The 57671-nt window shown below is 72.5% G+C and carries 52 protein-coding genes and 1 pseudogene (1 of these 53 running past the window's edge); 32 read left to right on the top strand and 21 right to left on the bottom strand.

Annotation, left to right across the window (positions count from 1 at the left end; all coding sequences use genetic code 11):
- The 6 genes from gyrA to dnaA all read right to left on the bottom strand — a co-directional run.
- On the bottom strand, window positions 1-1795 hold the 5' portion of the coding sequence (gene gyrA / locus VNL12_RS10915) for a DNA gyrase subunit A (RefSeq protein ID WP_325594434.1). 710 nt of this gene lie to the left of the window's left edge; the window shows 1795 of its 2505 coding nt (coding positions 1-1795); the start codon lies at window positions 1793-1795; the stop codon falls past the left edge of the window.
- Between the two features lie 43 nt (window positions 1796-1838).
- Entirely contained in the window at window positions 1839-3764 is a 1926-nt protein-coding gene (locus VNL12_RS10910; protein WP_325594432.1) for a DNA gyrase subunit B, read from the bottom strand.
- Between the two features lie 229 nt (window positions 3765-3993).
- Window positions 3994-4326 (bottom strand): DUF721 domain-containing protein, encoded by a 333-nt coding sequence (locus tag VNL12_RS10905; protein WP_325594430.1) that lies wholly within the window; start codon window positions 4324-4326, stop codon window positions 3994-3996.
- Between the two features lie 65 nt (window positions 4327-4391).
- On the bottom strand, window positions 4392-5471 hold the full coding sequence (gene recF / locus VNL12_RS10900; RefSeq protein ID WP_325594428.1) for a DNA replication/repair protein RecF: 1080 nt from the start codon (window positions 5469-5471) through the stop codon (window positions 4392-4394).
- A gap of 40 nt (window positions 5472-5511) precedes the next feature.
- Entirely contained in the window at window positions 5512-6600 is a 1089-nt protein-coding gene (dnaN, locus tag VNL12_RS10895; protein ID WP_325594426.1) for a DNA polymerase III subunit beta, read from the bottom strand.
- A 362-nt stretch (window positions 6601-6962) separates the two neighbouring features.
- The gene (gene dnaA / locus VNL12_RS10890) at window positions 6963-8420 is read right to left on the bottom strand and encodes a chromosomal replication initiator protein DnaA (protein ID WP_325594424.1); all 1458 of its coding nucleotides are present in this window, start codon (window positions 8418-8420) and stop codon (window positions 6963-6965) included.
- Between the two features lie 412 nt (window positions 8421-8832).
- On the opposite strand from dnaA, the gene rpmH reads away from it, so the two are divergent.
- From rpmH to VNL12_RS10850, 8 genes are all read left to right on the top strand, one after another.
- Window positions 8833-8967: a 50S ribosomal protein L34 gene (gene rpmH, locus VNL12_RS10885; RefSeq protein ID WP_325594422.1), complete on the top strand. Its 135-nt coding sequence runs from the start codon at window positions 8833-8835 to the stop codon at window positions 8965-8967.
- Window positions 8964-9311 (top strand): ribonuclease P protein component, encoded by a 348-nt coding sequence (locus VNL12_RS10880; protein WP_325594420.1) that lies wholly within the window; start codon window positions 8964-8966, stop codon window positions 9309-9311. Before rpmH ends, VNL12_RS10880 begins: the two co-directional genes overlap by 4 nt.
- A 5-nt stretch (window positions 9312-9316) precedes the next feature.
- Complete coding sequence (gene yidD, locus VNL12_RS10875) at window positions 9317-9580, top strand: membrane protein insertion efficiency factor YidD (RefSeq protein WP_325594418.1); 264 nt, start codon at window positions 9317-9319, stop codon at window positions 9578-9580.
- On the top strand, window positions 9580-10746 hold the full coding sequence (locus tag VNL12_RS10870; protein ID WP_325594416.1) for a YidC/Oxa1 family membrane protein insertase: 1167 nt from the start codon (window positions 9580-9582) through the stop codon (window positions 10744-10746). The genes yidD and VNL12_RS10870 overlap by 1 nt, the downstream gene beginning before the upstream one ends.
- A 5-nt stretch (window positions 10747-10751) precedes the next feature.
- Window positions 10752-11705 (top strand): RNA-binding cell elongation regulator Jag/EloR, encoded by a 954-nt coding sequence (gene jag, locus VNL12_RS10865; RefSeq protein ID WP_325594414.1) that lies wholly within the window; start codon window positions 10752-10754, stop codon window positions 11703-11705.
- 141 nt (window positions 11706-11846) lie between these two features.
- The gene (locus VNL12_RS10860) at window positions 11847-12440 is read left to right on the top strand and encodes a 16S rRNA (guanine(527)-N(7))-methyltransferase RsmG (RefSeq protein WP_325594412.1); all 594 of its coding nucleotides are present in this window, start codon (window positions 11847-11849) and stop codon (window positions 12438-12440) included.
- A gap of 4203 nt (window positions 12441-16643) precedes the next feature.
- Window positions 16644-17408: a ParA family protein gene (locus VNL12_RS10855; RefSeq protein ID WP_414654875.1), complete on the top strand. Its 765-nt coding sequence runs from the start codon at window positions 16644-16646 to the stop codon at window positions 17406-17408.
- Between the two features lie 25 nt (window positions 17409-17433).
- Window positions 17434-18291, top strand: coding sequence for a ParB/RepB/Spo0J family partition protein (locus tag VNL12_RS10850; RefSeq protein WP_325594408.1), 858 nt, complete (start codon window positions 17434-17436; stop codon window positions 18289-18291).
- A 457-nt stretch (window positions 18292-18748) separates the two neighbouring features.
- Here VNL12_RS10850 and VNL12_RS10845 read toward each other — a convergent pair whose 3' ends face one another.
- From VNL12_RS10845 to VNL12_RS10800, 10 genes are all read right to left on the bottom strand, one after another.
- Window positions 18749-19768 (bottom strand): peptidoglycan-binding protein, encoded by a 1020-nt coding sequence (locus VNL12_RS10845; RefSeq protein WP_325594406.1) that lies wholly within the window; start codon window positions 19766-19768, stop codon window positions 18749-18751.
- A gap of 83 nt (window positions 19769-19851) precedes the next feature.
- Window positions 19852-20178: a thioredoxin gene (gene trxA / locus VNL12_RS10840; protein WP_325594404.1), complete on the bottom strand. Its 327-nt coding sequence runs from the start codon at window positions 20176-20178 to the stop codon at window positions 19852-19854.
- A 101-nt stretch (window positions 20179-20279) separates the two neighbouring features.
- Window positions 20280-21239, bottom strand: a complete 960-nt coding sequence (gene trxB / locus VNL12_RS10835; RefSeq protein WP_325594403.1) for a thioredoxin-disulfide reductase — start codon at window positions 21237-21239, stop codon at window positions 20280-20282.
- Between the two features lie 99 nt (window positions 21240-21338).
- Window positions 21339-21701 (bottom strand): hypothetical protein, encoded by a 363-nt coding sequence (locus VNL12_RS10830; RefSeq protein ID WP_325594402.1) that lies wholly within the window; start codon window positions 21699-21701, stop codon window positions 21339-21341.
- Between the two features lie 91 nt (window positions 21702-21792).
- Entirely contained in the window at window positions 21793-22830 is a 1038-nt protein-coding gene (locus tag VNL12_RS10825; RefSeq protein ID WP_325594400.1) for a hypothetical protein, read from the bottom strand.
- The gene (locus VNL12_RS10820; RefSeq protein WP_325594398.1) at window positions 22827-23477 is read right to left on the bottom strand and encodes a sigma-70 family RNA polymerase sigma factor; all 651 of its coding nucleotides are present in this window, start codon (window positions 23475-23477) and stop codon (window positions 22827-22829) included. Before VNL12_RS10820 ends, VNL12_RS10825 begins: the two co-directional genes overlap by 4 nt.
- Window positions 23474-25087 carry a protein kinase domain-containing protein gene (locus VNL12_RS10815; RefSeq protein WP_325594396.1) on the bottom strand — a complete coding sequence of 538 codons (1614 nt, stop codon included), beginning with the start codon at window positions 25085-25087 and terminating at the stop codon, window positions 23474-23476. Before VNL12_RS10815 ends, VNL12_RS10820 begins: the two co-directional genes overlap by 4 nt.
- Window positions 25088-25168: 81 nt before the next feature.
- Window positions 25169-26005: a DegV family protein gene (locus VNL12_RS10810; RefSeq protein ID WP_325594394.1), complete on the bottom strand. Its 837-nt coding sequence runs from the start codon at window positions 26003-26005 to the stop codon at window positions 25169-25171.
- A 72-nt stretch (window positions 26006-26077) separates the two neighbouring features.
- Entirely contained in the window at window positions 26078-28135 is a 2058-nt protein-coding gene (locus tag VNL12_RS10805; RefSeq protein WP_325594392.1) for a DUF6049 family protein, read from the bottom strand.
- 127 nt (window positions 28136-28262) lie between these two features.
- Entirely contained in the window at window positions 28263-29024 is a 762-nt protein-coding gene (locus tag VNL12_RS10800; protein WP_325594390.1) for a GNAT family N-acetyltransferase, read from the bottom strand.
- 239 nt (window positions 29025-29263) lie between these two features.
- On the opposite strand from VNL12_RS10800, the gene VNL12_RS10795 reads away from it, so the two are divergent.
- The 10 genes from VNL12_RS10795 to VNL12_RS10750 all read left to right on the top strand — a co-directional run bounded on the left by VNL12_RS10795 (window position 29264) and on the right by VNL12_RS10750 (window position 41386).
- Window positions 29264-30274, top strand: coding sequence for a histone deacetylase (locus VNL12_RS10795; RefSeq protein WP_325594388.1), 1011 nt, complete (start codon window positions 29264-29266; stop codon window positions 30272-30274).
- A 252-nt stretch (window positions 30275-30526) separates the two neighbouring features.
- Window positions 30527-31039 carry an ATPase, T2SS/T4P/T4SS family gene (locus VNL12_RS10790; RefSeq protein WP_325594386.1) on the top strand — a complete coding sequence of 171 codons (513 nt, stop codon included), beginning with the start codon at window positions 30527-30529 and terminating at the stop codon, window positions 31037-31039.
- Between the two features lie 7 nt (window positions 31040-31046).
- Window positions 31047-31484, top strand: a complete 438-nt coding sequence (locus tag VNL12_RS10785) for a hypothetical protein (protein WP_325594385.1) — start codon at window positions 31047-31049, stop codon at window positions 31482-31484.
- 114 nt (window positions 31485-31598) lie between these two features.
- Entirely contained in the window at window positions 31599-33005 is a 1407-nt protein-coding gene (locus VNL12_RS10780) for a CCA tRNA nucleotidyltransferase (RefSeq protein ID WP_325594383.1), read from the top strand.
- Between the two features lie 171 nt (window positions 33006-33176).
- Window positions 33177-34568 (top strand): FAD-binding oxidoreductase, encoded by a 1392-nt coding sequence (locus VNL12_RS10775; protein WP_325594381.1) that lies wholly within the window; start codon window positions 33177-33179, stop codon window positions 34566-34568.
- Between the two features lie 170 nt (window positions 34569-34738).
- On the top strand, window positions 34739-36304 hold the full coding sequence (locus tag VNL12_RS10770; RefSeq protein ID WP_349257837.1) for an acetolactate synthase large subunit: 1566 nt from the start codon (window positions 34739-34741) through the stop codon (window positions 36302-36304).
- A gap of 57 nt (window positions 36305-36361) precedes the next feature.
- Window positions 36362-36556 (top strand): type II toxin-antitoxin system death-on-curing family toxin, encoded by a 195-nt coding sequence (locus VNL12_RS10765; RefSeq protein WP_349257836.1) that lies wholly within the window; start codon window positions 36362-36364, stop codon window positions 36554-36556.
- Window positions 36557-36678: 122 nt separating this feature from the next.
- Window positions 36679-37518 (top strand): hypothetical protein, encoded by an 840-nt coding sequence (locus tag VNL12_RS10760; protein ID WP_325594378.1) that lies wholly within the window; start codon window positions 36679-36681, stop codon window positions 37516-37518.
- Entirely contained in the window at window positions 37515-38906 is a 1392-nt protein-coding gene (locus tag VNL12_RS10755) for a serine/threonine-protein kinase (RefSeq protein ID WP_325594376.1), read from the top strand. Before VNL12_RS10760 ends, VNL12_RS10755 begins: the two co-directional genes overlap by 4 nt.
- Window positions 38907-39055: 149 nt before the next feature.
- Window positions 39056-41386 (top strand): OmpA family protein, encoded by a 2331-nt coding sequence (locus tag VNL12_RS10750; RefSeq protein ID WP_325594374.1) that lies wholly within the window; start codon window positions 39056-39058, stop codon window positions 41384-41386.
- 88 nt (window positions 41387-41474) lie between these two features.
- Here VNL12_RS10750 and VNL12_RS10745 read toward each other — a convergent pair whose 3' ends face one another.
- The gene (locus tag VNL12_RS10745; protein WP_325594372.1) at window positions 41475-42245 is read right to left on the bottom strand and encodes a class I SAM-dependent methyltransferase; all 771 of its coding nucleotides are present in this window, start codon (window positions 42243-42245) and stop codon (window positions 41475-41477) included.
- Between the two features lie 158 nt (window positions 42246-42403).
- Here VNL12_RS10745 and VNL12_RS10740 point away from each other — a divergent pair, with 158 nt between their 5' ends.
- The 3 genes from VNL12_RS10740 (at window position 42404) to VNL12_RS10730 (ending at window position 45402) form a co-directional block, all read left to right on the top strand.
- Window positions 42404-42829 (top strand): DUF5318 family protein, encoded by a 426-nt coding sequence (locus VNL12_RS10740; RefSeq protein WP_325594370.1) that lies wholly within the window; start codon window positions 42404-42406, stop codon window positions 42827-42829.
- A gap of 186 nt (window positions 42830-43015) precedes the next feature.
- Entirely contained in the window at window positions 43016-45013 is a 1998-nt protein-coding gene (locus VNL12_RS10735; RefSeq protein ID WP_325594368.1) for a transglycosylase domain-containing protein, read from the top strand.
- Between the two features lie 113 nt (window positions 45014-45126).
- Window positions 45127-45402: a hypothetical protein gene (locus VNL12_RS10730; protein WP_325594366.1), complete on the top strand. Its 276-nt coding sequence runs from the start codon at window positions 45127-45129 to the stop codon at window positions 45400-45402.
- Window positions 45403-45473: 71 nt separating this feature from the next.
- On the opposite strand, the gene VNL12_RS10725 is transcribed toward VNL12_RS10730, so the two are convergent.
- A complete protein-coding gene (locus VNL12_RS10725) occupies window positions 45474-45680 on the bottom strand; it encodes a hypothetical protein (protein ID WP_325594364.1) in 207 nt (68 codons plus the stop codon).
- 137 nt (window positions 45681-45817) lie between these two features.
- On the opposite strand from VNL12_RS10725, the gene panB reads away from it, so the two are divergent.
- From panB to VNL12_RS10680, 9 genes and pseudogenes are all read left to right on the top strand, one after another.
- On the top strand, window positions 45818-46711 hold the full coding sequence (gene panB, locus VNL12_RS10720; protein ID WP_325594363.1) for a 3-methyl-2-oxobutanoate hydroxymethyltransferase: 894 nt from the start codon (window positions 45818-45820) through the stop codon (window positions 46709-46711).
- A 43-nt stretch (window positions 46712-46754) separates the two neighbouring features.
- Window positions 46755-47519, top strand: coding sequence for a DUF192 domain-containing protein (locus VNL12_RS10715; RefSeq protein WP_325594362.1), 765 nt, complete (start codon window positions 46755-46757; stop codon window positions 47517-47519).
- A 204-nt stretch (window positions 47520-47723) separates the two neighbouring features.
- Window positions 47724-48068 carry a 30S ribosomal protein S6 gene (gene rpsF, locus VNL12_RS10710; RefSeq protein ID WP_325594360.1) on the top strand — a complete coding sequence of 115 codons (345 nt, stop codon included), beginning with the start codon at window positions 47724-47726 and terminating at the stop codon, window positions 48066-48068.
- Window positions 48069-48085: 17 nt separating this feature from the next.
- Window positions 48086-48604 carry a single-stranded DNA-binding protein gene (gene ssb, locus VNL12_RS10705; protein ID WP_325594358.1) on the top strand — a complete coding sequence of 173 codons (519 nt, stop codon included), beginning with the start codon at window positions 48086-48088 and terminating at the stop codon, window positions 48602-48604.
- Window positions 48604-48855 (top strand): annotated as a pseudogene (gene rpsR, locus VNL12_RS10700) (30S ribosomal protein S18); the annotation flags it as partial. The gene ssb and the pseudogene rpsR, both read left to right, overlap by 1 nt.
- A 179-nt stretch (window positions 48856-49034) precedes the next feature.
- Window positions 49035-49484, top strand: coding sequence for a 50S ribosomal protein L9 (gene rplI, locus VNL12_RS10695; RefSeq protein WP_325594356.1), 450 nt, complete (start codon window positions 49035-49037; stop codon window positions 49482-49484).
- A 373-nt stretch (window positions 49485-49857) separates the two neighbouring features.
- Window positions 49858-51258, top strand: a complete 1401-nt coding sequence (gene dnaB / locus VNL12_RS10690; RefSeq protein WP_325594354.1) for a replicative DNA helicase — start codon at window positions 49858-49860, stop codon at window positions 51256-51258.
- A 176-nt stretch (window positions 51259-51434) separates the two neighbouring features.
- Window positions 51435-52331: a tRNA glutamyl-Q(34) synthetase GluQRS gene (gene gluQRS / locus VNL12_RS10685; protein ID WP_325594352.1), complete on the top strand. Its 897-nt coding sequence runs from the start codon at window positions 51435-51437 to the stop codon at window positions 52329-52331.
- A 48-nt stretch (window positions 52332-52379) separates the two neighbouring features.
- A complete protein-coding gene (locus tag VNL12_RS10680; protein ID WP_325594350.1) occupies window positions 52380-53483 on the top strand; it encodes a L,D-transpeptidase in 1104 nt (367 codons plus the stop codon).
- A 14-nt stretch (window positions 53484-53497) separates the two neighbouring features.
- Here VNL12_RS10680 and VNL12_RS10675 read toward each other — a convergent pair whose 3' ends face one another.
- On the bottom strand, window positions 53498-53752 hold the full coding sequence (locus VNL12_RS10675) for an antitoxin (protein WP_325594348.1): 255 nt from the start codon (window positions 53750-53752) through the stop codon (window positions 53498-53500).
- A 172-nt stretch (window positions 53753-53924) separates the two neighbouring features.
- Between VNL12_RS10675 and VNL12_RS10670 the strand changes: the two genes are divergently transcribed.
- Window positions 53925-54275, top strand: coding sequence for an OB-fold nucleic acid binding domain-containing protein (locus VNL12_RS10670; RefSeq protein ID WP_325594346.1), 351 nt, complete (start codon window positions 53925-53927; stop codon window positions 54273-54275).
- A gap of 26 nt (window positions 54276-54301) precedes the next feature.
- Here VNL12_RS10670 and VNL12_RS10665 read toward each other — a convergent pair whose 3' ends face one another.
- Together VNL12_RS10665 and VNL12_RS10660 are read right to left on the bottom strand one after the other, a co-directional pair.
- Complete coding sequence (locus tag VNL12_RS10665; RefSeq protein WP_325594344.1) at window positions 54302-55021, bottom strand: TrkA family potassium uptake protein; 720 nt, start codon at window positions 55019-55021, stop codon at window positions 54302-54304.
- Between the two features lie 70 nt (window positions 55022-55091).
- Window positions 55092-55763: a TrkA family potassium uptake protein gene (locus VNL12_RS10660; RefSeq protein ID WP_325594342.1), complete on the bottom strand. Its 672-nt coding sequence runs from the start codon at window positions 55761-55763 to the stop codon at window positions 55092-55094.
- A 187-nt stretch (window positions 55764-55950) separates the two neighbouring features.
- Between VNL12_RS10660 and VNL12_RS10655 the strand changes: the two genes are divergently transcribed.
- Window positions 55951-57671 (top strand): APC family permease (locus VNL12_RS10655; protein WP_325594340.1); only part of this gene is annotated, 1721 nt, incomplete at its 3' end.

Raw genomic sequence — 57671 nt, 5'->3', positions numbered from 1 at the left:
GCTCCTTCATCGGGATCTCGTGGGCCTTCAAGCGGTACACGCGCCCGAGGTTCGAGAAGAAGAGCAGGTAGGCGTGGGCGGTGGTGCTCACGATGTGGGCGATGTAGTCCTCGTCGCGGAGGTTCGCCCCCGACACGCCGCGCCCGCCGCGACCCTGGCTCCGGAAGGCATCGAACGACACCGTCTTCACGTAGCCCTTGGCCGACATCGTGACGATGAGGTCCTCGTCGTCGATGAGGTCCTCGAGGTTCATCTCGCCCGGGTCGAAGGTGACCTTCGATCGGCGCGGGTTGACGTGCTTGGCGCGGATCTCGGCCAGCTCGGACTTGATGACGTCGAAGAGCACCCGTTCGTCGCCGAGGATCGCCTCCAGCTCGGCGATGCGGCGCTGGAGCTCCTCCATCTCGGCCTCCAGCTCAGCCCGGCCCAGGCGGGTCAGGCGGTGGAGCTGCATGGTGAGGATGTACTCGGCCTGCACCTCGCTGAAGGAGAACGGCTCGGCCTGGAGGGCCACGTTGGCGGCGGCCTTGTCGTCCGACGCTCGGATGGTGGCGATGATCTCGTCGATGAGGGCGAGGGCGCGCAGCAGGCCTTCGACGATGTGGGCGCGGTCGCGCGCCTTGCGGAGCCGGTACTCCGAACGCCGGGTGATGACATCGACCTGGTGGCGGACGTAGTGGTGCAGCGCGTCGCGGAGGCTGAGGGTGCGGGGCACGCCGTCGACGAGGGCCACGGTGTTGACGCCGAACGAGGTCTGCAGAGGTGTGCGCTTGTAGAGGTTGTTGAGCACGATGAGCGCCGGCGCGTCACGCTTGAGGGTGACCACGATGCGGGTCTCGCCGCCCGAGGACTCGTCGTTGGCGTCGGAGATGCCCTCGATCTCCCTCAACGCCACCAGCTCGCTGATCTTGGCCAGCACGTTGCGGGGGCCGACCTGGTACGGCAGCTCGGTGATGACGATCTTGTCGCCGCCGCGCGCCGACTCCTCGATCTCGGCCACCGCCCGCATGCGGATGGAGCCGCGGCCGGTGAGCTGGGCTTCGATGATGCCCGAGCGCCCCAGGATGAGGGCGCCGGTCGGGAAGTCGGGGCCCTTGACGATCTGGGTGTTGACCAGGTCCTCGGCGGTGGCGTCGGGGTTGTCGATCAGGTAGGTCGTGGCGTCGATGATCTCGCCCAGGTTGTGGGGCGGGATGTTGGTGGCCATGCCCACCGCGATGCCCTGGTTGCCGTTCACCAGCAGGTTGGGGAAGCGGCTGGGCAGCACCGTCGGCTCGCTGAACTCACCGGAGTAGTTGTCGGCGAAGTCGACGGTGTCCTCGTCGATGTCGGCCAGCATGGCCAGGGCCAGGGGGGCAAGGCGGCACTCGGTGTAGCGCGCCGCCGCCGGGCCGTCATCGGGTGAGCCGAAGTTGCCGTGGCCGGCCACGAGCGGGTGACGCAACGAGTGCGGCTGGGCCATGCGGACCAGGGCGTCGTAGATCGAGCCGTCGCCGTGGGGGTGGTACTTGCCCATCACCTCGCCGGTGACGCGGGCGCACTTCATGAAGGGCCGGTCGGGGCGGGCCCCGACGTCGTACATCCCCCAGAGGATCCGCCGGTGCACCGGTTTGAGCCCATCGCGGACATCGGGCAGGGCCCGCGAGACGATGACCGACATGGAGTAGTCGAGGAACGACCGCTCCATCTCCTCCTCGATCTCGATGGGCTCGATCAGGCCGTGGGCGGTGCGGGTGCCGTCGGTGGGCAGGCCGGGGAGGCCGCCGTCGTCGGGGGGGAGCTCGTCGTCAGCCATGGTGAGGTCGCCTCGTCAGGTCGGGGTCAGGGTGCGCGGCTCCTCAGATGTCGAGGAAGCGCACGTCCTTGGCGTTGGTCTGGATGAAGGTCTTGCGAGCGTCGACGTCGTCGCCCATGAGGGTGGACACCACCGCATCGGCGTTGGCCGCCTGCTCGACGGTGACCTGCAGGAGGGTGCGCGAGGCGGAGTCCATGGTGGTGGCCTTGAGCTCCTGCCAGTCCATCTCGCCCAGGCCCTTCAGCCGGGCGAACTCCTTCTTGTGCCCAGGGTTGGCGGCAACGAAGGCGTCCTTGGCCGCCTCGTCCTTCAGGTACGCCTTCTCCTTGCCCACGACCGTCGAGTACAGCGGGGGCTGGGCGATGTAGACGTGGTTCTGCTCGACCAGGTCCTTCATGTGGCGGAAGAAGAAGGTGAGCAGCAGGGTGCGGATGTGGCTGCCGTCGACATCGGCGTCGCACAGCAGGATGACCCGGTCGTAGCGGGACCTGGTGACGTCGAACTCCTCGGCGAAGCCGGCGCCGATGGCGGCGATGAGGGCCTGGATCTCGTTGTTCTTGAGCATCTTGTCGAGGCGGGCCCGCTCGACGTTGAGGATCTTGCCGCGGATCGGGAGGATGGCCTGGACCCGCGGGTCGCGGGCACTGGTGGCCGAGCCGCCGGCGGAGTCACCCTCGACGATGAACAGCTCGCACTCGTCGCGGTTGCGGCTCGAGCAGTCACGGAGCTTGTCGGGCATGCCGGCGCCGTCGAGGGCCGACTTGCGGCGGGTGGCGTCGCGGGCCTGGCGCGCCGCGGCGCGGGCCCGCTGGGCGTTGACGGCCTTCTTGACGATCTTGTTGGCCTCGGTCGGGTGCTCCTCGAACCAATCGGCCATCTTCTCGTTGGTGGCCCGCTGCACCAGCGTCTTGATCTCGGGGTTGCCCAGCTTGGCCTTGGTCTGACCTTCGAACTGCGGGTCGCGGAGGCGCACCGAGATGATGCCGGTGAGACCCTCGCGGACGTCCTCGCCGCCCAGGTTCAGGTCCTTCTCCTTGAGGTGGCCCTTGGCCCGGGCGTACTTGTTCAGCACCGTGGTGAGGGCAGCCCGGAAGCCCTCCTCGTGGGTACCGCCCTCGATGGTGGCGATGCCGTTGGCGAAGCTGTGCAGTCCGTCGGTCTGGTAACCCTCGTTCCACTGGAACGCCAGCTCGACCTCGTGGGTGTCCTCGTTCTGCTCGAAGTAGCCGACCCGTGTGAAGAGCGGGGTCTTGGTGGCGTTGACGTGCTTGACGAAGTCGATGATGCCGCCGGCGTACTGGTAGATGACCGGCTCCGGGTCGTGGCCCTCGCGGTGATCGGTGAAGCGGATCTCGAGCGCCTTGTTGAGGAAGGCCATCATCTGGAAGCGCTCGAGCATCGTGCGGGCCACGAACTCGGTGGCCTCGAAGACGCCTTCGTCGGGCCAGAACGTGACGGTGGTGCCGGTGCGGCCCCGAGGGGCGTGACCGACGACGGTGAGCTTGGTCTTCTTGGCCCCACCGTCGGCGAACTCGATCTCATGGCGCTGGCCGCTGCGGTCGACCTGCACGATCACCCGACTGGAGAGGGCGTTGACGACCGACACGCCCACCCCGTGGAGGCCGCCGGACACCTTGTAGCCATCGCCACCGAACTTTCCGCCGCCCCCGAGCTTGGTCAGGGCGATCTCGACGCCGGTCAGCTTGAACTCCGGGTGCACGTCGGTGGGGATGCCGCGCCCGTTGTCGACCACGCGACACCCGCCGTCAGCCAGGAGCGTGACGTCGATCAGGTCGCAGTGGCCGGCCATGGCCTCGTCGACGGAGTTGTCGACGACCTCCCACACCAGGTGGTGCAGACCGGAGATGCCGGTGCCCCCGATGTACATCCCGGGCCGCTTGCGGACGTGCGCGAGGCCCTCGAGGATCGTCATGGAGCTGGCGGAGTAAGCAGCGGTGGTCTGCGACACGGGCGCGACCTCTCAGTGAGGGGTGGAGAGCGGGGTGCTCACGAGGGGGGAAGAGAGCCCGGAGGGCCTGTCGGTGGTCCGCTCCGCCCGGGCCCGCGTGGTGGCGGAACCCTTGCGGAAACAGGCGATCACGATGGTGGAGAGCCTACCAGGAGGGTGCGACGCCGAGGTGCATCTGAGCTCCCCGGCGCCGGTCGGCGAGGGGCCGCTCGCACTGCTGTGGCGAGGCTCAAGGCGCCGCGTGGCGGGCCACGAGCGAGGTCACGACCCCGGCCCCGAGCAACGGGATCAGGCCCTCGACCACCGTTGCTTCGAGCCAGCGGGCCTGGCCGGTCCACACCGGGTCGACCGCGCTGACGACGAGGGTGCCGTCCCGTATGGCGACCGGGCGCAGGGCCTCCGCCGCGACCGGCCCCACCAGGTCGGGCCAGGCCCGGTCGACGACCTCCATCGTCGATGCCGGCGGGGAGCCCAGCCCGGCCAGCACCCGGTCGAGGGTCTCACCCAGGCGGCTGGGACGTGGCGCGCGACCGTCCCCGGTCGTCAGCGGCTCATACGGCACAGAGCCAGTCTCGCGGATCGCCGTTCGGGTCATCGGCCCCGACCGGCGCCCTCGGCGTTCGCGGATCATGTCACCGGCCCGATCTCGCCGGCGGCGACGCGCAGGAGCACCTCGGGCGCGGTTCCGGGAGGCAGGCCCGTCGCCGTCGTGATGACCGTCTGACCCGGTGGGAGATGGGTCAGGAGGGCCGCCGAGCGTCCGGGGTCGAGCTCGGAGAAGACGTCATCGAGCAGCAGCAGCGGCGGGGTGTCGAGCACCGAGGCGAGGAGCCGGGCGGCGGCGAGCCGGAGGGCCAGGGCGATGCTGCGCTGCTCGCCCTGGGAGGCGTGGGTGCGGGCCGGCAGGCCGGCGAGGGCGAGGGACAGCTCGTCGCGGTGGGGGCCCACGAGGCTGACACCCCGACGCAGCTCGTCGTCCCGGGCCTCGTGCAGCGCAGCCAGCAAGCCCCCGTCGCGCCACGGCGGGGCGTAGGTGAGCGCGACCTCGCCGCCACCGGCCAGGTCCGCGTACGCGGTGGTCACCACCGGGCCCAGGTCGTGCACCGCCGCGGCGCGCGCGTCGGCGAGGGCCTCCCCCGTGCTCGCCAGGCGGGCGTCCCAGACGTCGAGGGTCGCCTCGACCTCGGGCGTCAGCCGCCCCCTCGCCTGCTTGAGCAGGGCCGAGCGTTGGCGGAGGATCCGCTCGAGGTCCGAGCGCACCGCGTCGAGGCGGGGATCGAGGGCCACCAGAAGATCGTCGAGGAAGCGCCGCCGCTCCGCCGGTGCCCCCTTCACCAGCTCCAGGTCGTCAGGGGCGAACACGACGGCTCGGAGCGAGTCGAGCCCGTCGCGCGCCCGTCGTACCGGCTGACGGTTGAGCAACGTGCGGCTGCGGCCCCCCGGCGTAATCTCACACTCGATCAGCAGCGAGCGCTCCGCTCGGCGTCCCTCGCCCCGCACCACCGCCCGCTCGGCCCCGACCCTGACGAGGGCTTCGGTGGGTGCGGCGCGAAACGACCGCAGCCCTCCCAGCCAGCCGATGGCCTCGAGCAGGTTGCTCTTGCCCTGCCCGTTGGCGCCGATGACGGCGGTGAGCCCTGGTGCGAGCGCCACCTCGGCCGTCACGTAGCTGCGGAAGTCCGTGAGCCAGACGCGGTCCAGCTGCATCAGGGCCGCTGCCCCTGGTCGGGGGCGAGGAGCGCCGGCCTCAGATCCGCACCGGCATCAACAGGTACAGGAAGTCGCCGCGGTCGACCGAGCGCAGGACGGCCGGCTTGTTGGCGTCGGTGGTCTCGAGGGTGATCTCCTCGCCTGGGGCGACCTCGATCCCGTCGAGCAGGTAGTCGGGGTTGAAGCCCACCGTGAGCTCGGTGCCGTCGAAGGTCGCGTCGACGGACTCGCGGGCCTGGCCGATGTCCTGGGTGACAGCGTCGAGCTCGAGGCCCTCCGCGCTCATGGTGAGCCGGACGGGCGTGGCCTCGCGAGCCATCAGGCGCACGCGGCGCACAGCGTCGCCCAGCGCCTCGCGCGACACGACCATGCGGTTCGGGTAGGTCGACGGGATGAGACCCCGGTAGTTCGGGAACTCGCCCTCGATCAAGCGGGTGGTCACCCGGGTCGAGCCGACCTCGAAGGTGGCCTCGCGCTCACCGAGGCGCAGGGTGACCTCGCCGTCACCCAGGGCGCGGACCAGCTCACGGAGCGCCCGGGACGGCACCAGGACGGTCTGGCCCTCATCGAGCACGGCACTGCCCTCGAGGTCGCGGACCGCCAGGCGGTAGGAGTCGGTGGCCACCAGGCGCAGGCCGTTGCCCTCGGCGGCCATGAGCACACCGGTGAGGATCGGGCGGGCGTCGTCGGAGCTCGCCGCCGGGACCACCTGCGACAGGGCAGAGGAGAGGTCACCGGCGTCGAGGGTGACGGCGTTCTCGGCCGGGCTGGCCAGGCGGGGGAACTCATCGGCGGGCAGGAGGCGGATCGACGAGGCGAAGCGCCCGGAGGTGATCTGGGCCTCGTCGTCCTCGACGACGATCTCCACGCGGCCAGAGTCGAGGGACCGCACCACGTCCGAGGCGATCTTGGCCGGCACCACCGCGACACCGTTCGACTCGCCGGCGACCGTGGTGGTGACCGAGATGGTCAGGTCGAGGTCGCTGCCGGTGAGCCGGAGGGTGTCGCCCTCGAGCTCGAGGCGGACACCCGAGAGGACGGGCAGCGCCCCACCCCGGTTGGCCACGGCGCGACCCGCGGTGCCCAGGGCCTCGACCAGGTCGTCACGTTCGCAACGGAACTTCACCGTCGTGGCTCCCTTTCTTTGAGGAGTGTGCAGTCACTGCGGAGAGCAGTCGTTGTGGGGGCCGGGGGCCCCATGGGGCAAGGTGCACTCTCCCACAACACAGCTGTCGCTCAGGTCGTCGTCGTAGGGGTGCCTGTGGATCGTGGACAACCTGGCGATCCCGCTGGTCAGAGTGGGTTCGGGTCGTCCACAGCCGTCCCCAGCGTTCCACAGGGGGGCGGGCATCAGCGCGGATGGCCCCGACCGCGTCCACCGGGCGGCCACCTTCTCCACGGCGGTGTCCACCATCGATCGGCGCCCGGCCCCCACCGTCTTCCACTGCTGTTCCACAGAACGAGCGCGCGGGCGTCCGCGGCCCGAGGTCACGAGGCGCCCTTCTTCAGCTCCTGGACGATGGCTTGCACCTGGTGGAAGATCGCCTTGCGCTCGCCCATGAGGGCCTCGATCTTGCTCACCGCGTGCATCACCGTGGTGTGGTCGCGCCCGCCGAAGTCACGGGCGATGGCCGGGTAGCTCAGGTCGGTGAGCTCGCGGATCACGTACATGGCCACCTGGCGGGCGATCACCAGCGGCCGGCGCCGGCTCTTGCCGGTGATCTCCTCGACGCTGAACCCGTAGCGCTGGGAGACCTTCTCGAGGATCATCGCCGGACTGACCGAGCGGCTCTGGCTGTCGCCGAGGATGTCGGAGAGGATCTGCTCGGCCAGGCTCACCCCCAGCTCGCGCTGGTACAGAGAGGCGTAGGCCGACACCCGGGTCAGCGCGCCCTCGAGCTCGCGAATGTTGTCGGTGATGTTGGTGGCGATGAAGTCGAGGACGTCGTCAGGCACCGGGATCGGGGTCCGCTCGGCCTTCTTGCGCAGGATGGCGAGGCGGGTCTCGATGTCCGGCGGTTGGATGTCGGTGATCAGTCCCATCTTGAACCGGCTCCGCAGGCGGTGCTCCAGGGTCGCGATGGAGTCGGGCGAACGATCCGAGGTGAGCACGATCTGGCTGCGGCGCGCGTGCAGCTCGTTGAAGGTGTGGAAGAACTCCTCCTGGAACCGCTCAGCGCCCTCGATGAACTGGATGTCGTCGACCAGCAGCACGTCGAGCTCGCGGTAGCGGCGCTTGAAGTCGGTCATCGTCTTGAGGCGGATGCACTCGATGAAGTCGTTCAGGAAGCTCTCGGTCGAGACGTACCGGACCACCTTCCCCGGGTAGTTCTCTGCCATGTAGGTGCGCATGGACTGCAGGAGGTGGGTCTTGCCCAACCCGGCGTCGCCGTAGATGAACAGGGGGTTGTAGGCCCGCCCCGGGGTCTCGGCCACGGCCATCGACGCCGCGAAGGCGAAGCGGTTGGACTGGCCGATCACGAAGTCGTCGAAGGTGTAGAGGGCGTCGACCGATCCCGCCGCCGGGGGGCGCAGGGAATCGAAGCTGTCGTGACGGGGTGGCGCCGGGGCCCCAGGGTCACTCCCGCCGTCGAACGCTACCTCGCTGGTCCGGACCGGTGGAGCGGCGTCGATGGCTGCGCCCGGCGCGACGCCATCCGCGCTCCGCGGGAGATCAGAGCCCGGACGGGTCTCCGGCGCGGCGTGCACCTCCACGACGAGCTCGAGGGCCTCGCCCTGGACGGCCTCGATGGCTTCGTCGACCAGGGAGCGGTACCGGCCGTGGATCCGGTCGGCCACGACGCCGCTCGGGACCGCGACGACCAGGCGCCGGTCGTCGATCGACACGGCCCGGATGCCCTGGAACGTGGACTTCCAGACCCCGTCGGTCACCTGCTCGCGCAGGAGGTCGCAGCACGTGCCCCAGAGCAGGTCGGCGTCACCCACGGCTCGGGTGTCTCACTTTCTCCTCGTCCACACAGGGATCCACATCTGTGGACAACGACGGAGGAGACCACCAGAGGCGGTGGGTCGTCGTCTCCCGAACCGGGGCTGACAAGGGAGGCCCAGGTTGCGAGTTGAGGACCGTACCACCGAGGTCCGAGGAGGGCGCAAGGGCCACGCGAGTGGGATCCCCGCCCGGCCTGGACCGCCCTCTCCCGCAACCCCGTGTTGCCCATGGGAGGAGGCGGCACCTACCGTGGCGACCTGGTCCCGGTCTCACGGGGCTCCCGCGCCTGCCCCCTGTCTGGTCGGCGCCGAGGCCCCGGCTTCGGTGGCTTGGAGATCGGTACGGGATCCCCCGCCTCCGGCGGTGGGGTCCGGGGCGAGGAGGCCGCGGTGTCCGAGGAGGAGAGCAGTGAAGCGCACCTACCAGCCCAACGTCCGTCGTCGCTCCAAGCGCCACGGGTTCCGGAAGCGGATGTCGACCAAGGCCGGGCGCGCCGTGCTGCGCAACCGCCGCCACAAGGGCCGCGCTCGCCTGTCAGCTTGATCGCGCCACTTCGTGATCGCCGCACCCTGTCCACCGTCCGCGAGCAGGGACGACGGGGCCGGTCCGGTCCCGTGACCGTTCGCCACGTCGGATCTGGCGAGGGAGATCGTTGCGTCGTCGCGTTCGCGATCGGGCGCCGCACCGGCACCGCCGTGGTGCGCAACCGCATCCGCCGCCGGCTCCGGGCCGCTCTCGGCGAGCTCCTCGCGGCGGGTGCCGTGCCCGCCGGGGCCATGGTGATCAGCGCCGGGGCCCCCGTCGCCCGGGCGCCGTTCCCGGCGGTGCGTCGCGACCTCGAGCGGGCGCTCGTGCGGGCCTCGACCCCTCGCCCGGCAGGAGCCTGAGACCCATGAACGCCTCGTCCACCCCCGGGGTCGGCGCCCGCCTCCTGGGCGGCGGCCTGCGCTCCTACCAAGGTCTTCGCGCCGGGCGTCCCTCGCCGTGCCGGTTTGAGCCCTCCTGCAGCAGCTACGCCATCGAGGCCGTTGCGACCCACGGCGCGGGTCGCGGTGCCTGGCTTGCAGTCCGGCGGCTGTGCCGCTGCCACCCCTTCGGAGGGCACGGGTGGGACCCTGTCCCCGATGTCTCTCGTCCTGCTGATCGGATCGCCTGATGGACTTCCTCTTCGACGCCATCGCCACCGTCCTGGCGTACCTCTATGACCTGACCTCGTCCTTCGGCGGGGCCATCATGCTCCTCACCCTCGCGGTGATGGTCGTGGTCACGCCGCTGACGCTCAAGAGCACCCGCTCGATGATCGCCATGCAGCAGCTGCAGCCCGAGCTGCGCAAGCTGCAAGCGAAGCACAAAGACGACCGCCAGAAGCTCAACGAAGAGATGATGGCGTTCTACAAGGAGCACAACATCAACCCGCTCGGTGGCTGCCTGCCGCTCGTGGTGCAGATGCCGGTGTTCATCGTGCTCTACCGCGTGTTGATCGGCTTGGTGAAGCTCCCGGGCTACGGCAGCGACATGGGCCGCGCTGCGGGCCTCTTCGCCCGCAACCCCGACGGTGGCGGCACCTACAGCGGCTTCGGCACCTTCGACCCCGGCTACCTCGACCACGAGACAGGCCTCTACCAGGCGCTCGACGATGTCCGCGAGATGCAGTCCTTCGGGCTCGACCTGGCCGACACCTTCACCAACAAGTTCTCCGAGGGCCTCGTCGACGCCCTCCCCTACCTGGTCCTCGTGTTGCTCATCGGGATCACGGCCTGGTACCAGCAGCGTCAGATCCAGGCCCGCAACGCCGGCAACCAGCCCCAGATCAACTCGCAGCAGCAGATGCTGATGAAGGTTATGCCCTTCTTCCTGCCGATCTTCTCCCTCACCCTGCCCGCCGGCATCGTGTTGTACTTCCTGGTCTCGAACCTCTACCGCATCGGCCAACAGGCGTTCATCACCCACACCATGTACAGCGAGAAGGCCCAGGCCGATCGCGAGGCGAAGGTCGGTGCCAAGGGACGCGACGGTGCCATCGACACCACCGCTGACAAAGTGTCAAGGAAGGACACGGTGCCGACCGGCAGCCGGAGCCTCCTCGGTGGCCTCATCCAGCTGCCGTCGAAGGCCGGGACCGAGACCCCGAGGAGCAACGGCGCTGCGAAGGGCTCGGCCCCTGCGACATCGGGATCGAAGCCCTCATCCAAACCGAGCTCGCCCTCGCGGTCGGGCTCCACGACCAAGACGGGGACCAAGGCCCCTGCCCGCAAGGCGCCGGCCCGACCGGCCGCGCCTGCGAACCAGAACCGCTCCAAGAAGAAGAAGAAGAGGACGTGAACACGGTGGAATGGGTTGAAACCGCAGCCAGCACGGTCGAGGAGGCCAAGGACAAGGTCCTTGAGAACCTCGGCATCGACGAGGCCGACGCCGAGATCGAGGTGCTCGAAGCGCCCCGACCTGGTCTGTTCGGTCGGACCAAGGGCAAGGCCCGCGTCCGGGCCCGGGTGAAGCCCCGTCCGCACCCACCCAAGCAGGAGCGACGTGACCGCAAGCGCTCCTCGGGCAAGGGTCGCAGCGACCGACCTACGACCGACAAGGCCCCGACGGGTGGTCGTTCGGACGCCCCGACTGCCGCGAGCGGCGACGATGCACCCATGGCAGCCGGGGGCGGGACCGATCCTGGGAACGAGGCGCCGCCGCGCCGCTCCCGCCGCAGCAACCAGTCCGCCGAGCCGGCCGCCCTCGGCTCCGCGCCGCGGTACGAAGCTCGTGACAAGGGGTCGTCCCGGCCCCACCAAGGAGACAGCGTGGACACCGACACCGATACCCTCACCCTCGACGAGCACGTCGCCTGCGTGGAGAGCTTCCTCAGCGGGCTGGTCGATGCCTTCGGCGCCGAGGCCACCATCGAGGTGGCCGAGATCGACGACGAGACGCGCGAGGTGCGAGTGATCGGCGACGACCTCGGGCTGCTGATCGGGCCCCGCGGCCTGACGTTGCAGGCGGTCCACGAGCTGGCCCGCACCGTGGTGTTCCGGCTGGCTCCCGAGGGCCAAGAGGGCAGGGTCCGCATCGACATCGGCGGGTACCGGGAGCGTCGACGCGAGGCCCTGGGTAGCTTCGCCACCAAGATCGCCGAGGACGTGCGCAGCTCGGAGACGGCCAAGGCCCTCGAGCCGATGTCGCCTCCCGATCGCAAGGTCGTGCACGACACGATCAACGGCATCGATGGTGTGCGAACGACCTCGGAGGGTGAGGAGCCTCGTCGTCACGTCGTCGTTCTGCCCGACTCCTGATCGTCCCGCGTGTCCCGGGACCCTCAAGGCTCGATCTTTCCTCCGGATGTCGGGCCTCGGGGGATCGTCGCTCGGCGATGATGGCGCCATGGTCGCCGGACGCGAGCCGTGACTGCCCCGGACCGTGAGACCCTCACGACGGTGTTGGACCGTCAGCGGGGGCGTGGCGTGTTGGGCCCGGACTCCGCAGAGGTCCTGTGCGCCCACAGTCTGGCCTTCGCGCCCGCAGCGGGCATCCCGCCCGATCGAGCGGTCGACCTGGGCAGCGGGGGCGGCGTCCCGGGGCTGGTGCTCGCGGCCGGATCCTGGCCTGACGCTGAGGTGGTGCTCCTCGATAGCAGTCAGAGGCGTTGCACCTTCCTGGAGCTGTGCGTGGCCGACCTCGGACTGGCCCCCCGCGTGCGGGTCCACTGGGCGCGGGCGGAGGAGGCGGGACGGGCCGAGGGGCTCCGTGGGTCTGTCCCGGTGGTGACCGCCCGCAGCTTCGGCCCCCCGGCAGTGACGGCGGAGTGCGCGGCGCCGCTGCTGCAGGTGGGCGGCGTGCTGGTGGTCAGCGACCCCCCTGGCGGCGCCGGTGGACGGTGGGATGTTCCCGGTCTGAACCTCCTCGGTCTGGAGCTCGACGGGCACCACCTCATCGATGGCTTCGCCTTCAGTCGCTTGCGGCAGGTCAGGTCATGTCCCGATCAATATCCCCGCCGCCCAGGACGCCCCGCTCGGCGACCACTCTTCTGAGGCCTGCATCGAAGGGCAGCGCCGGTGTTCCACGTGGAACACTTCAGGCGCACCGCAATCGGGCGGCGGGAACTCCGCGTCGAGCCGCGAAGCCACAGGCGAATGTCGCAAAACGTCGCCATGGTGACCGAGAAGGTGACCCCTAGCGGGGCGCCGCGGGTGCGCCGGGTCTTCGACACCGTTCGGACGGCCTAGGTGCTGGTGCCAAAGCGGGCGGCGCGAACGACACCAATATCGGCCTCCCGACAGGATCGCCGGAGAAGCGATGTCCACAGGGCGACGGGAAGAACGTGGCCAGCGTTTTGCAGGCTCGCCCAGCGGGACTCGGCACGAAAGCCACCAGCCACCTTGGGCGCCATGGGTCTGCTGCTGCTCATGGGCGCGTGCCGGGGCCGGGGGACGGTTTCATGGTGCCGATCTCTCAGGACACGGCCGAACCGTGACGAGCGGCCGATCGGTGCCGCGACGAGGCGATCGCCTGTGGCGAGTGGACGGGTCCATCGAGCAAGCGCCGCACGACTGAGCTCTGCGACGAGGATGGGCGTCCGAGGGAGCGTGGTGGGGGCCGGTGCCGGCCCCGCCCCCCGAGGACCGCCCTGTGCGCCGATGTCGGGAACGGTCGCCGGGAACGGTCGGTGGGAAGCGAGATCGCCACCAGGGATCGGCGGCCCGCACCCGGGGCCGGTCGCCTCGTCGGTGTCGGGCACCTTCCGGCCGACGGTGGCGCGGTCGAGTCGAGGGCCACCACGGGGTAGTCGCCTGCGCTGGGCAACCCGAGCTCGTCGTCGCCGCTGCCTGCGGCGTGATGCACCGGCGCGCGCTCGGCGCAGAGGCGAGGGCGCCCCTCGCCTGACTCCGACCGGTGCTCGGTGGCGCCGCACTCATGGTCACCCCTCGTGATCGTCGGTCGCCTTCCCCTCCGGGAAGGAGTGTGCGACGCGAGGGGGAACGGTACCTCAAGGCCGCGGCTCGGGTGCGTCAGCGCGTTCCGCGAAGGCGTGCCTACGTTCGCGTTGCCGAGGACCGCGTGCCGCCGGCACATCTCCTCGCCGAGCGGCTGGGGGTCCGGTGCCGGGGGACCGGCTCGCCGGCCGGGTTCTGCGTCTCGTCGACGAGGGGGCGGGGGTGCATGGCGGCGCGACGCGACGTGAGCTGAGGCGACGCCCCTCGCGCTGTTTCAGGGCCGATGCGGTGGAGCCGCCTCTCCTTCGCCGCCACCGGCTGCAGCGCCACCCGAGCCTCCGCACCGATCGACCATCTCCGGGTGCGCATAGCTCGGCCAGACCGGACGGTTGCTGAAGACGCTGACGACCGCCTCGACGGCACCGTCGGGGAGGTCGTCGTCGCTGCCGACGCCCGCGACAGGTCGAGCGCCGGGCGGTCGCTGAGATCGTGTTGGACCTCGGCCGAGCGGGCGGCGGCGGCAGGGGTTCGTGGCCCCGCATCGGTCGAAGGGGCGTCCCGGCGGTCGTCCGTCGTGTGCCGATACCGACGGCTAGTTCGCGGCCGCGCATCGGTCGAAGGGGCGCCCCCGGGCCCGGGCGGCATGGGGCCCTCCCGCTCGGCTGGACGCCGTGAGTGATCCCCCGGGCGCCCCGGTCGGCTGAGGCCGCGGCGATCTCTCCGCGCTCGACTCCGGCTGCGTCGGCACCGGGATCACCCGGGGTCCTCCCATCGGAGAGAGACCGGGGCGGCGGGATCCGCCCCGAGGGTACGACCAGGTCGATCCCCGATCTGCTCGAGGTAGCCGTGCAAGGCGACCGGCCCTGCAGAGATGCAAGGCGCTCCTTTGCATGGCCCTCCCGTGGCGGCGCAACATGGTTCCGTCCCACCACGGTCGACGGGCTGATCGCGGCGTCCGGCGCGCCGGGGAGAGCCAGCCCCTCGTCGTCCTCCTCGGGCCCGGACCCGGTCGCCTCGTCCATGGCGAACTGCGTGCCTGATGTGCGGCTGCCGGCTGTCGGGCCCTGGGTGGGTTCCGACCCAGGACCCGCTCCGGCTCGCCTCGCCGCGGTCGGCCGGTGAGGTCGGGGCGGGCCCGGAGAGCACGCCGGGGTGATCGCCGCCGGGCTGCACGGCATCGACCCGCTACATCGCGTACGACAGCCGCCTCGGCGGCCGCTTCGGCTACCTGCGCGATGGACCCGGCCCGGTCGGTCCGTCATGGTGGACGACGCACCTTGGCCCTCTGGCGGGGAGGTGGCGACGTTCCCGCTGAGGCCGCGATGTCGTCCCCGCTGGTCATGGTCATCCGGGCCGCGGCGCCATCTTCGCCGAAGCGATGCGACGGTCCGTCCGCCTCGATGGGTGCCGTCGGAGACCGGTGCGGCGAGCGCTCGATCGAAGGTCCCCCTGCGAAGGCTTCGCCTGCCTTCCGTCGTTCGCCCGCGGGGTTGAGGGGGAGGTGGGACTGCAACGAGGACACCGACTTGATCCCCCAGCACCCTCGTGGTGGGGACAGCGGAAGTCGCTCTCGCCAGCCCGAGCGAGCCGGGCACCATGCCCGGCTCCCCGGCGGTGGGGACCGGCTCGAGCGGTCGGTCGCATCTGCGGTCTTTGTCCTTCGGGCCCCGGCGGCGGCCCGGCCCCGTGCCCTTGACCGCCGGTGCGTCTCGCGACGGGTGGCGACTCGGCGCACCCTGAACCAGAGACGGGGCAGTGCAACCGGTGGACCGGTTCCGGCTCCGTGCCGGCGCAGGCCGAACCGCTCGTCCGCCCGCAAACCTCGCGCTCAGGCGCATGGGGACCTCGATCCGCTTGGGCTCGCGGTTGGGATGCAGCAGCTCGACGTTGCCCGTCACGCTCGGGGGATCGCGGCCTACGGGCCATTCCTCCGCCTGCAACCTGACCAGAAAGTCTGCGGTCCCGGCACAGACGCCCGGCGGATCGCGGTCCGAGCTGTCCCCCTGCCGACGATGCGCCCTCCCGAACGCATGTCACGCCCGCTCCCGGCAAGGCTCCAGGTCACGCCATCGTGCGCGTCCCGACCGCCTGCAGGGTCCGACAGTTCGATGACGCCGCTCCGTCGGTAGGCCACGCAAGCGCCAGGTATCCGGCGGAGGCTTGGGACCTTGGAACTGAGGCAGGCCGTGGTCGGGGCCACGACGCACCGCGGAACGGCAGGTGAGGCCGAGGCGCGCCGCCGTCCCGTGCGTCGCAGCCTGCTGCATGTTCCACGTGGAACACGACCGTCTGGGTTCGCCGCGCTGCACAACATGGAGGGCCGTTCGTCGGATCGGCCGCCGCGGGCCGATGAGCCACTTGGGCGTGGAGTCGGCGTTCGTGCCCGGCCGCAAGCAAAGGCTCGCCATTCGGTCGGAGCCCGCACCGTCGTCCCGCTTCGGGCGCCCGCCCTGGCCGACGGGGCCGGGGGCGTCCCCGGCGAGCGGTCCGGTGCCGATGGGTCGGACCTTGGCCCATCACCCATCGGTGACCTGTCTTCTCAGCGCCGATGTCCCAGGGCGCTGCTCCTGCATCCTCGGGCGTGGTCGTCGTGGCTCAGGGCCCTACCGATCGCGGTCGGGACATCTCGGCGGCGATCCGCGCCGGACAGACAGGGCCGCCACCGGTCCCGGTCAGAGGCGGCTCGCAACCTCTGCGAGGTGTCACCCTCCCGGGCGCTCCCTCCGGCCCGGCCGGTCCGACGGCTCCACCGCCACCGGGGCGGCCGCCGGCAACCGCAGCCGGTGCGCGCCGACCGCTTCGGAACGCGGCGTACCGGCGGAGCGGAGACACCCCGCACCGGCTGGTCCGCGAGTCGGTCATCGAGCCGAGCGGCACCGTCGGGCGTGTGCTGGGATCGCAGACGCCGGCCCGGCCCGCCTCGTGCGCGTGGCGCCGGCTCTCGAGGTCCGGGTCGACCACTGCACCGACCGATCACCGAGACGGGCCGTTGGGGGAGGCCGTCGGCGGCGTAGAACCTGCTGTCGGCGCCGGTCGGGTCGCCTCCCGTACCGATGCGCCGTGGACCACGGTTCCTCAGGGCGGGTCCTTGCAACGCGAGGTCGAGGCCGCGAGGATACGCCGGTGCCGACCACCTCCCCGAAGGCTGGTATCGACGAAGAGCGCGGTCGAGCCATCTTCGATCAGCTCCGCGCCGCCGAGATCTCCGACGCCACGCAGGTCCTGACGACCGAACCCGTCCCGGTTGCGGAGGCGGCGGAGGAGCCGACCGACGCGGCCGACGAGCTGCCTCGTGACGGCTTGCCGAGGGTCCTGGCCGTTGCCAACCAGAAGGGCGGGGTGGGCAAGACCACCACGGCGGTGAACCTGGGTGCGTGCCTGGCTGACCTCGGCTACCGCGTGCTGGTCATCGACCTGGATCCGCAGGGCAACGCCAGCACCGGCCTCGGGATCAACGTGCGCGAGCTCGAGACCTCCATGTACGACGTGGTCCTGCACGATGCCCCCCTGGAGGACTGCATCGAGGGGACGGCCATCCGGAACCTGCTGGTGGCTCCTTCGGCCCTCGACCTGGCCGGAGCGGAGATCGAGCTGGTGCCGGCGTTCAGTCGGGAGATGCGGCTACGCAACGCCATCGAGCAGGTGCGCGACGACTTCGACTACGTCCTCATCGACTGCCCTCCCTCCCTGGGTCTGCTCACGGTGAACGCCATGGCCGCGGCCGAGGAGGTGCTGGTGCCGATCCAGTGCGAGTACTACGCCCTCGAGGGCCTCGGGCAGCTGATCCGGAACGTCTCGCTGGTGCAGAAGAACCTCAATCGCAACCTGCGGGTCTCGACCATCGTGCTGGTGATGTACGACGCACGGACCAAGCTGAGTGATCAGGTGGCGCGCGAGGTCCGCGAGCACTTCGGAGAGAAGGTGTGCCGACAGATGATCCCCCGGACCGTGCGCTTGTCGGAGGCCCCCTCGTTCGGGCAGCCGATCATCGCCTTCGACCCGTCCTCCCGGGGAGCCATTGCCTACCGGGAGCTGGCCAAGGAGGTCAGCCGTGGCCCGGCGTAGCGGACTTGGTCGAGGTCTCGATGCCTTGATCCCCGGGTCTCAGGGCGCGGAGGACAGCGCTCCTCCGCCCGTCGGGCCCGGTCTGGCCGAGGTGGCCGTGGGCGACATCGACCCCAACCCGCACCAGCCTCGCAGCCAGTTCGACGAGGAGAACATGGCGTCGCTGGCGGGTTCCATCCGCGAGCTCGGCGTGTTGCAGCCGGTGCTCGTCCGTCCGGTGGGCGAGCGCTTCGAGCTCATCGCCGGTGAGCGCCGGTGGCGAGCGGCGCGCCGGGCCGGGCTCGACCGCATTCCCGCAGTCGTACGCACCGTCGACGACAGCGCGTCGCTCGAGCAGGCGGTGGTCGAGAACCTCCATCGCCAAGACCTCAACCCGCTCGAGGAGGCCGGCGCCTACCAGCAGCTGATCGAGGACTTCGGCCTGACGCAGGATGACATCGCGCGACGGGTCGGACGGTCACGTTCCGCAGTGGCCAACATCCTGCGTCTCTTCCAGCTGCCGCCGTCGGTGCAGCGCATGGTGCGCGACGGGCAGCTGTCGGCCGGTCACGCACGAGCGTTGCTGGGCAGCCCGGATCGCGCCTTCCAAGAGTCCGTCGCCCGGCGGAGCCTGGAGAAGGGCCTCACCGTGCGCGAGGTCGAGGAGCTGGTGAGGGCCCGCCAAGCCGGTACGACCAAGTCCGCCGCGGCCAAGCCGGCCGAGCCCGGCCGGGTGCGTCCGCCCGGGTTGCTGGAGCTCGAGGGCCTGCTCTCGGACCGCCTGGACACCCGGGTCGCGGTCTCGATGGGAGCCAAGCGGGGCAAGGTTGTCATCGACTTCGCCACCGTCGAAGACCTCGAGCGGATCTACCGGCTGCTCACCGATCCCTCGAGCATCGACTGAGGCTGCTCCGCTCGAAGCTGCCCTCGCGGTGACCAGCGGCACATCTCTCTGGGCCTGAACCGCGGGTTTCGCGTTTGTCACAGGCTGTGGATAAATCGGTGGATAACGCTGACTCTCAACGACGGCCTGACCCCAGATGTCGCCCTGGAGCCCTCGGCACGGGCCGGAGCTCTGGCCGGCCGTCCACCGTCGAGCAGCGCGTCGGTCCTCGTTGACAATATGTCAAGGGCCTTTCACCATCGCGCCGCCCGGGCCCCGGGCTGAACCGCCCGGCAACGCGCAACGACCGGACCCGTCTTTGCCTGCTCTGAGCCTGTGTGTCGGCCCCGGCCGACTCTGGGCCCCCTCACCCCATCTTTCGATGGTCGAGGGCCTCAGATCGCCCCACAACCGACGCGCAATCGCGGAAGGGACCTGACATCCACGCCGCTCGGGCGCCGTCGCGGGTGGGCGGACCTCAGTGCGGTGCGGGAAGCGGGTCGGTGACCCACGTGCCGAGCGTGGCCCGCACCCGCTCAGCGAGCTCCGCGCTCCGCTCGACCACGACCCGTGGCGGGGCGAGCTCGCAGACGACGGCGGTCATCCGGGTCTCGCGCAGCACCGGGAGGCGCATGCCCATGACCGACACCGGCCGGTCGAGCGCCGAGCTCTGCTCGAGCCCGTCGGCGAGGAGCATGGCCAAGCGCTGCCCACCGGCCGAGGCGAAGGCGGCGGTCGCGTAGTAGGCGCAGCGGGGGACCTCTGCGATGACGAGCCCGAGGTACAGGTCGGCGTCGAGGGCGTTGGCCTCCTGGGCCTGAGCCGAGCCATCGGGGTGACTGGCCACGACGGTGGCCGCCCCCACGGCGTGGAGCGCTCTTTCGACCGCCGCCGCCAGGGCGCCGACGCCCCCCAGGTCGCCGATGACGACCCGGCGGCCGGCGAGCTGGCGCGGGGTGGCCCGCAGGCGGGCCCGCTCGACGACCCCGGCCTTCACCGTGGTGGGCGTGTGGGCCCCGAGGCGGGTCAGCTCGGAGATGGTCTCGGGCCCGCAGATGCCGTCGACGGTCAGGCCACAGTTGCGTTGGAAGTCCTCCAGCGCCCGTCGGCTGATGGGCCCGAGGATGCCGTCGATGCGATCGTCGAGGAACCCGAGACCGCCCAGGCGAACCTGGAGGTCGACGACATCGTCGCCTCGCAGCATGGGGGCACGTTCATAGAGGAGGCGGTCACCGAGGCGCCACCCCGCCTCGACCAGGGCGCTCCACGTCTGACGGCCGCAGACCCCGTCGATGCGGATGCCTCGCTCCTCTTGGAAGCGACGCACCGTCTCCTGGGTGCCGGGGCCGTAGCGGCCGTCGTCGTCGGGAGTGTGGCCGATGCGGCGGAGCCGGTGGTGCAGGTCCTCGACCGAGGGTCCCGCCGCGCCGGTTCGCAACGGGAGCCCGCTCGGACTCGAGGGGTCCGGTGGGGTGGTGGTGGCGGGGCCGGCGGGCACCGTCGCAGGCTAGGGCCTGCCCGCCGAAGCCGTCCCCACAGCGCCGGGGACGCTCGGGCGCAAGATCCGGCGGGCCGGTCGCCTTACAGGTGGGGGCTGATCTCCTCGACCATCTGGTTCTTGCCCTTGGCTCCGACGAGGCGGGCTTCGGGGCTGCCCGCCTTGAAGAGGATGAGCGTGGGGATGCTCATCACGTCGAAGCGGCGTGCGATGTCGGGGTTGTCGTCGACGTTGAGCTTGGCGATCCGTACGCGGTCACCGTGCTCGGCGGCGATCTCCTCGAGGATCGGGGCAATGGTCTTGCACGGCCCGCACCACTCGGCCCAGAAGTCGACGAGGACGGGGATCTCCGACGAGGCGAGCGCCTCGTCGAAGCTGGTGGTGCTGAGGGTCTCGACACCGTTGGCCATGGTTGCGCTCCTTGGTTGCTGGATCGTGAGGATCAGGATCCCGGCGGGAGGTGCAACCCCGCGAGGGCCGGGACCCTTCCGCGAGACCTGGCGGGCGCCACCTAGTGCTGGGCCTCGAGCCACCGCTCGGCATCGATGGCGGCCATGCAGCCCGATCCAGCGGCGGTGATGGCCTGGCGGTAGATGGTGTCCTGCACGTCGCCGCAGGCGAACACCCCCTCGACGTCGGTGCGGGAGCCGGCGTCGGTGACGATGTAGCCGCCGTCGTCCATCGCCAGCTGTCCCTTGAAGATGTCGGTGTTCGGACGGTGACCGATGGCGACGAAGAGGCCGGTGACCGGCAGGTCACGGGGGGCGTCGGTGGTGACGTCGCGGAGGCGGATGCTCTTGAGCGTGCCGTCGCCCTCGATGCCGTCGACGACGCTGTTCCACGCGAAGTGGACCTTGTCGTGGCCGAGGGCCCGCTCCTGCATGATCTTCGAGGCCCGGAGCTCATCGCGGCGGTGCACGACGGTGACGGATCGGGCGAACTTGGTGAGGAAGAGGGCTTCCTCGAGCGCGGAGTCGCCGCCGCCGACCACGGCGATGTCGTGGTCACGGAAGAAGAAGCCGTCGCAGGTGGCGCAGGTCGACACCCCGTGGCCGACGAGCTCCTGCTCACCGGGCAGGCCCAGCATCACGGGCCGGGCGCCGGTGGAGATGATGACGGCGTCGGCCTCGTAGGTGGGCTGGCTCGCGTCGGGGTCGCCGACCCACATGCGAAAGGGGCGGGCCGAGAGATCGACCTTGCTCACCTTCTCCATCTTCAGCTCGGTGCCGAAGCGGGCAGCCTGCTCCTTGAACCGCAGCATGAGGTCGGGGCCCATGATCCCGTCGGGGAAGCCGGGGAAGTTCTCGACCTCGGTGGTGGTCATCAGGGCACCACCGGGCTGGTCGGTCGTCGAGGACGGCTCGCCTTCGAGCAGGATGGGGTCGAGGCTGGCTCGCGCTGCGTAGATGGCGGCGGTGAGGCCGGCGGGGCCCGATCCGATGATGATCAGCTTTTGGACCTGGTTGCTCACGCGGACTCCAGTGGGACGAGTGGCCCTTCCGTGCCGACCCGTCCGGCGGGCGGGCGGGCCCAGTTGAGGGAACCGGGAAACGCCCGGGGGTGTTCCGAGTCAGTCGGCGACGGGTCGGGCACCCCGACGCCAGGCCAGGAGGCCCGGCCCGAGGAACAAGAGGCCGGTGATCAGGTGAGCGATCCAGACGGAGCGACCGGCCTTCTCGATGCCGATGGCGTCGAGCACGACCTGGGCGAGGATGTCGAAGCCCCGCACCAACACGACCAGGAACAGCACCAGCGCCGCGGTGGCGACGATGGCCGCGAGGGTGCCGTAGACGACGGCCCGGGCGATCGTCGTGGCCGGCCCGGTGGTCTTGTCCTTGACGGAGTCGACCAGCCCGACGATGGTCTCGGTGGCCTGCGCCGGCCAGTCGGATCCGCCGGGGGTCGGGGTCGACGGTTCGGTGGGCACGGGCACGAGAGGGGAGCCTAGCGGCGTGACCTGGTCTCCCGCCCGGGCCCGGGTGAGACGGGCGCGCCGGGCGCCGGCCGGGCGGCGGCCAGGTGGCTCAGGGGTCGCGTCGCACGGCGAAGAGCGGGACGCAGCTCTCGGAATCGAACACCGTGATCTGGGTCGCGGCCGGGCTGCCCTCGCGGGCCGAAACGGGGTTGGTGAGGACCAGTCGCTGCTGGCCGTCGACGGTGACGAGGGCGGCGGCCACCGCGGGGGCGATGGTGGGTTCCGATGCCTCGAGGGCGGCGCTGCAGCGTGCCGCCTCCGGCCCTGCGGCGAGGGCTCGACCCTCGTCTGACGGGCGGGCGGAGTCCTCGGAGGCTCCTCGATCGTCGGGCTCGGTGGCCGCAGACTCGGGCCCGGCGGCTTCACCGCTGACGTCGGGCGATGCAAGGTCGAGCGTGGCCGGGTCGGTCTGCTCGAGAGCCATCCGCAGCGTGGCGTCGTCGGGGAAGGTGGCCGAGACCTCGCCCGGGGCGCTCAAGGCGCCGGACCCCGGGGCGTCCTCGGCTCCCGACTCCGATCCGGACCCGCCGGAGTCGGCATCGCCTCTCGTCCCATCGTCGGCCGCATCGTCCCGGGAGGCCGCCGTGGTCTGCTCGGCGCGATCGCCCTGCCCGCTGACGATGAGCCCGACACCGACGGCGAGGAGCAGCACCACGACCGCCGCCACCGCGGGGAGCGGCGGGAGCGAGCGCCTCTTCCGGCGCGGTGCGAGGGCCACGACCCCCTCACGACCGTCTCCTCCGCCCCGGGAAGTCGCGTCGTCGTCGATCGGAGGGGGCCCCGCCTCGGGGGGAGCGGCCTCGTCGAGGAGGGGACCGCCGTCGCGTCCCGTGCGGGCGGGGGCGTCGAGGGCGGCGGTGCGGATGCGGTCGAAGGTGGCCGCAGGGGGGGCGGGCGGGACGGTGGCCACGGCGTCGGCGACCGCCCGCAGCTCGGCCAGGAGGGCGACGAGGTGGGGGTCACGGGCAACCCGGCGGCGCTGCTCGGCGGTGGCCTCGCCGTCGAGCACGGCGTGGACGGCCACCTCGCCGCCGGCCAGCTCGCGGTCGCCGTCGAAGGGGTTCTCGGGATCGGTTGGTGGGGTCATGGCAGCACGGTCGGACGTTCGGCGGCGGGGGTCTGGTTCCCGGCGAGCTGGCGGGCCAGCGCCGCGCGTCCCCGGGCGATGCGCGAGCGCACCGTGCCCGGGGGGATGGCGAGGATCAAGGCGATCTCGGCGTAGTCGTGCCCCAGCAGGTCGCGGAGCACCACCGGGCCCCGGAGCTTCGGGGGCAGCGACGCCATGGCTCGGTCGATGTCGGTGCGGTCCGACACGCCCTCGTCGTGGCCGGGCGTCCCGCCGATCTCGGGTTGCTCGTGCTCGGGGAGGGGAGCGGTCGGCCGCCGGCGCTGACGACGCAGCTCGTCGAGGCAGGCGTTGGTGGTCACGCGATACATCCAGGTCGAGACGCGTGAGTGGCCGTCGAAGCGGGGCAGGCCTCGAACGATGGCGATCATGGACTCCTGGAGGGCGTCGAGGGCATCGGTCGGGTCTCCGGTGATGCGTCGGCACACGGCGTGGAGCTGCTGCTCGTGGCGGCGCAGGAGGGCGTCGATGGCGTCGCGGTCGCCGGATCGGGCCGCGGGCAGGAGGTCGGCGTCGGGGTCAGCGGCGGTTCGCTCGCCACGCTCACGGTCCGCGGCAGCTCGCTCGTGCCGTCGGGTTCGCTCGCGGCGCTCGCTGATGGGTCTCACTGGACCTCCACCGAGACCTCGTTCACGGCGACGGTGCCCTCGTCGGTGGTCCGGGTGATCCACAGGATCACGGTGCGGCCCTCCGCCCCCGCGAGGTCGAAGCGGACATCGCCCTCGATGGCGGCGGCTCCGGCTGCGGGTTCCCCCCACGACTCGATCGGCCCGTCGGGCTGATCGTCGAGCACGTACACCTCGGCTGTCCACCTGGTGCTGGGCGAGCGCACGTCGAGGGTCCGGGCGGTGCGCGACTCGCCCAGGTCGAGGGCCAGGCCGACGCCTCCCTTGAACGCGCCGATGTCGGGGTCGTCGTAGCGCTCGGTCTCCCATGCGGTCTCGGCGTCGCCGTCGATCGCTCGGGGCACGAGCTCGGGGTTCTCGCCCGGCTCGCCGCGGCCGAAGGGATCGAAGTCGGCGGCGGCCGGCGTGATGGTCTCGGTGCCCTCCGGGCCCAGGACCCGCCAGCCGAGCGCACCGATCACGAGCGCCGAGAGGCCGACCACCGTGACGATGAGAAGGGTCGGGGTCAGGCGGCGAGAACGCGTCGGGGCCGGTGGGCTCTCGGCCGGGAGCGGATCGGTCCCACCCGAGGGCGAGGGTGCGGACCGAGGCGCCGGCAAGGCCCCCGGGGCGCGGCCGGCAGCGGTCGGTTCGGCGACGCGGGCAGCCGGGGACGGTGAGGCCGGGCGGAACTGCGGGCGCGCCGGGGGGTTGGCGGCGGGGCGAGCTCCGGGAGGCTCCGGGGGCAGGGCGCGACCGGCGGCGAGCGCGGCGAGGGTGCGGGCCAGGCTGGGGGCGTCGGGCCAGCGATCGGCGGGGTTGCGGGCGAGCATCCGCAGCACGATCCTCTCGACGGGCTGGGGCAGGTCGGGGCGGACCCGGCGGGGCGACGGCGGGTCCTGGTGCAGCCGGGCGAGGGCGGTGCCGGCCTCGGTGTCGGCTTTGAACGGAACCTGCCCGCAGACCATCTCGTAGAACACGACCCCGAGGGCGTAGATGTCGGAGCGGCCGTCCACGGGCTTGCTCTCGACCTGCTCGGGGGCGAGGTACTTGGCCGTGCCCAACATCTGGCTGTCGGTGGTGAGGTCCGCGCCCTCCGATGCCTTGGCGATGCCGAAGTCGGTCACCACCACCCGGCCGGTGGTCGAGAGCAGGACGTTGGCGGGCTTGATGTCGCGGTGCACGATGCCGGCGCGGTGCGCAACGGTCAGGGCGTCGGCGATGCGGGCGCCGATGCGGGCGGCCTCGGACACCTCCATCCGGCCGTCCCGGTCCATGAGGTGGCGCAGGGTCGTGCCGTCGACGAGCTCCATGACGATGGCCTCGACGCCGTCGGCCGAGAGGGTGTCGTAGACCGAGACGACGGTCGGATGGGCCAGCCGGGCCGCGGCGAGGGCCTCGGCGCGGAACCGTCGCACGAAGGAGTCGTCCTCCCTCAGGTGCTCGAGCAGGAGCTTGACCGCCACAGGGCGGTCGAGCGCCTCGTCGCGGGCGGTCCAGACGCGAGCCATGCCCCCGGTGGCGAGGGGGTCCTCGAGGCGGTACCGGCCGGCGAGCAGGGAACCGCGTCGCAGGGGTCCGGGCGCGCCGGGGTCAAGAGGCGGGGGGCCCACGACGGTGACGTTAGGGGGCGACGAGGGAACGACGTGGGTCGCCGCCGGGGGACGGGTCCCCGGGACGCATCCTGTGTCCGGCTACGCCGGGTCGAGCCAGGCCAAGCCGATTATGCGCGGTCCGCCGTGGGCGCCGATGACCGGTCCGATGGTGGCGCGGGTGAAGCTGTTGCGCGGCACGACCTCGGCGATGACGTCGGCGAACTCCTCGGCGTCGGGGGCGCCGCCGTCGCACACCACCAGGCGCTCGATGGCACCGGACTCGGTCAGACGGTCACGCAGGAAGAGCATCTGCTTCTTCCGGGTGCGGACCTTGCCTGCCTCCTCGACCACCCCGGTGCTGATGTCGATCACCGGCTTGACGGACAGGAGGGTGCCGAGCATGGCCTGAGCGCCGCCGATGCGGCCGCCCTTGCGGAGGTTCTCGAGCGTGTCGAGGCCTCCGTAGATGCGACTGCGGGTGCGGTTCTGCTCGACGACGGCGACGACCTCGTCTGCGGTCGCACCGGCGGCGGCGGCCTCGGCGGCCAGGATGACGAGGGTGCCGAGACCGGCGGTGATCGACTTGGAGTCCACGATCCGCACGTCGAGGTCGCCCCCGACGGCGCGGGCCGCGTTCTGGGCCGAGGCCATGGTGGCCGAGAGGGCCGACGACAGGTTCACGCACACCACCGAAGCGACATCCGCGCCGGCCCGGAACGCGGCCTCGAAGGCGCCCGGGGCGGGAGCGGCGGTCTCCGGCAGGCCTTCGAAGACGTCCATGCGGGCGTAGAACTCGGCGGCGGACAGCTCCTCGCCGTCGGTGAGCTCGTCGTCGCCGAAGCGGATGCTGAGGGGCACCACCGTGATGCCGTGGGCGTCGACGAGCTCCGGGGGCAGGTCACACGAGCTGTCGGTGACGATGCTGACGCCAGCCATGGGTCTCCTCGGGGTCGGGGGTGCGGCACCGGGGCGCCGATCCGGCATCCGACCTCGGGTCGCGCCGGCAGGTTACGTGGGCGGCGCGGTCGCGTTGGCCGTCGCCGCCGGGCGACGGGCCCGACGGGCTCGGGTCCAGTGCCGGGCCCACCAGAGCAACAAGAACCCGGCGGCGCCCACCGAGAGGAAGATGCCGATCCCCGAGACCGCGGTCGAGCGCACCGTGTACTCGACCTCGTCGAGCAACACGGTCCCGTCGGGCGTGCGGACCGTGATGTCGATGGGTGACTCGCCGGGCACGCGGGTGTGGACCGGTATCTGGATCTCCTCGTCGCCGGGCTGGAGGACCTCGACCATCCGAGCCCCGTCGCGGAACTCGACCCGGGTGTCGGAGTCGAGCTCGATGAGCACGGTGACGGGCACGTCGAGCTGGTTGCGGAGGGTCAGGGGGATGTCGGCGTCGTTGGCGGTGAGGGTGATGGTCTGTCGGGTGGGGGCCTCGATGCGGGCCAGGCGGCGGTCGACCGTCGTCAGCACCGACTCGACGTACTCCTTGCGCTCGTCGCCGCTCAGCGAGGTGGCGCCCGAGAGGAGGAGACGCTGGTCGAGCGCCGCCACCTCGGCAGCATCGGGCCCCACCAGGCTCAGGAAGGAGCCGAGGCGGGACCGGGCGAGGGCCAGGCGTTGAGGGTGGTCGCCCAGATCGATCGTCGTCGGCGTCCGCAGTAGGCGGGGGCCCCTGTCGGCGACGCCGTCGAGCAGCCCGGAGACCGACACCGGACGCACGGGCGCCAACGGGTGCGACAGCACCGCCTCCAGGCGCGCCACGTCGGCGGCGGCCTCGGGCCACCCCTCGGGACCGAGGAGCACGACCCCGGCGGGTGCGTCGCTCAGCTCGGCGACGAGCGCCAGCTCGGCCGCCAGACCGCCGTCGTCGAGCACGGGGTCGGGGGCCTGGCCCCGTGCGCTGCTGCGGTCGAGGGCCAAGGAGAGCCCGCCGTCGGCCTGGACGGCCTGGATCGTGCGGGTCGGGCCGGCGGCGATGGTGAAGGGACCGTCGGTCGGCCCCTCGCCCGGCTCGCTGGCCCCCGGGGGCAGGATCGCGGTGCGAACCCCGACGCGCCACAGCTCCTCGGCCGCCGCGGTCGTGAGGCCCTCCTCCGCCAGCCAGGTGCTGCTGTCGATGCGGCCCAGGTTCCGGGTGAGGACGCTGTTGCCCCGCTCCCGTTGGCGCTCGAGCTCGTTGGTCATCCCCCGGTCGACCCACGCGGAGAGGGGCACATCGACGTACGGACCGTCGACGACCTGTCGGCTGCGGGCGGCCGCACCCAGGGCGTCGCGGGCGTCGGTGCCCCGGTCGTCGCGGTCGAGGGCCTCGATCGTCTCGGGGCGGGGGACCAGCGTCGCGGGCATCTCGCCGGTGGGGCCGAGGCCGGTCGCGGTGGCGAGCACACCCTCGATGACCTCGTCGGTGAGCTGAGTACCGCCGCCGGCGTCGACCGAAGGCGGCCCCCCGACGGGGAAGACGGGGGCGACGAGCAACGGCGGTCGGTCGGCCCCCTCCTCGGAGCCCGAGGGGACGCGGGCGAGGAACACGACGGTGCGGGCGAGGGGCGCACCTTCGGCATCGAGGGTCTCGACCTCGATGGGGTACACGCCGGGAAGCAGACCTCGCTCGAGGAAGGCCCACCCGGGCCGGGTGTCCTCCTCGGAGCGGAGGGTCACGGCCAGGTTGACCAGGGCGCCGCCCCCCGGCGCGACGGAGGTGGGCTCGAGGTCGATGGCGGGGATCGTCGCCCGTTGATCACCCTCGACGACGCCGAAGAGGGCCCGCTTGAAGCCGTCCCGGTCCTCGAAGCGATCGTAGATGGCACCGCGGACCGAGGCCCCGGCGGGCGCACCTTCGATCGCCAGCTCGAGGCGCCAGGTGCCGTCGATCGCGACGAAGGGCTCCTGGTCTATGCCGCGGAAGGTGACGGCGGGCTCGTCGGGGAGCTGAGCTGCGACCCCCGCTGAGGCGTCGGGTCCGGGCGTCGCGACCGTCGAGAGGGCGAGGGCCACGAGCACCGCCAGGGCCCGGAGCGCAACGTGTGATCGGCGCCGGGCGCGGCTCGGCGTTCGCTCGCTCACTGGTGCGCCTCGGGTGCTGGTGGCATCCGAACCCGGGTCGGCGGTGGGGGGCACCGGTGAGCGCTGGCGGCTCCGCAGGCTCCGCCGTCAGAGAGCCCGTGTTGTCGGGTTCGCTCGCGGCGCTCGCTCACTGGCCGTCGCCGACGACGAGGGTGAGCACCGTGAGCCCGGTGGGCTGCGGGACGAAGCCGAGCCGCCGGTAGAGGGCGAGGGCGCCGATGTTGGCGACCTGGGTGTTGACCACGGCGGTGGCGACGTGGCGGCGACGCAGCCACCGCAAGCCGTCGAGCACGAGGGCGGCACCGAGGCCCTGACCTCGGTGCTCGGGCTCGACGGCGAGACGCTGCAGGTAGCCACGGTCGCCGGCGCGGCCGGTGACGGCGTAGCCCACCACCCGGGCGAGGTCCGCCACCCGGAAGCGCGCCGCGGACGTGGCCCCGATGGCGTCGTCGAGCCCAGCGCGGTCCAAGCGCCAGAAGGGATCGAACGCTCGAGCGTCGACGACGAGGGCGGCGTCGTGATCCGCACGTCGAGCCCGGCGGAGGCGAGCGGTCACCGGTCGGGCGGCGGGGAGGTCGACCAGGTCGTGGCGGAGCAGGTGCAGGCGGTCGTGGACCTCGAACCCGACCGCCAGGAAGGGGCCCTGCTCGATGGGAGCCAGGGCGCCGGTGACGAGGCGCCGCACCCCCGAGCGGGCCACGGTGTCGATCACCGCCTCGACCTCGGAAGGGGTCGGGGCCGCGACGCCCGGACGGGGGACGATGAGTGCGACGTCGTCGTGGCCTCGCCATGCGGAGGTGCGCAGGGCGCGGGAGCCGACCGGTGGGCGATGGGCACCGGTACCGTCGGCGGGGAGCCGGGGTGGGGGAGGTACGTCGGCGTAGTCCACGTCGCCGGTGAGCCTACGGTCGCGCACCCTTCCGGGCGGGGCCACCCGTCCACGGCGTCGCACCGGTCGATCCGCCGACACCCGGACGGGCAAGGGTGCCGATGGCGGTGGATGGAGCCGTCGCCTCGGCAACCTCGGGCCGCCGGGTAGCGGTGGGCGGGAGCCGGTCCTAGCGTTCACCCCGTGAGCACCCGTGGACACCAGACGTCGCCCCGCTCGCATGCCTCCGAGCGGCGCTGATGAGGTTGCTCGTCGCGTCGGACCCGCGGTTCCTCGATCACGACACCGGCGTCGGTCACCCTGAGCGCCCGGCCCGCCTGGGCGCGGTCGAGCGGGGCCTGGCGGCGGCCGGTCTCACCGAGGCCATCACCCTCGTGACCCCTCGCCTGGCCACCGACGACGACCTGGCCCGCGTGCACGACCGTGGCCTGGTCGAGGCGCTCGACCGCTTCGGTGCCGCCGGAGGGGGCCACCTCGACGCTGACACCACCGTCGGCCCCCACTCGATGGAGGCCGCCCGGCTCGCCGCGGGGGCCGGCCTCGAGCTGGTCGACCGCCTGCGGGCGGGCGAGGGTGACGCCGGCTTCTGTGCGGTGCGCCCGCCCGGGCACCACGCCACCCCCGCCCGGCCGATGGGCTTCTGCCTCTTCAACAACATAGCGGTGGTGGCCGCCGCCCTGGCTGATGCGGGGGAGAAGGTCGTGATCGTCGACTACGACGCCCACCACGGCAACGGCACCGAGCAGGTCTTCTACCGCGACCCGCGCGTGCTGTTCTGCTCGCTCCACGAGTGGCCGCTGTACCCCGGGACCGGCGCCCTGGGCGATGTCGGCGCCGGCGACGGTGTGGGCACGACGATCAACGTGCCGCTGCCGGCGGGCGCCACCGGTGACGTGTACCGGCGGGCGGTGGCCGAGCTCATCGCCCCCGCGGCAGAGGCTCACGCTGCCACCTGGCTGCTGGTGTCGGCCGGCTTCGACGCCCACCGCGCCGATCCGTTGGCGGGGATGGGCCTCACCGCCGGGGACTTCGCCGACATCACCGGCGACCTGCTCGCCCTCGCCCCGGCCGGGCGCCGGTTGCTCTTCCTCGAGGGGGGCTACGACCTCGACGGGTTGGCCCACTCGGTCGGGGCCGCCCTCGGCCGGTTGGTCGACGTCGATCACCGGCCCGAGGCCGCCACCGGCGGGGGCCCCGGTTCCGACGCCGTGGCCGCGGCTCTGCTGCGCCACCGTCAGGCCACGTCGTGACGCGAGGCGACGTCGGTCCGCAGGCCACGTCCGGCGCATCGCTCAAGTCGCGAGGCTGACGGCCGACGCAGGGAAGGCCCGTGCGGTGCCCGCCGGCGGGCACCGCATCCCCTCGACGGAGACGACAGTGCCCGATCTGGCCCAGCTCCTGCACCACCTGCTGACCGCCGGGGTTCTGACCTGATCGTGAAGGTCGGGTCACCGCCGCACCTGCGCGTCGACGGTCACCTGCAGCCGACGACCCTCGATCCCATGGGTCCGATCGAGATCGAGGCCATGCTCGCCGAGCTGCTGCCCGTGCAGAAGGCCGAGGAGCTCCTGGAGCGGGGCGAGGTCGACGTGGCCCACGGGGTCGCAGGGGTGGGCCGGTTCCGCATCAACGTGTTCCGCCAGCGGGGGTCGCTCAGCCTGGCGGTGCGGCGCGTCGTGCCCGGGGCTCCGGCCATTGCGGACCTGAACCTCCCGGCGATCGTCGAGAAGTTGGCGATGGAGGACTCCGGGCTCATCGTCATCGCCGGCCCGGCCGCATCGGGCAAGACCACGACCGTCGCCGCCCTGCTCGACCGCGTGAACGCCACCCGGGCCCGCCACATCGTCACCCTCGAGGACCCGATCGAGGTCCTCCTCTCGGACAAGCAGTCGCTGGTGAGCCAGCGCGAGATCGGCAGCGACGCCAAGTCGGTGGCCGACGCCCTGCGACGCGTCGGTCGCCAGAACGCGGACGTCATCTTCGTCAGCGACATCTCGGACCCGAGCCACGGCTGAGGGCGTGGTGTCCGAGGCCCTCTTCGGGCGCCTGGTCATCGTGTCGATGCCGGCCCTCTCGGCGGCCGAGACCGCGACCCGGCTGGTGGACTTCTACCCGCCGCACCTCCAGCGCCAGGCCCGCTACTCGATCGCCCAGGTGCTCCGCGGGGTGGTCGCCCAACGACTGCTCGACCGGGTCGACGGCCGGGGGCGGGTGCCCGCCGTCGAGGTGCTCACCGGCACCCAGAAGATGAGCGAGGCCATCGCCGCCGGCGCTGATGAGACCACCATCGAGGAACTCATGCGCGAAGGCGAGTACCACGGCATGCAGACCTTCGACCAGGCGCTGCTCGGGCTCTACCAGGACATGGTCATCAGCGTCCGCGACGCGGTGGCCGCCGCGGCGCGACCCGAGGACCTGCGCATCGCCATGCAGCACGCCGGGATGGCCGCCGCCTACTGACCCTCGGCCCGGCCGGGGAATCGTGGGGTGCGACAGACCGGGAACGTCGCGCGCCGCGCCTGTCCGGAGTGAACGGGCGAGAGCCGCACGACGAGCCCCCACTACCGTGAGCGGGTGACCCCGGACCGCTTTCAGGCGACCCTCGACGAGGTGCGTCCCCTCGCCGATGCGTTCGTGGCGGCCGGACACCGCATCTACCTCGTCGGCGGCATCGTGCGCGACCACTTCGTGGGCAAGGAGCTGGGGCAGGAGGGCGACATCGACCTCACCACCGACGCCCGGCCCGAGGAGATCCTCCGCCTCGTGCGACCACTGTCGGACGCGGTGTGGGAGCAGGGGGCCCGCTTCGGCACCATCGGCTGCCGGATCGCCGGGCGCGAGTACGAGATCACCACGCATCGCGCCGAGGCCTACGCCCCCGACAGCCGCAAGCCCGAGGTGTCCTTCGCCGATGCCATCGAGGCCGACCTGGCCCGCCGCGACTTCACCGTCAACGCCATGGCCCTCGAGGTGCCCATGCCTCGGCTGGTCGACCCCCACGGGGGCGCCGCGGACCTGGCGGCGGGCCGGCTGCGGACCCCGCTGGCGCCCGAGGAGTCCTTCACCGACGACCCGTTGCGCATGATGCGCGCCGCCCGCTTCATCGCCGGGTACGACTTGACGCCCGACGACGACCTCCTGGAAGCGGTCCGGTCCATGGCCGGCCGCCTCGAGATCGTCTCGGCCGAGCGCATCCGGGACGAGCTCGACAAGCTCATCGTGGTCGACGACCCCGCGCCGGGGCTGTGGTTCCTGAACGACACCGGCCTGGCCGAGCAGTTCCTCCCCGAGCTGCCCCGGATGCGCCTCGAGCAGGACCCGATCCACCGCCACAAGGACGTGCTGTCCCACTCGATCGCGGTGGTCGCCAACGTGCGGGCCCGCACCGACGACGGTCGCCCCAACCGCATCACCCGCCTCGCGGCCCTCTTCCACGACGTGGGCAAGCCCAAGACCCGCTCCTTCGCCAAGGGCAAGGGCGTCACGTTCCACCACCACGAGGTGGTCGGGGCCCGGATGACCCGCGAGCGGATGGCCGCCCTGCGCTACTCCAAGGACGACACCGAAGCGGTGACCGCGCTGGTCGAGCTGCACCTGCGGTTCCACACCTACCGGCTGGGCTGGACCGACGCCGCCGTGCGTCGCTTCGTCCGTGACGCGGGCCCGTTGCGGGGCGAGCTCATCGAGCTCACCCGCTGCGACTGCACCACCCGCAACGCCCGCAAGGCCCAGGTCCTCAGCCGCCGCATGGACGAGCTCGAGGAGCGCATCACCGAGCTGGAGGCCGCCGAGGAGCTCAAGGCGATCCGCCCTGACCTCGACGGCCAGGCCGTGATGGACCGTCTGGGAGTGCCGCCGGGCCCGGTCGTGGGCCGGGCCCTCGCCTTCCTCCTCGAGCTGCGCCTGGAGGAAGGGCCGTTGGACGAGCAGACGGCCGGGGCACGCCTCGATGCCTGGTGGGCCGCGCAGCAGGCGGACTGACCCCTCTCGCCCGTGCTCGCTGGCACCGGTTCGGGCGGTGGAGAGTCGCGCCGGGGGCGACACCCCGACGCATCGTCCGACGACCCCGGCTTGGCCTCCGGACCGGGCACCGAACGAGCGTGCCATGATCGGGTCCCGCCGCCACCACGCCGAGTCCAGGGGGACTGCGCCATGGCCGATACCACCGTCCGCCCCGACCTGATCGACGCGCTGGTCGCGGCGGTGGGTGACGCCCACGTCACCACCGGCGCGGGGATCGCCGCCGACGACACCCACGACGAGGCCCTCACCGCCACGTCCGTCACGCCCCTCGCCGTGGTCCGCCCCGCGACCACGGCCGAGGTCGCGGCGGTGCTGCGGGCCGCCGATGAGGCCCGGGTGCCGGTCACGGCGCGGGGCTCGGGCACCGGGCTCTCGGGCGCCGCGGTGCCCATCGAGGGCGGCATCGTCGTGGCCTTCGACCGCATGGCGGCCATCGTCGAGATCGACACCGAGAACCACATGGCGGTCGTGCAGCCCGGCGTGACGCTGGCCCAGCTCGACGAGGCGGTCGCCGCCCACGGCCTCGTCTACCCGGTGTTCCCCGGTGAGCTCAGCGCCAGCGTGGGCGGGAACGTGGCGACCAACGCCGGCGGCATGCGGGCGGTGAGGTACGGCGTCACCCGCCACCACGTGCTCGGCCTCGAGGCGGTGCTGCCGTCGGGTGAGGTCATGCGCACCGGGGGCAAGGTCGTGAAGGCCACCTCGGGCTACGACCTCACCCAGCTGCTGATCGGATCCGAGGGCACCCTCGCCCTGGTGACCGAGGCGACCCTGAAGCTCCACCCCCGTCTGGCCCACTCGGCCACGGTGCTGGCCCCGTTCGCGACCCTCGACCAGGTCACCACGGTCGTGCCCGCGGTCGTCCGCAGCGGCGTCGGCCCCATGATCCTCGAGTACATCGACCTCATCACCATGGCGGCCGCCACCGCGTACGTCGGGCTCGACCTCGGCATCCCCCAGCAGATCAAGGACAGCGCGCTGGCGTACCTCGTGGTCGTGGTCGAGGGCCGCACCGCCGAGCGGGTCGAGGAGGACACCGCCCTCGTCGCCGAGATGATGGGCGCGGCGGGGGCCCTCGACGTCTACGTGCTGCCACCGGCGGCGGGGGCCGGGCTGATCGACGCCCGGGAGAAGGCGTTCTGGGTGGCCAAGGCCAACGGCGCGGACGACATCGTCGACGTCGTGGTCCCCCGGGCCTCCATCCCTGAGTACCTGGCCCGGGTGAGCGAGATCGCCGGCGCCAGCGGTTCGTGGATCGCCGGTTGCGGCCACGCCGGTGACGGCAACGTGCACCTCTCGGTGTTCCAGGCCGACGCCAACCTCCGGCGGGGCGTGCTGCGCGACGTCGTCGCAGCCGGTCTCGCCCTCGGCGGTGCCATCTCGGGCGAGCACGGCATCGGCACCGAGAAGCAGCACCTGTTCCTCGAGCTCACCGACCCCGTCAACGTCGCGGTCATGCGCCGCATCAAGGCCGCGTTCGACCCCCACGGGATCCTCAACCCCGGCACCCTGCTCGACTGACCCTCGCGCTCCCCTTCCCTCGGAGACACCCATGAACGGCACATCCGCCGACCCCACCCGCCACCCTGGGGGCATCGGCCCCGCCGACCCGCTTCGGTGTGCGCCGTGAACGGCACGTCCACCGACCCCACCCGCCACCCTGGGGGCATCGGCTCCGCCGATCTGCTCCCCTGTGCGCCGTGAACGGCGCACAGGCGCTCATCCGCACGCTCGTCGCCGGTGGCGTCGATGTGTGCTTCACCAACCCTGGCACCTCGGAGATGCACTTCGTCGCCGCCCTCGACGACGTGCCCGAGATGCGCGGCGTGCTCGGGCTGTTCGAGGGGGTCGTGACCGGGGCAGCCGACGGCTACGCCCGGATCGCCGGCAAGCCGGCGGCCACCTTGTTGCACCTCGGGCCGGGCCTGGCCAACGGGTGGGCGAACCTCCACAACGCCCGCCGGGCCCACACGCCGGTGCTCAACGTCGTCGGCGACCACGCACTGCCCCACAAGCGGCTCGATGCCCCCCTCGAGAGCGACATCGAGGCTGTCGCCGGCGCAGTGTCGGGGTGGGTGCGCACGTCGGGCTCGAGCGATGACCTGGCCCAGGACGCGGCCGAGGCGGTGCGCGCCGCGGTGGGCCCGCCCGGGCAGATCGCGACGCTGATCCTCCCCGCGGACGTGTCGTGGTCCGAGGCGCGAGGCCCCGCCGAGCTTCCCGCGGCCCCGGCCGCCGCCGCCCCCGACGGCGACCGCGTGGCCGCCGCCGTCGCGGCCCTCCGCAGTGGTGAGCCGGCCCTGGTATTCGTGGGCGGACGGGTCGTCGCCGGCGAGGCCGGTCTGGTCGCCGCGGCACGGGTCGCCGAGGCCAGTGGCGCCAAGCTGCTGTGCGAGACGTTCCCCTCCCGCCTGCAGCGCGGTGCGGGGGTGCCCCCGGTCGAACGCCTGGCGTACCTGGCCGAGTTCGCCGAGATGCAGCTCGCCGGGCTCCGGCACATCGTCCTGGTCGACGCCAAGGAACCAGTGTCGTTCTTCGCGTACCCCGGGAAGGCCAGCGAGCTGGTGCCTGAGGGGTGCGAGGTGCACGTGCTCGCCGAAGGCGCCGTCGACCCCGTGGCCGCCCTCGAGGCCATGGCCGCCGAGCTGGGTGCACCGACGGAGGTCACCCGGGCGCCGGGGCCGCGCCCCGACGCCCCCACCGGCGCCCTGAACGCCCAGACCATGGCCGAGGCCCTCGGCCACCTGCTGCCCGAGGGGGCCGTCGTCGCCGATGAGGGCAACACCGCCGGACTGTTCGTGGCCGGCGCCACCGCCGGCTGCCCGGCCCACGACTGGCTGACCCTCACCGGCGGCGCCATCGGCCTGGGCATGCCGCTGGCCACCGGTGCCGCCGTCGCCGCACCCGGCCGCAAGGTGGTCAACCTCGAGGCCGACGGCTCGGCGATGTACACGATCCAGGCCCTGTGGACCCAGGCCCGCGAGGGCCTCGACGTCACGACCATCATCTTGAACAACCAGTCCTACGCCATCCTCAACCTGGAGCTCGCCCGCGTCGGGGCCACCGACCCTGGCCCCGCGGCGCTGTCGATGCTCGACCTCTCGAACCCCACCATGGACTTCTGCGCCCTGGCCCAGGGGATGGGCGTCCCCGCCGAACGAGCCACCGACGCCGAGGGCTTCGCCGCCGCGCTGGCCCGGGCCCTCGCCGTCCCCGGTCCCGCCCTCGTCGAGGCCATGTTGCCCCCGACCCTGTAGCCCGGGGCCCGACGGGACCTTCAGGCATCGGTCAACGGCTGCGACGCGTACCCGACGATCCACGAGAAGGCGGCCGCCCTCCTGCACTCGCTGGTGCAGAACCACGCCCTGGTCGACGGGAACAAGCGGCTCGGACTGGCGTGCGTGGCTGTCTTCTCCGCGGTCAACGGGTACCGGCTGGAGGCGACCAACGACGCGGCATGCGAGCTCGTCATGAGCATCGCGGATGGCAGCGACGCGACGTGGCGGTGATCGCGCCGGAGCTGGCGAGGGTTGTCAGCCCCGCCCGGGTCGGCGAGGGCGGTGGCCGGGGGCGGGTGGCGCCCCGGTAGCGTTGGCACCACGTGCCGACCCCGGCGGGCACCAGGGCGACGATGACCGACGCGATCACCACCATCCACCACCACGGCGCGGACGAGGTCCGCCTCCGGCCCGGCGAGCGCCTGACCTTCGGGCGCGCCGGTGCGGCCGACGGCGCGGACGAGGCGGCCGACGGCGCGGACGAGGCGGCCGGAGAGGGCGGGGCCGCTCACATCGGGCTGTCGGACAGCCCCCGCCTGCACGCTGTGGCGGGGGCGGTGGAAGCCACCGAGGACGGCTGGCTGCTGGTGAACCTGGGGCGCTGGCTGCACGTGCGCCTGGCCCGCACCGACGGGCCCGACCGCACCGACATCGCCCCCGGTCGCCGGCTGCGGGTGCCGTGGCCCCAGGTGCGGGTGGAGGTCGCCACCGGCACCGAGGTCGTGGGCTTCACCGTGGCCTGTCCCGCCCTCGCCCACGACGCCAGGGCGGCGGCACCGCCGGTGGCCGGCGACACCGTCGGCGGCCTCGGGCTCGATCGTGCCGCCGGGTACTTCCGGGCCCTGGTGGCCCTGTGCGAGCCGCGCCTGCGCGACCCGTCGTCGGTCGAGGTGGCCACCGTCGCCCAGGTCGCCCGCGCCCTCAGCCGACTGCCCGACGAACCCGACCGCGTGTCGATCAAGGCCGTCGAGCGCCGCCTCGCCCACGTCCGCAGCCGGGTCGCCATCGGCGGTGACAACCCCGACGGCGTCTCGGCCGCGGGGCTCGAGGTCCGCGACGCGTCGCGGCGCCTGGTCGACCTGGCCCTGCGCACCGGCACCGTGACCGTCGCCGACCTGACCCTCCTCGACCCGACGGCCGCCGGATCGGGCCCCTCGGTCGACGATGCCGGCGCCGGGGTGGTGAACCCGTGACCGAGCTCCCACCGGGCGCCAGCCCGGTCGACCGTCTCGGCCCCGGGGCCCGGGTGCGCGAGTGGAAGGTCACGCGCTTCATCGCGCGGGGCGCGTTCGGCCAGGTGTTCGAGGCCACTCGCGATTCGTGGCGGAATGACGAGCCGCCGTGCGCGCTCAAGGTGTTCGACCCGATCCTCTCCTCGGCGGCGCGCAGCGCCCTGGTCACTGAGTTCGGCCTCCTCCGCGGGGTCCGCCACCCCCACCTGATCGCCGGGGAGGACGCCTTCGACATCGACGACGGACCTCTCGCCGGCTGCGTCGTGTTCGTGCTCGAACGGGCCGACACCGACCTCGGCTCGGAGGTCGCCCAGCGGGGCCCGCTGCCGGCCGGAGAGGTCGCCGCCATCGGATCCCAGCTGGCCCTGGGCCTGGCCGCCCTGCACGACGGGGGCCACCTCCACGGCGACGTGAAGCCGGAGAACGCCCTGCGCGCGGAGGAGGTCTGGAAGCTGGGCGACTTCGGGGTCAGCGCCACCCTCCAAGGGTCCTACGCCCGGCCCATGGGGGCGACCCTCGACTACCGACCGCCGGAGGTCGCGTCGCCGTCGGCCGAGGGTCGCGTTCACCGCTCGGCCGACATCTGGGCCCTCGGCACCACCCTGTGGGTCGTCGCCAGCGGCCAGCACCCCTTCGTGGGCGACGATGCGGCGGTGCGCCACGCGGCGGTGCTCCGCGACGACCGGCGCCCGGCACCGGCGCTGAACCGGGCTCTCGCCGACCTCATCGATCGACGCTGCCTGAGCCCGGACCCCCACATCCGCGCCAGCGCCGCCGAGCTCGCCGCCGAGCTGCGGACCCTCGCCGAGGTGGCAGGAGCGACGATGCCGGTGGCATCACCCTCGACCATCGCGCCGTCGCCAACCGCAGTGTCGGTCAGCAACGCGCCGACGGCCGTCGACGCGCCGACGGTCCCGGCCGCCGCCGTCGTCGGTCCGACGGTCCCCGCTTCGCCGCCGCCCGGACGGATCGCGCCCTCCTCGTTCGCCCCCGCCGAGGGCGTCGGGTTCGCTGCTGAGAGTCGCCCGGTGCCGGACCCTGCGCCTCACGGCGTCGCACCCCGGGCGCCGATGGCGCGCCGGGTGCTGCTGGTGGCGCTGTTGGTCGGCGGCGCCGTGGGCGGACTTCTCGCCGAGGTGGCATCGCTGGTCGCCGCCGCGGCCCCCGGCGGGCTCGGAGCCCGGCGGGCCGCCTACGCGGTGCTCACCGTCGTCCTCCTCGTCGTGGTGGGCGCGGCGGCGCGCCCACGCGCCGAGGCGCGCGTCGGGCGCTCCGCAGTGCTCGCCGCCCTCGTGGGCGCCATCATCATCGTCGCCGTGGTCACCGTCGTGCTGTTCGGGGTCGCGTGAGCGAGCAAAGACTCGAAACCGCCACCCTCGTGCGCTCGTCAGCCCGATCAAGGCGGCCAGAACGTGGAGGCCCTCGTGCGGTGGAGAGGATGGGCGTGGGGGTCGCCCCCCATGGCGGGGCGGCCGGCCGACATGGTCCTCTGAAGCCCATGGACACCTACCTCATCCCCACCCCTCGCCGTGCGCCGCGCCGCCGCCGGGGCGCCCTGGCCGTTCTCGTGGCCGCCGCCGTCGTCGGCTCCGGGTGCACCGGCGCCCTGAGCAGCTCCGATGGGGGTGGCACTCCCACGACCGCGCCGGCCGAGCGACTCGACGCCTGGCCCGACTCGCCGGCGGCGGTGACGACCACCTCGCCGGCGAACCCGGACGTCGAGATCGGCGTCCGGCCGCTCGTCCGCGAGCCCGACGGCACGACCACCCTGCTGATCGACGTGATCAACGAGGGCAGCCGGTCCGTCAGCACCAGCGCTCTCTTCGGTACCGACCGCCTGGCCGACGCCGACCTGCTCACCGACTCCGGGGTGCGGCACCAGCCGGTGTGCGCGTCGGGCGGTGGGTGCTTGGCGTCGGGTGACCGGACGATCGAGCCCGGCGCCACCGCCACCCTGCACGCCACGTTCGCCTCGGTCGCGGCCGAGACGGAGGAGGCCCGCGTGGCTCTGCCGCGGTGGCGGCCCGCCGACGGCGTGCCGGTCGAGACCGTCGCCGGGTTCGCGACCGCACCGTCGGTCACCACCGCGGTCGAGGAGGACCCGGACCACGAGGTGGTCGTCGGGGGCGCCTGGCGCACGCCCGAGGGCATCCTCGTGCGCATCGATGACGTGAACGGCACCGGGGACGAGCTGTCCACCAGCCAGCTGGTCGACCTCGACGGGGTGACCATCGTCGACCCCGCCACCCTGCGGTCCGGCGCCACCCGTCGAGCCGAGGGCGACCCGGTGCGCGAGCCCGCACCGGAGGACCCCGTGGCCGCCGGGGAGAGCGCGCGCCGCCACGTGCTGGTGGCCGACCTGGCCGACCGACCCTCCCGCATCCTGGTCACCATCCCGGGCACCCGCCGCACCCTCCCGGTGGAGGTCCGCACCGGCGCCGTCCCTGAGGCCGACCTCCCGACCGACGGCCTCGACGACCCGAGCACGGTCGCGCTCGACGGCGCCCGGCGCACCGAGCGTGACCCGGCCGTGGCCCTCGGTGAGCCCGATGACGTGGCGACCGATGAGACCGGTCCCATGATCGAGCTCCCCGACGCCCGCCCGCCGCTCACCTCCGAGGCCCAGCCGGCGTGGTCGTTCGCCCCTCGCGCCGTGGTGCGCATCAGCGACGAGCGCTCGGTGCTCTACACCGACCTGTCCAACCAGGGCGGCGACGGCACCTGGCCCTCGGGCCCGGGCTACGACCTCGACGAGGTCGCCCTGATCGACCCCGCCCGCGAGCAGCGCCTGGGCGTGCTGCTGGGCGCCGGGAACGACACCCTGGGCTCGTCGAGCTCGTCGTCGGTGCAGGACGGCCAGTCGCGCACGGTCCACGTGGCCTTCCCGCCGGTGGCCGAGGGATCGACCTCGGTCACCGTCGACATCCCCGGCTTCGGCCGCGCTGACGATGTGCCAGTGATCGAGGGCCCCGAGGTCGCACCGCAAGACGCGGCGGTGGCGGCCTCGATGCCCGATGACTCCGACGGTCGGCTGCGCGTCGACGTGCTCGACGTGGGCCGCCTGCCCGGTGACGCCGGCACGCTCGTCCGGCTCCGGCGGGTCAACGACACCGCCCCCGACGCCTACGAACCGCCCACCGACATCTGCGACGTGAGCCTGTCGGACCCCGACTCCGACCGGCGCTTCGAGCCCCTCAGCCCCTGCGTCTCGACCGAGTGGACGCGGTCGCTCGGCACCGGCGAGGGCCTCGTCTACGAGCTGCGGTTCCCGACCCTGCCCGATGACGTGGAGCAGGTCACCGCCGATCTCGAAGGATGGTTCGGCAGCGGCCCGGTGCGGGTGACCGACGACGCCGAGCCCTGGTACCTGGACCTCCCCCGTGCCGCCGACGCCCCCGAGGGCGACACGCTGGTCGGTTCGGTCGGCGTGGCCGACGACCTGCAGACCGAGGTCCGCTCCGGCGACGAGGTCGACCTGAGCCTCGACACCGACGTGCTCTTCGCCTTCGGGTCCGCCGAGCTGACGCCTGAGGCCACCACCCGCCTGCGCCAAGTGGCCGAGCGCCTCGCCGGTGAGGTGAGCGGCACGATCGAGGTGGTCGGCCACACCGACAGCGTGGGCGACGACGCCGCCAACCAGACGCTGTCGGAGCAGCGGGCCCGCGCCGTGGCCGACGTGCTTGCCGCGATCCTCGGCTCGGCGGTCGAGCTCGACGCCCTGGGCCGGGGCGAGTCCGAGCCGGTGGCCGACAACGAGGTCGACGGCCGCGCCAACCCCGACGGGCAGGCGCGGAACCGGCGGGTCACCGTGACCTACGCGGCCGGCTGACCCGCTCCGGCGGGCGACGCACGGATCCGGTCCCGGTCCCTTCGGGGGACCGGGACCGGTCGCGTCGCCGCATCGTGACCATGCTTGGTCAGACGCCCTGCTTGCGAGCCCGGAGCACGAGGGTGGGCGGCACCCACGCCATGGGCTCGACCCACGCCCCGTCGGCGACGAGGTCCTGGCGGGCCGCAGGTTCGAGCAGCTGGTCGACGCGGAAGTTCGTCCGGGTGAGCGACGTGAAGAGCATTCCGGTGGTGCGGGGTACGTCGGTGACGCGGTCGCCGCCCCGGTCGACGACGTAGGGCGTCGTGTCGTGGTAGGTGCGGCGGAGCACCGGCGGCGAGTCGGCCGGGGCGGCGAGCCCCTGCGCTCCGGCGACGAACATGGTGAAGACCGGGTGGGGCAGGGAGAACACGAGCGGCGCCTCCTGCTTGAGCACCCGGTGGACCTGGCGGAAGACCCGGTCGAGATCGGGAACCTCGGCCAAGGCGTACGCCGAGTAGGCGACGTCGATCCCATCGGCGCGGACGAAGGCCAGCTCGGCCGGGCTGGCGTGCTGCAGCTCGACCTTCACCCCTGCTTCCTCCGCGGCGTGGCGCGCCACCTCGAGCTGCTCGGCCGACGGGTCGACGGCGATCACCTTGGCGCCGGCCCGGGCGAAGGCGACCGCGGCGTGGCCGGCCCCGCAGCCCAGGTCGAGCACCCGCTTGCCCTCCAGCGGGCCGAGGAGGCGCAGCTCGACCTCGGTCGGGATGCCGGGACCGTAGGTGGCCACGTCGGTGGGACGATCCCGCCCGTCGGGGGCGGCGGCGGTGTACCGGGACCAGGGTGAAGCGGGTGCTCCGGTGGAGGCGTCGGACATGAGGGGAGTCTCGCGATGCACGGGACCGCCGCCGCGGATGGCGGTCGGCGTCGTTGACCGGGGCGGGGGGATCGACCTCGACGCGACCCTCGCGGCGGGCGGCGACGCGGGCCGGGCGTGCGACGCGACCGCAGGGACCCACCGCTAACCTCAGGGCCGTGCCCTTCCGCCCCGATGAGATGCAGGGTGCCCGACCGGGTGGTGAGATCGACTACCGCTTGGCCCGGCGCCACCTGATCGCGGAGCACAAGCGCGGTCGCCTGGCGCGAGGCGAGGTGTGCGACGCGCACCCGGAGCTCATCCGGGCGGCCCGCGAGGTCGGCGATGTCACCGGCACCGACTGCCCCATCTGCGAAGAGCACAAGCTCGTGCTGGTGAGCTACGTCTTCGGCCCCCGGCTCCCCGCCTTCGGCCGGTGCATCACCAAGAGGTCCGAGCTGCAGGCCTTCAACCGTCGGGCCGGCACCTACACCTGCTACGTGGTGGAGGTGTGCCCCGACTGCGGGTGGAACCACCTGGCCCGCACCTGGGTCCTCGGTCGGGGTGACGCCGTCAGCAAGCGGGCCGCGCCCTCGGCCCGGTGACCAGCAGCAGCGGCTGACAGCTGTCGGCGGCGGTCCCCGCGGTCGGCGCGCCGGTCCCGCAGTCGGTGGCCCGGTCTGCAGCCGACGGTGACCGGACCGACGGCCTCCGGTACGCTCGTCGCTCGTACCGGTCATCTGATCGGTGCCGTCCGGTGACCGGCTCCGCCCGCCCACCACCTCTCCACCATGCGCCACCGCCCGATCCCGGCCCACAACCTGAAGACGACGCGCTCGGGCGCGATGAAGCGCCGCAACATCTTCTGGCGCTGGCGGCGGCTCTTCTACCTCGTGACGCTCGTGATGGTCACCGGGGTGGCCGGGGTCGGCTTCGTCGTGGCCGAGATCGAGCTCCCCATCGCGCCCGAGCCCGAGGACCAGACCACCTTCGTCTGCACCGCTGAGGTCGCACCCGGCCAGTGCAACGAGGACACCGCCGCCGCGTCGCTCCACGGCGAGGAGGACCGCGTCAACGTCGACCTCGACGAGATCCCCGACGTGGCCGTCAACGCCGTGATCGCTGCGGAGGACCGGGACTTCTTCGACCACGGGGGGGTCGATCCCGTCGGCATCACCCGGGCCGCCCTCTCCGACATACGGGGGGGCTCGGCCTCGCGCCAGGGCGGCTCCACCATCACCCAGCAGTACGTCAAGAACGTGTACCTCACGAGCGACCGCACCCTCACGCGCAAGATCCGCGAAGCGGTGTTGGCCATCAAGCTCGAGCAGGAGATCTCCAAGGAGCAGATCCTCGAGAACTACCTGAACACCATCTACTTCGGTCGGGGCTCCTACGGCATCGGCGCCGCCAGCCGGGCCTACTTCTCCAAGGACGTGAGCGAGCTCAGCCTGCCCGAGGCGGCCCTGCTCGCCGGGCTGATCCGCTCCCCGCAGCGGGCCGAGCCCGACCGGTACCCCGAGGAGGCGCGCCGCCGCCGGCGCACGGTGCTCGCCGGCATGCTCGAGGAGGAGATGATCACCGAGGCCGAGCGCGACCGCGCCGACGAGTGGCCCTTCGACACCTACCACGATCTCGCCCGCTGGTCGCCGGGCAACGGCGTCGAGGTGAAGCCCGACGTCGCCCTGTTCGGGGGGGAGTTCTTCGTCGAGCAGGTGCGCAAGCAGCTCACGGACCGCTACGGCAACGACGCGGTGTTCGGGGGTGGGCTGCGGATCTACACGACGCTCGACCGCGGCCTGCAGGAACATGCCTACCGGGCCGTGACCGAGACCCTGGACCAGCCCGGCGACCCCGCCGGCTCGCTCGTCGCCATCGACGACAACGGCCAGGTCCGGGCCATGATGGGCGGCCGTGACTACGGCGAGGACCCGCTCAACCTGGCGGTGGGCACGGCCGGAGGCGGCGGCGGCCGCCAGCCCGGGTCGACGTTCAAGGCCTTCGCCCTGGCCGAGGCGGTCAAGCAGGGCTACTCCATCGAGTCGCAGGTCGACACGCCCTCGGCCGAGACCTTCCCCGACGCCGACGCGGGGGAGGACTGGGAGGTGCGCGGCGGCTGCTGCGGGGGCAGGGCGACCCTCGTCGAGGCCACGGCCCGGTCGTCCAACACCGCCTACGCCCAGCTGATGATCGACCTCGGCCCGGAGCGGGTGGGGCAGATGGCCGCGGACCTCGGCGTGTCGGCCGACCTGGGCGAGGAGATCTATCCCTCTGCGGTGCTCGGCACCGCCAGCGTGTCGGTCATGGACATGGCGGCCGCCTACTCGACCTTCGCCAACCGGGGCACCCAGATCGAGCCGCGCGTCATCACGCGGGTCGAGCGGGCCGACGGCACGCTGGTCGAGGAGTTCACCGCCACGCGCACCACCGTGTTGAGCGTCGACCAGGCGTCGCGGGTCACCTACTCCCTGGAACAGGTCATCGACCACGGAACCGGTGAGGCGGCCGACATCGGCCGCCCGGCGGCGGGCAAGACCGGCACCACCCAGGAGAACCGCGATGCCTGGTTCGTCGGCTACACCCCGACCCTCACCGCCTCGGTGTGGATGGGCTACGTCGACAACCGTGAGATGGCCGACGTCAGGGGGGGTCTGGTCCAGGGCGGCTCCCTGCCCGCCGACATCTGGCGCACGTTCATGGACAGGGCCCTCGAGGACGCCGAACCGGTCGACTTCATGGAGCCGGCCGATCTGGACGCCGGGCGCGAGCTCGACCCCGGGTCCGGGTGACAGCCTCGTTCCCGCTCCGCTCGGGGGGCCGTGGATCGGTTTGGCCTCCCCGCCCGTCGGAGAGTGCCGGGACCGCAAGACCGATGCCACCCGCACCCAGGAGGAGCCATCTCATGCCGAGACTGAAGCAGCCCATCACCGATGACAGCATCAAGGTCCGCCAGCTCACCCACTACCAGTTCAGCTGGATCGCCCCTGACGAACCGGGGAGCGACGGGGCCTACACCCTCCAGCTCGTCCTCGACGAGGGCGCCTGGGAGGAGGTCCTCACCCTGAGCGGCGAAGACGCCGACAACCTCCAGGACCTCCTCGTGACCCAAGACGTCATCCACTACGACGTCGAGCGCCGCGTCCTCATGTTCGGCACCACGAAGGTCGGCGGGCCATAGGGCCGTCGAAGCCGCTCGCCCGCCCACCGACGTGGCCGGGCTCGGGCCAGCGTCGACGTGCCGTCGGAGCCTCAGGGCCGGGCGGCGGGGCCGTCGCCCCCGGAGACGAGCTGATGGGGGTAGTGGGCGGTGCACGCCGCGCACCAGCGTTCGATGTCGTCGACCCGGATGACCGTCGGCTCCCGGTCCCACGACTCGGGGGTGACGTACAGGCGTTGGACGGTGAAAAGGTCGTCGCACCCCACCGTGCCGCAGCTCTCGCAGGTGCCGTTCTCCACCGCGGTGAGGCTACGAGGCCGGGGACGGCACCGGTGGGAACCCCGTGCCCCGGTTGACGGGGCGCCGGGAGCGACCGGTACGCTACAGGCACCGCTGGCAGCCACCATGGCGCTGGACGGAACCAGGAGGAAGCCCCATGGGCTCGACCGGTGCCGACGCTTGCCGTCGTCCGCTGACCGCCCCCGTCATCCGCGACCGGAAGGTCGCGAACGGCGCCGACAGGCTCGTCATGGTCACCGCGTACGACGCCCCCGGGTCCCGCGCCGCGGATGCCGCCGGGGTCGACATGATCCTGGTCGGCGACTCCCTCGCCATGGTGGTGCTCGGCTACGACGACACCCTCCAGGTGACCGTCGCCGACATGGCTCACCACACCGCAGCGGTCGCCCGGGCTCGGCCCTCCGCCCTCGTCGTCGGTGACCTGCCCTGGATGAGCTACCACGTCGACCGGGCCGAGACGGTTCGCAACGCCGCCGCCCTGGTGCGCGCCGGGGCGGGAGCGGTGAAGCTCGAGGGCGGGCGCAAGCGCCTGGCGATGGTCGAGGCCATCGTCGACGCCGAGATCCCGGTGATGGGCCACATCGGCCTCACCCCGCAGTCGGTCCGGTCCCTCGGCGGGTTCAAGGTGCAGGGCCGCACCAGCGAGGGCGCGGTGCAGCTGGTCTCCGCGGCCAAGGCCCTGGCCCACGCCGGCGCCTTCGCCATCGTGCTCGAGGCGATCCCCGACGAGGTGGCCCGGATGGTCACCGACGCGGTCGACGTTCCCACCATCGGCATCGGGGCCGGCCCCCACTGCGACGGCCAGGTGCTGGTGTACCACGACGTGCTCGGCATCGAGGAGCGCATCCGCCCCAAGTTCTCCCGGCGCTATGCCGAGCAGGGCGCGGACGCCACCGATGCCCTCAGCCGCTTCGCCGCCGATGTGCGCAGGGGCGCCTTCCCCGGCCCCGAGGAGACCTACCACCTCTCGGCCGAGGTGGCCGAGACCCTGGGCCTCTACGGCGCGGCGCCGAGCGCTGAGCGGATCTGACGGGCTCGGTCCGGAGGCGGCTGCCGTGGGGCAGGATGGCGCGGTGAGCGACACGGGCGGGGCGAGCGACGACGACGACGATGAGGAGGACGGCTCGGCGCGCCCGGCGCGGCCGGCCGGGGCCCTCGACGGGATCATCCTCCTCTGGGGCTCGCGCTTGTTGCTCGCGGCGGGCGCGGTCGTGGTGCTGGCGGCCCTCGTGCTCATGGTGACCGACGACGAGGACGGCGGCGGCGGCGACGAGCCGACCAACACGTTCGGCACCATGACGCCGGACGCGACCACCGAGCCCTCGGACCCGTCCGGCGCCCCGTCGACCGAGGACGGCGCGGTCGCGTCCCTGCCCGAGGTCGACGGCCCCTTCGCCGCCGGGCGGACGCAGATCCCGGGCTTCGGCGAGGTCGAGGTGCACGTCATCGACGGGCCCGACGGTGAGCCGATCGTGCTCTGCGTCCTCCTGGCGGAGACCCCTGATCAGCGGCGTCAAGGGCTGATGCGGGTCGAGGACCCGTCCCTCGGTGGCTACGACGGGATGCTCTTCACCTTCGACGAGGACCAGGACGGCGGCTTCTGGATGAGAGACACGCCGCTCCCGCTGTCGGTCGCGTACCTCGACGACGACGGCGCCGCGGTCGACACCCAGGACATGGAGCCGTGCCTCTCCGAGGGCCCCGACTGCCCCAGCTACCCGTCGTCGGACCGGTTCCGCCAGGCCCTCGAGGTGCCCCAGGGCGGCCTCGAACGCCTCGGGCTCCACGCCGGCTCGGACGCGCGCCTGGAGGTCGCGGGCGCCTGCCGCGATGCCTGAGCGGTCCTCGACCGGCCCTCGTTGTCGCACCCCCCTGGCATGCTCGGGGCATGGCTCGATCCCCCGCCGCGGCGCCGGCCGCCGCCCACCTCGCTTCGCAGGGGCCCGCTCCCGTAGTGTGGCCCGAGTCCAGTCAGGTTCGACCCTGCCCCGAACCGCTCGGGGCCCCGGCGCCCCCGGGTCCAGAGGGAGGTGTTGCTCGCCATGCGAGCGTATGAGTTGATGGTCATCTTCGACGGTGACCTTGATGAGTCAACGGTGCAGGGCGGCATCAACCGCATCCACGCCCAGGTCGTCGAGGCCGGCGGTGAGACGAAGTCCACCAACAAGTGGGGTTCGCGTCGATTCGCCTACGAGATCGACCACAAGAACGTGGGCTTCTACGTGGTGCTCGAGATCCTGGCTGAGCCAGGCGCCCTCGACCGCCTCGAGAACACCCTGCGGCTCGCGGACGAGGTCGTCCGCCACAAGCTCATCCGACTCCCCGACACCGAGGCCGCCACGCGCGGCCTCATCGGTGGGTCGGCCCCGGCCGAGGCCGGGGCATAGTCCGGAGGACGACACCGATGCCCAACGACAACTCAGTGACCCTCACGGGGAACATCACCCGTGATCCCGAGCTCCGCTTCACACCGAGCGGCCAGGCGGTGGCCACCTTCGGCCTCGCCGTGAACCGACGCTGGCAGAACCGCCAGACCAACGAGTGGGAGGAGCAGGTCTCCTTCTTCGACGTCAAGTGCTGGGCCCAGATGGCCGAGAACGTCTCGGAGTCCCTCGCCAAGGGCACTCGCGTGGTGGTCTCGGGCCGTCTCGAGCAGCGCTCGTGGGAGACCGACCAGGGCGACAAGCGCTCCAAGGTGGAGGTGGTGGCCGACGAGATCGCCCCCAGCCTCCGCTGGGCCACCACCCAGGTGACCCGCAACGAGCGGCGCGACGGCGACGGTGGTGGCGCGGGGAGCGGCTCCGGCGGGGCATCGCGTGGGGGCGGAGGGCCCCGGCCCGACGATGGCGGCCGCAGCACGTCGACCGGTGCACCCGGCGGCGGCTCCGGCGCAAGCAACGACATGGATGAGGAGCCGTTCTGATGGCCGCAGCCAAGCCGAAGCGGGGCAAGAACAAGGACAACGCCCGGCGCAGCAAGAAGAAGATAAGCGTCCTCAACACCGAGAAGGTCGACTACGTCGACTACAAGGACGTGAACCTGCTCAAGCGCTTCATGTCCGATCGGGCCAAGATCCGCGCCCGGCGGGTCACCGGCAACAGCGCCCAGCAGCAGAGCCAGGTCGCCATGGCGATCAAGAACGCTCGGGAGATGGCGCTGCTGCCCTACACCAGCCGGGTCACCCAGCAGCGCGGTGGCGGCGGTCGGGGAGACCGTGGCGACCGTGGTGACCGGGGCCTGCGCCCCGATGGCCCGCCGCCCCGGCCCACCGCACCCCCGCCCACCAGCGGACCCGGTGAGGGCGAGGGTGACGCGCCCGGCGACGATGTCACCTCCGAGGAGGTCGAGGCCTGATGCGCGTCGTGCTCCACGCCGACGTCGACGGCGTCGGCACCAAGGGAGAGGTGGTCGAGGTGGCCGACGGCCACGCCCGCAACCTCCTGCTCCCCGCCGGGAAGGCGGTGAAGGCCACGGCCGGGGCCGAGGCCCAGGCCCAGGGCATGCGTCGCCGACGCTCCGTCCGCGACGCCAGCGACCGGGCGGCCGCCGAGGAGATCGCCAAGGTCCTGGTGCCCAGCACCATCTCGGTGCGGGCCAAGGCGGCCGGCACCGAGGGTCGTCTGTTCGGCTCGGTCGGCACCGCCGAGGTGGCCGACGCCATCGAGGAGCAGACCGGCATCGTGGTCGACAAGCGCAAGCTCGTCCTCGACGAGCCCATCAAGGAGACCGGTGAGTTCCAGGTGACCGCCCGCCTCCACCCCAACGTGCAGTTCCCCGTCCGCCTCGAGGTCGTGGGGGCCTGATGACCTGGCGGTCCGGCGCCCTCGGGGGCCGGACCGGTTGCGCCCCCCGAGCGACGTCGACCCGCGCGCGGGTCGACGCCCAGGGCGCGCCCCCGCTCTGGGGTGTGCTGCGACGCGCGTGCGCCTCCGATTGGCGCCGGCCGCTCGTCCCCAGGCGAGGGCGGTTGTCCACCGCTCGTCCACAGGCAATCGCCAGTAGCGATCCACAGGCCCGATCGGCTTGGGTGAAGGGCACGGGGAGCACGCGATGCGGCTGCTCGCGCGAGGTCCGCCGCCGGTCGGCGCGCGGCACCTCGCGCCGCGCGTCGAACAGCTCCGCGCCCCGCTCGCGCGCTCGTGCCCGAGTGCTCCCAGCCCGAGGTGACCCCCTCTCATGACCGACGACGAGCCGATGTTCGACGACGAACCGCCGCCCGAGCGCACCACCCGATCCCGATCGCGGCCGACCGCCGGTGGGCGGGTGCCGCCGCACAACATCGACGCCGAGCGGGCCCTGCTGGGCGCGCTGTTGCTCTCACGTGACGCGGTGGCCGCCGCCGCCGAGGTCATCCCGGGCTCCGACGTCTTCTACCGCCCTGCGCACCAGCACATCTACGAGGCGGTGTCGGTGCTCACGGCCAAGGGCGAGGTGGCCGATCCCATCACCGTGGCCGACGAGCTGCGGCGCCGCGACCTGCTCGACGGCGCCGGTGGCACCGCTGCCCTCGTCGATCTGCAGGCCGATGCCCCCGGCACCGCCAACGCCGCCCACTACGCCCGCATCGTCCGCGACCACTCCCTGCTCCGGCGCCTGATCGGCGCCGCCGGCTCGATCTCCGAGCGGGCCTACGGGGTGCCCGAGGACGTGCGCAAGGCGGTCGACGAGGCCGAGTCGCTGGTGTTCGACATCGCCCGCCACGAGGGGGAGGGCAGCACGGCCCGGCTCACCGACCTGCTCAGCGAGACCCTGACCCGCATCGAGATCCTCCACGATCGGGGCTCGGAGATCACCGGCACGCCCACCGGCTACTACGACATCGACGAGCTGACCGCCGGGCTCCAACCCGGTGCCCTGGTGGTGATCGGCGCCCGTCCCGCCATGGGCAAGACCGCCCTGGCCCTGGGCATGGCGTCCAACGCGGCCATGAAGGGCGAGCACGCCATCTTGTTGTTCTCCCTCGAGATGAGCAAGGTCGAGCTCGTCCAGCGGATCCTCTGCGCCGATGCCCGCGTCGACTCGAAGAAGATCCGCAACGGTCGGCTGTCAGACCCGGACTGGAACGCCATCGCGGCGTCGATGGGGCGCCTGGGCGACGCCAAGATCTGGATCGACGACAACCCCAACGTGTCGATCATGGAGATCCGCTCCAAGGCCCGGCGCCTCCGCAGCGAGATCGGTGGCCTGAGCATGGTGATCGTCGACTACATCCAGCTGATGACCGGCCGCACCAACGCCGAGAGCCGCCAGGTCGAGGTGGCCGAGATCTCCCGTGGGCTCAAGCTCCTCGCCCGCGAGCTCGAGTGCCCGGTGGTCGCCCTCGCCCAGCTCAACCGCGGCCTCGAGCAGCGCGCCGACAAGCGCCCCATGCTCTCGGACCTTCGCGAGTCGGGGTCCCTCGAGCAGGATGCGGACGTCGTGATGTTCCTCTACCGCGACGAGGTCTACGAGCCGACGGCCGAGAACGCCGGCCTGGCCGAGGTCATCGTGGCCAAGCAGCGCAACGGGCCCACCGGCGTGGCCCGCCTGAGCTTCCTCGGACACCTGACCCGCTTCGAGTCCATGCCCCGCGACTGATCACCGCCTTGGGGCCATGCCCCGCGTTGACCAGCCGGCTCCGGGCGACGTCGACTCGGTGCCTGTTGGCGCGGCCTCTCAGTCGCCGAGGTGATGGGGCGCACCGGACGGGGCGTCGGCCCTCGTCCGGCTCTGACCGGGGTACGCAGGTGGGGGCCGTGTGTGAGGATCGCCCGGTGCCGGTCGGCCGCTACGCCCCCAGCCCCACCGGGTCCCTGCACCTGGGCAACCTGCGCACCGCCCTGGTGGCTTGGCTGGCCGCCCGCGTCGACGGCAGCGCCTTCCTCCTGCGGAGCGAGGACCTCGACCCGGCCTCGCGGCCCGAGCACGAGGCCGCACAGCAGGCGGACCTCGCGGCCCTGGGCCTCGACTGGGACGGGCCGGTCGTCCGCCAGTCCGAGCGGCGCGACCTCTACGAGGACGCCATCGGCCGCCTCACCACCGCGGGCCTGACCTATCCCTGCTTCTGCACCCGGCGGGAGATACAGGACGCGACCCGAGCGCCCCACGGCGTGGCCCCCGACGGCGCCTACCCGGGCACCTGTCGCGCCCTCACCCACGCCGATCGGGCGGTGCACCAGGCGACCGGTCGGCCCCCCGCCCTGCGGCTGCGGGGCGGAGCCGCCCGGGTGGAGGTGGTCGATGCCCTCGCCGGCCGGGTGTCGGGCCTGGTCGACGACGTCGTGCTGCGCCGCAACGACGGGCTGCCCGCCTACAACCTGGTGGTGGTGGTCGACGACGCCGCCCAGGGCGTCGGCGAGGTCGTGCGGGGCGACGACCTGCTGGGCTCCACTCCCCGCCAGGTCCACCTGGCGCGCCGTCTCGGCCTCTCGGTGCCGACCTACCTCCACGTGCCCCTCGTGCTCGGTCCCGACGGGGCGCGCCTGGCCAAGCGCCACGGCGCGGCGACCCTTGCCAAGCTCGGCGGTGACGAGGTCCGCGCCCTTCTGTCCCGTTCGCTCGGCTTGGCCGCAGAGGGTGAGCCCACCGACCTCCCGACGCTGCTCGGCCGCTTCTCCCGGGACCGGCTGCCCCGGGAGCCCTGGGTGCTGCGCGACCTCGGCCCCGGCTGACCCGACGCCCGCGGCGCGCCCGGCCCCTGCGCTGGGTAGGTTGTCCTCGTGGGGAACCCCGAGGCCACCGACGACCCGACACCCGAGACGGGACCGTCGGAACCCCCCCTCCGCCGCTGGCGCGCCGGTCGGGTCGGGGTGATCATGGCGGTGGCCGCCCTGGTCCTCGCGCTCGCGGCGGCGGGGATCGCCGTGGTCGGCAGTGACCCCGACCGGGTCGCGGCGACGGTCGACGCCGGCCCCACCACCCCCGACGATGCCGTCATCGCCGGCAGCTGGCCCACCACCACCGCCGCGCCGACCATCGCGACCGCGACGACGACCACGCCACCGACCACGACCACGCCGACCACCCAGACGACCACGCCCACGACGCCCGCGATCCCGACGCCCGCGATCCCGACGCCCGCGACCCCGACGCCCGCGACCCCGACGCCCCCGACGCCCTCGGCCCCGACGCCCTCGGCCCCGACGGCCACGGGGGCACCGTCGTCGCCCACCGCGGAGGACGGTCTGATGCTGGCCTCTCCGCTGCCGCGCTCGTGGGCCGACAGCTACCTGGTCGCCGACGCCAAGGGCCCGGGCGTGGCGCTCCACACCCGACCGGGCGTCCCGGTACCGAGCGGACGGGTGCTCGAGAACCCCACCTTCGAGGGCCTCGACCTCGTGTTCCTGGTGCGGGACCGCGAGCCGGGATGGCTCTTGGCCCAGATCATGTCGCGCCCCAACTCGGCGATGGCGTGGATCAAGGAGTCCGACGTGACCCTGCGTCACGTGCCGCACCACATCGTGATCGAGCGGGGAGCACGGCGGCTGACCGTCTACGCCGGCGATGAGGCCCTGCTCCAGACCTCGGTCGCCACCGGCAAGGACTCGTCGCCCACCCCGCTCGGCACCTTCTTCGTCGACGGCTTGGTGCGGCTCTCCCCGCCGCATGAGGCCTACGGCGCCGGGCAGGTCAGCTTCAGCGGCTACTCAGAGGTGTACGAGAGCTTCGGCGGGGGGGTTGGCCAGGTGGCCATGCACGGCACCCAGAACCCTGCACTGATCGGCACTCCGGCCAGCAACGGCTGTGTCCGCCTCACCAACGACGACATCGAGGCGGTCATGGCACTGGCACCGACCGGCACCCCGGTCGAGGTCGTCCCCTAGCCCCAGCCGGGTCGCTACTGAGGGTCGGGCGGCGGGGGTGGCGGCTGCTTGCGCCGGGTGTCGGCCTCGGCCTTGTCGACGAGGCCCTGAGCCCGTCCCGCCGCCTTGTCGATCTTGCCGCGGTGCTTGCCCTGGGTGCGGTCGTCGATGGTCTTGGCAACCTTGTCGATGCTCCCTCCGACCTTCTCCGCGTTCTGGCCGACCGCGTCCTTGGCCTTCTCGGCCAGGGGTCGGGCGTTCTTGACCAGAAGTCTGCTCAGGAAGCTCATGGACGTCTCCTCCTCGGATGCGCCGGACCACGTGATCCGGAGGGTGTGCCGCGCCACCCGGCGCGCTCCGAGGGTACCGATGAGGCGGGGCCTCCGGCACGCGCGCCGGCCGCGAGCGCGCCTGGCGAGGACCGGGACACGTCATCGGCTCCGGACGCGCGACGCTGGTCGGATGCTCGATTCGCTCCGTCGCCGCCTGAAGCGCACCAACGAGGACCTCCACGCCGAGAGCCTCCAGGCCCGGTTCACCGACGCCAGCTGCTCGCGCATCGACGAGGCAGCCGACCGGGGGCCGGTGCGGATCCGGGGCGAGGTGGCCGGCCTCCAGGTCGTGCCCCGCGCCGGGGCCCCCTGCTTGGAGGTCACCGTCGACGACGGCACGGCGCGCGCGGTGGCCGTGTTCACCGGGCGCACGCGCGTCGGGGGCCTCGACCCGGGCCGGCCGGTGGCGGTCGAGGGGATGGCTCGTCGTCACGGCGGGCGCCTGGTGCTGTTGAACCCCTCCTACACGCTGTTGCCCTGACCCGGCCCGCCCCTTCCGGCGGCCTCTCAGCCTTCGATGTCGACCGGCGGGGTGGGCGTTGCGCTCTCCCCGGTGTCGGACCCCAGCAGCACCGACACCACCTCGTCCTCGGCCTCCGGCGTGGTGAGGACAAGGACCTCGTCGCCGCTGCGCAGCACGCTGTCGCCCCGGGGGACGATGACGTGGGAGTCGCGAAGGATGGCCACGACGGTGGAGTCGCGAGGCAGGGCCAGCTCGGCCAGGTCGAGGCCGACCGACGGCGACGCGTCGGTGAGCGTCGCCTCCGACAGTCGGGCCCTCCCCCCCTCGAACGACAGCAGCCGCACCAAGGTGCCGACCGACACCGCCTCCTCGACGAGGGCGGTGAGCAGGTGCGGGGTCGAGACCGAGACGTCGACCCCCCAGGCCTGCGTGAACATCCACTCGTTGCGGGGGTTGTTCACGCGCGCCACGACGCGGGGGACGGCGAACTCCTGCTTGGCCAGCAGGGAGATGACGAGGTTGTCCTCGTCGTCGCCGGTGACGGCGGCGACCACGTCGGCCTGCGCCACCTCGGCCTTGTCGAACTCGCTCACCTCGCAGGCGTCGGCCACGACCCAGCGCACGCCGGGGGTCTCGCCGACCTCGAGCGCGGTCTCGGTGCGGGCCGGGTCGACCTCGACGATCGTGACGTCGTGGCCCGCGTCGGCCAGGTCGGTGGCGATGAACGTGCCGACGTTGCCGCCTCCGGCGATCACGATCTTCATGGGCGGGGCGCCTCTCGAGCGACGGGCGGGTGAGCGACGGGCGGATGAGCGACGGGGAGGCGGGCGACGGTCACGGGTGCGACCCTGACGTCGGAGGAGCCGACAGGCGCTCGTCGAAGGCGTCGATGTCGTCGCCCCCGAGAGCGACGTGCACGGTGTCGCCGTCCTGCAGGAGCAGCTCGTGGGTCGGCATCCGGGCCACGCCGAGCCGGGTCACGGCCACGATGCGGGCGGCACCGTCGACGTCGAGGTCGAGGACGCGCCGCCCGGCCCAGGCCGGCGGCACGTTGCGCTCGACGAGCACGACCTTGGCGCTGGCGTCGATCCACTCGACCGTCGGACGTTCGGGCAGCACCCGCTGCAGCACCCGCTCGGTGGTCCACTGCACGGTGGCGATGGTGGGGATGCCCAGGCGTTCGTAGATGGCAGCCCGGCGAGGGTCATAGATGCGGGCCACGACCCGCGGGATGTCGAAGGTCTCGCGGGCGACCCGGGCGATGAGGATGTTGGAGTTGTCGCCGCTGGTCACCGCGGCCACGGCGCCGGCCTCCTCGATGCCGGCGGCCCGCAGCCGGTCGCGGTCGAAGCCCACGCCCACGACGGTGTGGCCGGAGAAGGTGTCGGGGAGCCGGGCGAAGGCCTTCGACCGGCGGTCGACGACGGCGACGGTGTGGCCGTGGGCCTCGATCGCACCGGCGAGCCCCGCTCCGACCCGACCGCACCCCACGACGACGACGTGCACGTGGACCTCCGCTCGCCGCGGAGCCCGGTGGCCGAGCGGCGGGGGCGGAGCCTAGATGAGTACCCGGAGGTGATCTCACGTCGCCGAACCTCCGGACCGACCTCGGACTCGCAGTCGGACCGGCAGCTCGTCGTAGGCTGCCCCGGCTGGGTCCCGGGGCGGATCCTCGATCCCGCTGGCAGGTGTGATGGCATCCCTCTTCAAGCGCCTGCTCGTCGGCCAGCCCTTGCCGTCGAGCGAGGAGCACAACCAGCGGATCAGCAAGCCCGTCGCCCTGGCCGTGTTCGCATCCGATGCCATCTCCTCGACGGCGTACGCCACCGAGGAGATCCTCCTCGTGCTGCTCATGGCCGTGCAGTTCCCGAAGACCCACTCCTACCTGGTGCCGATCGGGATCGCCGCGGTGGCCCTGCTCTTCATCGTGCTCACGAGCTACCGCCAGACGATCCACGCCTACCCCAACGGCGGCGGCGCCTACGTGGTGGCCAAGGAGAACCTGAGCGGCGGCGCTGGGTTGGTGGCGGGGGCCTCGCTGCTCGTCGACTACACGCTGACCGTCGCGGTGTCGATCTCCTCGGGCGTGCTCGCCATCGCTTCGGCCATCCCTGCCCTGCGCCCCGACCAGTACCGCATCGGCCTCTGCCTCGGGTTCCTCGTGCTCATGACGGTGGCCAACCTGCGGGGGCTGAAGGAGGCGGGCAAGGTCTTCGCCGTCCCCACCTACCTCTACGTGATCATGCTCGGGTCGCTGCTGGCCTTCGGGTTGACCCGCGTGTTCGCCTTCGACCTGGGCCCCATCCAGACCGGGCCCGAGCTGGCCGACGAGTTCGCCCGCGAGCACGCCCTCGCCGGGAGCGCGGCGATCTTCATCCTCCTGCGGGCCTTCTCCTCCGGCGCGGTGGTGCTCTCGGGCGTGGAGGCCATCTCCAACGGGGTGCCCACCTTCCGCCGGCCCGAGTCGAAGAACGCGTCGAGCACCCTCACGTTCATGGGGCTGATCCTGGGCCTCGGGTTCCTCGGCATCGGGGTGCTCGCCCACCACCTGCTCCCCGTGGTCGACGAGGGGGGCGAGACCGTGCTGTCACAGATGGGCAAGCACGTCTTCGGCGAGAACCCCGTTTACTACGTGTTCCAGATCGCGACGTTCGCCATCTTGATCCTCGCCGCCAACACCGCGTACGCCGGGTTCCCGCAGCTCTCCTCGATCATCGCCCGCGACGGCTACTTGCCGCGTCAGCTCGCAGCCCGAGGTGACCGGCTGGCGTTCTCCAACGGCATCATCGCCCTGGCGGCCATGGCGGGCCTACTGATCGTCGCCTTCCGGGCCGAGGTCAGCGCGCTCATCCCGCTCTACGCGGTGGGCGTGTTCACCGGCTTCAGCCTCAGCCAGGCGGGCATGATCGTCCACCACCTCCGGGAGCGCGAGCCCAGCTGGCAGCGGGGCCTGGCGATCAACGCGGTGGGTTGCGCGGCCACCTCTGTCGTGCTGGTGGTCGTGGTCGTCTCGAAGTTCTTCCAGGGGGCGTGGATCCCGGCGGTGGTGATCCCCGCCATCGTCTTGGTGTTCCGGGCCATCCGGAAGCACTACGGCCGGGTCGACCGGGCCCTCGCCGTGCCCGAGGGCTACAAGGCGCGACGCCGCACCCACACCGTCGTGGTGCTGGTGGGCCGGGTCACCAAGGGCTCGCTGGAAGCCATCGCGTACGCCCGATCACTGCGTCCGGACCGGTTGCTGGCGGTCACCGTGGTGGCCTCCGCGGAGCAGCAGGAGACCATCACCGCGGCGTGGGCGGCCCACGGCATCCCCGTCGAGCTCCGCACCCTGTACTCGCCCTACCGGGAGCTGTCGCGGCCCATCATGCGCTTCGTCGACGAGTACGACCACGAGGTCAGCGACGACTTCCTCAC

Source organism: Iamia sp., assembly GCF_035575815.1.
In the GTDB taxonomy this organism is placed as follows: Bacteria; Actinomycetota; Acidimicrobiia; order Acidimicrobiales; family Iamiaceae; genus Iamia.
The sequence above is the reverse complement of the archived record's forward strand: the minus strand, read 5'-3'. Positions and strand labels throughout refer to the sequence as shown.

Bases quoted from the DNA above. Each gene is read 5' to 3' on its own strand.
- dnaB (WP_325594354.1), top strand. From the start codon at position 49,858: ATGACCGACGACGAGCCGATGTTCGACGACGAACCGCCGCCCGAGCGC.
- recF (WP_325594428.1), bottom strand. From the start codon at position 5,471: ATGCAGCTGGACCGCGTCTGGCTCACGGACTTCCGCAGCTACGTGACG.
- VNL12_RS10735 (WP_325594368.1), top strand. From the start codon at position 43,016: ATGCGCCACCGCCCGATCCCGGCCCACAACCTGAAGACGACGCGCTCG.
- trxA (WP_325594404.1), bottom strand. From the start codon at position 20,178: ATGGCCAACGGTGTCGAGACCCTCAGCACCACCAGCTTCGACGAGGCG.
- VNL12_RS10745 (WP_325594372.1), bottom strand. From the start codon at position 42,245: ATGTCCGACGCCTCCACCGGAGCACCCGCTTCACCCTGGTCCCGGTAC.
- VNL12_RS10670 (WP_325594346.1), top strand. From the start codon at position 53,925: ATGCTCGATTCGCTCCGTCGCCGCCTGAAGCGCACCAACGAGGACCTC.
- VNL12_RS10790 (WP_325594386.1), top strand. From the start codon at position 30,527: ATGGGTCCGATCGAGATCGAGGCCATGCTCGCCGAGCTGCTGCCCGTG.
- VNL12_RS10760 (WP_325594378.1), top strand. From the start codon at position 36,679: ATGACCGACGCGATCACCACCATCCACCACCACGGCGCGGACGAGGTC.
- rplI (WP_325594356.1), top strand. From the start codon at position 49,035: ATGCGCGTCGTGCTCCACGCCGACGTCGACGGCGTCGGCACCAAGGGA.
- VNL12_RS10775 (WP_325594381.1), top strand. From the start codon at position 33,177: ATGGCCGATACCACCGTCCGCCCCGACCTGATCGACGCGCTGGTCGCG.
- yidD (WP_325594418.1), top strand. From the start codon at position 9,317: ATGAACGCCTCGTCCACCCCCGGGGTCGGCGCCCGCCTCCTGGGCGGC.
- VNL12_RS10810 (WP_325594394.1), bottom strand. From the start codon at position 26,005: ATGGCTGGCGTCAGCATCGTCACCGACAGCTCGTGTGACCTGCCCCCG.
- VNL12_RS10795 (WP_325594388.1), top strand. From the start codon at position 29,264: ATGAGGTTGCTCGTCGCGTCGGACCCGCGGTTCCTCGATCACGACACC.
- rpsF (WP_325594360.1), top strand. From the start codon at position 47,724: ATGCGAGCGTATGAGTTGATGGTCATCTTCGACGGTGACCTTGATGAG.
- VNL12_RS10825 (WP_325594400.1), bottom strand. From the start codon at position 22,830: ATGACCCCACCAACCGATCCCGAGAACCCCTTCGACGGCGACCGCGAG.
- VNL12_RS10870 (WP_325594416.1), top strand. From the start codon at position 9,580: ATGGACTTCCTCTTCGACGCCATCGCCACCGTCCTGGCGTACCTCTAT.
- VNL12_RS10665 (WP_325594344.1), bottom strand. From the start codon at position 55,021: ATGAAGATCGTGATCGCCGGAGGCGGCAACGTCGGCACGTTCATCGCC.
- VNL12_RS10750 (WP_325594374.1), top strand. From the start codon at position 39,056: ATGGACACCTACCTCATCCCCACCCCTCGCCGTGCGCCGCGCCGCCGC.
- VNL12_RS10730 (WP_325594366.1), top strand. From the start codon at position 45,127: ATGCCGAGACTGAAGCAGCCCATCACCGATGACAGCATCAAGGTCCGC.
- VNL12_RS10675 (WP_325594348.1), bottom strand. From the start codon at position 53,752: ATGAGCTTCCTGAGCAGACTTCTGGTCAAGAACGCCCGACCCCTGGCC.
- panB (WP_325594363.1), top strand. From the start codon at position 45,818: ATGGGCTCGACCGGTGCCGACGCTTGCCGTCGTCCGCTGACCGCCCCC.
- ssb (WP_325594358.1), top strand. From the start codon at position 48,086: ATGCCCAACGACAACTCAGTGACCCTCACGGGGAACATCACCCGTGAT.